This is a genomic window from Xenorhabdus thuongxuanensis (assembly GCF_001908095.1).
GTDB lineage: Bacteria > Pseudomonadota > Gammaproteobacteria > Enterobacterales > Enterobacteriaceae > Xenorhabdus > Xenorhabdus thuongxuanensis.
The window spans coordinates 1-57,671 of record NZ_MKGR01000014.1; the positions used below are offsets into that span (position 1 = coordinate 1).

A 57,671-nucleotide genomic window follows, 5' to 3' on the forward strand; every position below is an offset into this window, starting at 1 on the left:
TCTGGCAAGCATGAGTAACCCCGTTCCTCGCGTACGGATGTCCCGATGTATGTGGTTCAAAGCAAGTTGTTGTAATGTAATACGTTCTGGTTCAGACAGTGTGATATTCGATTTCATAAGAACAGGCAATAAGTCATCTGATTACCGATTATAACACCAATGCAGATAGTTTATCTGATCAACTTATATAAAATAATACTTCTTTTTATTTAATACATTATTCCTTAAATGATATTTTTATTTTATGTATTTATCTTGTTTATGTATTATTTCTTTAACATTCTGAATCTTTCAAGCCAGCTTCATATGTAATAGAGGAAATGGATTCCCTTGTCCGTCAATCTCTGAGCGAGAAAATACCTGAAATCCCATATATTGGTAGAAGCCGACGCCTTGTGTATTTTGCTCGTTTACATCCAATTCTTTGATCTGTAATTCATTAATAGCAAATTGCAATAACATCTTACCGATCCCTGTTCCCCGTGCTTGTGGCGCAATAAACAACATTTCGACTCGATGTTGATCGGTACTAATAAATCCTACGATATTATCTTGTTCATCTGTCGCTTTATAAACAGAGAGATTGGGCAAATAATCGTTAAGGATCTGTGGGCGTAAAACCTCAATCATGGACTTAGGCAAGAAATCATGCGTAGCAAGTACAGATGCTTCCCAAATCTGAATTAGTGTCAAAAAATCAGCTTTGGTGGCTTGTTGTATTTTCATTTCATATCCCTAAATTTTTCTGTTGTTTTTGGTTTCAAGTTGGATGTTTTCTCGGCTATCTTAAAGTAAAAATAAGAAAGTGCAATTGGGCTAACACAACTCATCGCTTCTATTTTGGTGAGAATATGTCCAGCATTGTCAATAACCAGTATGGAAGAATCTACACAGGGATTAAATATAAAAAAAGCGCCGCAAATTGCGACGCTTTCATATAAATCCAGCTTATTTTGTAACTAGCTTGCCAGTACACGGTCTTTGCGGCACAAACTCGCCAGAAGCATATAAATCGCGGTAGCCAATAAGACAATGAAAAAGAAACTCATTAATCCATTGTACTGGACCTTAAAGTAGTGTTGTAGCATAAAATGCCCTGCTACCAGTGGCCCAACGGCAGAACCGATACTGTAACTTAACAACATGACCTGGCTTGCCGCTACAATATAGGACGCATCCAGCTTGTCACAAGCAAGGGTGATAGCAATGGGATACAGCGCAAAAGATGACATTCCCAAAAGAGCCAGTGACACTATCATGACAATGTAATGTTCAAAGAGATAGGTCATTCCTACGGCGAATACCCCCAATAATGAGACCATTGCCAATAAAAAAGTTTTGCTCATGATAATGGACAGCTTACTGATAATGGGTTGTATGACCATTCCGCCTAGAATAATGGCTGCCATCAATACACCGACTTGCTCGGCATTGAAATGACTCTGGCTGAGAGATAGAGGCATCAAACCATAGATCGTACCCATAACAATACCCGATGTCATGCAGCCAACGATCGCGGGTTTACTGAATTCAGTGATTTTTCTCAGCGAGATACTTTGGTGGTAGAGAGCGGGAGGTTGCCCATGACGCACGAGTAATGGAGGCAAAATCGCGGCAAACAGCAGTGCCGAAATCACTATAAAGGGGATCATCCCCTGAGTACCAATAGACCCAATCAATAATTGCCCTACAGTTGTTCCACCGTAAAGGGAAGTCATATAAAAGCTTAGGCGTTTAGCGCGTTCTTTGGGGTTATCGCCGATTAATAGCCAGGATTCGACCACGACAAAGACACCGGCAACGGCCACGCCGGCAATGCACCGCACAAGTAACCAAATTTCTTTATTTGGAAAAAAAGGCAATACAATGACAGTCGATGACAAAAGCAACAAAAAAACAATAAATGAAAGACGGTGACCTATCCTGGCAATAACAGGTTCAATCATCATTGAGCCTATTAATAAACCGGCATAATAAGCACTGGCTAACCAACTGGCATAAAGCGTATCAATGTTGAAATTTTCCATCGACAGAGGAATTAAGCTCATTAGGTAACCAGAAGCAATTGCAAAAACAGTCAAACCGACGACAGGTACAAATGCACTGTCATTCTTGCGCAGCAGTTTCACTACTGTCGTCTCCACATAAAAAAATCAGCCAGATATGCGCTGCTTCTCATCAAGATTTTGCCGGATGGCGGTCACGATATATGCCAAGGACTGGAATATATCCTGGTGATTTAAGCAGTAGGTAAGTCACTCAATAACTTTGAGTGGTGCGGACTATAGCCTTTTCTCACAAAGAGATACAACGAGAAAAACTGATACTTATGAATGAAAAGATTTATGGAAAAAGGGAGATCGTGATTAGGGTCGAAAGAAGCCAGATGTATTAGTGAGATTACATCTTGTATAGAATGGTTATGTGAATTTGCAGGTAAAATACGCAATAAGTCAAAATCTCTAAAATAAATAAAAACCTCTTGGAAATAAGTAAAATACGATAATTAAAAACTATTTCCCCTGAATATGGTGCTAAACCTGTCATTAGCAAAAAAATTGGAAGAACCATAAGATTGCTGATTTTCTTGAAATTATGTTGGGTATGAAAGTATCTGGGTATATAAGGCTACTTTGTCCTTAACTAGTTACTTCCTTTATTATGTACTTACTCTTGAAGTTGATGGCGCGAAAACTTTTTACGGAAAAGCCGGAGGATTGGGTTCTCCGGGAACAGGAGATTTTTCCGGTGAGTTTTTTTTCGCTGTAAATGATATTAATATCATTTATCAGAAGGCAACAATTTTTGCTGCAATTATAACACCTCTAACTATTTCTGTAGGTTTTATAGATTCACATCTCGATAAGTTGGCACAGTTTAATGGAACCGGAGTAGGAACAATATCTGCCACAATCTCAGGTGGTGGTTATTGGGAATAATATACAGGATCTTAAGTGGTAACTCTTTATTTTAGATATATAAAAGGCTTCATTTGTGAATTGATAATCGTTGCCAAAACATAAATCAAAACCACGTCGTAATGAAGCCTATCTTCCTGTTTCAGCCTATTTAAGGCGATCCGTCTCCTCAATAGCGCAATATTTTCCGCCGCGTTTTCTCGGTAAATCTGGTAATCATACTCACGAAAATTAACATCCAGTCCCAATGAGAGACTTATCCCGTAAGTAAGGGGCAAATTAACTTACCCATATTCATCACAACACAGGCATACAGAAGAACGCCAGTGTGACAAGGAACACGACTATAAATCGAATGAATTGAAACAGATACACCCATAAATTTTTAGACAAAAGACCACCATAGAGTGGCCTTAAGTTCCCATTATTAATCCCAACGTCGGATCACCATCGAGGTATTGATGCCACCAAAGGCAAAGTTATTGCTTTGGATAAATTCGGTTTGGATTTTACGGGGCTGGTGCATAATGTAATCCAACTCGCCACAGGCGGGATCAATCTCGTTGAGATTGATTGTTGGAGCGAACCAGCCTTCATTCATCATTTCCAGACTTAACCATGCTTCAAGGGCACCACACGCGCCCAGCGTATGGCCGAAATAGCTTTTCAGTGAAGAGATAGGTGTTTGATTGCCAAAAATATTGGCAGTCGCTTGACTCTCTGCCACATCTCCCCGATCGGTTGCAGTACCGTGAGCGCTGATGTAACCGATATCGGCTGGCTGTAAGCCCGCTGATTTCAGTGCCATTTCAATGCATATCTGCATGGTTTCCGATTTTGGTTGGGTGATATGGGAAGCATCACAGTTAGTGGCAAATCCGATGATTTCACCATAAATCTTGGCACCACGTGCTTTGGCGTGCTCCAATTCTTCAAGGATTAATGTACCCGCACCTTCACCAATCACCAATCCATCGCGGTTAACATCAAATGGGGAAGGCGTGGTCTTCGGTGCCTCGTTTTTCTGGCTGGTGGCGAACAGCGTATCAAATACTGCTGCTTCGGATGGACACAACTCTTCAGCGCCACCTGCGACCATAACAGTTTGATAACCGTGGCGGATGGCTTCCCACGCATACCCAATCGCCTGACTGCCAGATGTACAGGCACTTGAGGTTGGGATCACTCTGCCACGTAAGCCAAAGAACAAACCTGTGTTGACGGCAGTCGTATGGGGCATCATTTGCACATAGGTTGTGCCTGTGATGTTATTGGTGTGCTTTTCAGTCAGCATGGTGGCAAATTCGCTGACAGGTTTGGTACTGCCCGTAGACGAACCATAAGCAATGCCCGTTTCTCCATTGGTCAGTATTGGAGCATTGAGCAAGCCGGCCATCTCTAAGGCCAGCTCAGTGGCACGTGTTGACATCAGGGAAACACGTCCCATAGAACGAATGCGTTTGCGGGTATAATGTTCGGGTAAAATAAAATCCGTAACCGGTGCTCCAAGATGGGTATTAAGCCCATCATATTCTGCCCATGCTGGCATCTGTTGAACGGCATTAATACCTGCTTTCAACCCTGCGGAAACAGATTGCCAATTGTGCCCCAATGCGGTAATGCCGCCCATTCCCGTAATCACTACCCTGCGAGGCTGGAATATCGCATTGTGGTTCATAGCATCCCTCCGTTGATTGAGATAACTTGGCGGGTTACATATCCCGCAATATCAGACATCAGGTAGCTGGCAAGGCCAGCCACTTCTTCCACTTGTCCTATGCGTTTCATTGGGATCATATTCATCGCTTCTTTCAAAGCCACTTCTTCCATTTGAATCATGTCTGTCCCAATCAAGCCTGGTGCAATACAGTTTACGGTGATTTTTCTTTTCGCCAATTCGATTGCCAGCGCTTTTGTTGCGCCGATAATCCCTGCTTTAGCTGCGCTGTAGTTGACTTGTCCGCGATTGCCCATCAAACCAGATACGGATGATAAGGTAATGATTCGTCCTCCCTGACGTAAGCCGATCATCGGCATGATGCAAGGATGGATAACATTGTAGAAGCCATCTAAATTGGTATGAATGACACTGTCCCAGTCATTGCCTTCGAGGGCAGGGAAAGCACCATCTTTGGCGATCCCTGCATTGCAGACGATGCCATAGTAAGCGCCGTGGGTTTCGATGTCTTTTTCCAGTTTTCCACGGCAGGTCGTTCGATCTGAAATATCAAAATTCAGAATGCGACCATTGCCCCCGTTTGCTTGAATGTGTTCCAGTGTCTCTTCCGCGCCTTTAGCGTTGCGGTGATAATGCACGATGACAGTAAAACCATCTGCCGCCAGTTGGCAGGCAATCGCTCTGCCTATCCCTTTGCTGGCACCGGTCACGAGAACTGAACGCATTATGCTACTCCATCCTGTTTATTTATGAGTTGTGTGAGTTCTGTTTTGTTAGGTTGGTAGGTGTTCAGGCGGCCTGTCACCAGTACAGTGCCATTACAACTGATTTCACCTTCAAAACTGCCAAATTTTTCATCTTGCAGTAATAAATTCATTTGAATATCCAATACACTATCTGGTGTGAAAGTGGGTACTTGGCACCGAACAGCACGTCCGCCCAGTAACATGCCCAGTGCGGAGTCTTCCTCTTTTCTTTCCTTGCGGTGCCAGCCAGACCAGACCCCAATGGTCTGGGCCATGATTTCAATGGCAAACCAACCCGACAAATGGCCTTCTTCATTGAGAAAAGGGGATAACACACCATCTTGGCTGACTGTGACCTGACAATGGACATGGTTGCTGGATACGTTGATCACTTTTTCCAATAACACCATGGGCGCTTCATGTGGGAGATAACGATCTACCTGTAAGTAGTCAGACATTATACAACTCCCAATATCAGGCTGGTATTGTTGCCACCAAAGGCAAAAGAATTTGACATGACAATCGGTTTTTTTAGTGGTTGTGATTGGGTTAGCAAGCCACAATCAGGCAGCGAGGTATCAATACTGGAGCGTGAAAAATCCTGCGCCGGCAGCGGTAAGTGACGTGTTAACAGTAGCCAGCAAAGTCCGGCTTCACAGGCACCTGCGGCGCCGAGAGTATGGCCGGTTAGATACTTGGTGGAGCTGCACGGCGTGTTTTCACCAAAAATCTGATTGATGACAAGCGATTCCATCTGATCATTTAATTTTGTGCCTGTTCCGTGCAGGTTAATGTAACCGACCTCGGCCGGAGAGAGTCCGGCATTTCCCAGAGCCATATTGATCGCTTCAATGGCGCCTCTCCCTTCAGGATGAGGGGCTGACATATGCCATGCGTCGCTTGATTCTCCTACGCCTAGTAAGGCTATCGGCTGGGGTTCTCGCGTTAGCAGTAGTAATGTTGAGGCTTCTCCAATAGTAATGCCCTGGCGATCCTCACAAAAGGGTTCACACAAGGTTGGAGAAATAGATTCCAGGCTATTGAAGCCATTGATTGGCATACGGCTTAATGTGTCCGCACCACCAACAATGGCGACATCCACCAGCCCCATTTCAATCAGGCGTTGACCACTGATAATCGCTCGTGAACTGGATGAACAGGCGGTAGAGAGGGTAAATGCAGGCCCATCGATGTTCAGGTAACTAGCAAGAAAGCGGGAAGGATCGCCCAATTCTTGTTGGTAATAATGGTAATGCTCATCGGATTGTTGATGCATTGATTGTTGATGAATTGTGCGGCTAACATGCTGATCACCTTCGTCGAGGCCGGATGTGCTGGTTCCCATAATTACGGCGATACGTTTCCGACCATAGCGAGCGATGGCTTCGTCCACTTGTGGTTTTATTTGCATCAAGGCAGCCAGTAACAAACGGTTATTACGGCTGTTATGCTGAAACAGATTGTCAGGAATGACGGGTAGTTCACCGTCAACGCCGCCCAGACAGCAGGTTTTATCAGGTTGTAACCAGTCTGAGCGCTCATACATACCAGGTGATTGATTAAGCACAATATTTTGCGCAATCTCATTCACATTATTGCCCAAGGCATTGAGCATACCCACGGCAGAAATATAAATCATGTTTTACTCTTCCAGATGCTGAATGGCGATGTCATAACCGAAAACGAATTGCTGGACGCGAATCGGGCGTCGTTTGCCATTTTGAGTATCATAATGAATCTCTGTGACTAATTTCCCTTTTTTGTCATGCAGTTGACGGAGGTTACCGCTATCCTTGAGCCTCCAGCCATCGGGCAGTCGGCTTTGCCAGGCGGAAGCAGGCCAGTAACTGAACATAATATCGGCCAGGACTTGGTTGGCAGGGGGAAGTTCCGGCAAGATAATGGATTGTTCGGTATGAACGCCATTTTTGTCATAATCTAATTTGAACAACCGGATACCCAGCGAAGACAACCCTGCCAGTGACAGGTGTTGCTCATTGGCGTTAAGCAGCACAATCAATGATTGTTGTTTGCCTTTTACTGTGGCTGTTAACAGTTGCTGTTCATTAATGGCAGGTGTTATGGTCGGCTCTGGCAATAAAACACGTACACCTGGTTTCAGCCACGCACTGGGTATGCCGTTTTGCGGGGAGTTCGTACAAGCTGCCAGCAGGCAGGTCAGAGACAGGATGAATAACCGTATCATGATTGCTTTTTCCTTTTTTGGCGTTTCGCTATTGCCAGCGGTGATAGCAGGAAAGCAGTCAAGATCCCGCTGCATAACACGATGCCAAAGCTACTGATTGCCTGAGTGCTACTGAACATCAACATGCCTAGTGTGAGCAAGGAAGTACACATTGCTACGCTGATCGCCAATAGAGAGGTCAACGGAGTACCACGAGGATTGCTGAAAAACAGGGTGTAGTTGATGCCAATGCCAAGCACCAGAACCAGAGCTAATATAGAGAATAAGTTAAGGTTATGACCACTAAAACCGAGAACGGCTAGTCCACAGCCAAGGGACAGCAGTGATGGTAATATGCTGATGACGCCACGACGCAGACCAAGCCGCGCTATGTAACTGATAGCGATCAGCATGACTGAACCTGCCAGCAACCAGCCAAGTAGAGTTCGATAAAACTGAAACATCTCATCGAAAGCCAGCTTGCGATCAACCCAACTAATTCCTTCCTGGTTTTCTGCCAATTGGCGCATCAATACACTGTCTTTAACGCCATTTACGGGAAGCAGAACGCCACTATGACCATTTGGCAGAGTGATCCACATCAGGCGCCAACCTTCACTGACGACACTATTGAGCCAGTCATTTGGCGTAACGGTCATAGCGTGAATATCAGGCTGTTTCACTATTAAACCTGCTTCTGTCAGGCGAGCAACAATATTGGGTGTGGCGGTCTTGAGCAGAGCAAGATCCTTATGTTGCTGAGCATGAGAGGAGAGAGGGAATCGTTGGTAATGGCTGATATTACCTTGCTGTTTTTCTGCATCCAATTTAGGAATGAAGGATTCCAGCCGTTGCAGTGTCTGTTCTGCATTATCACCATAAATAACGAACCATTTCTGATCACTTCGCTGTCCGGTTAGCGCTGCAATGCGTTTTTCCTGCTGATGGATCTCCTGTGGCAGAGCTTGTAATTGGGCAATGTCATCATTGATTTGCAAACGGGAAATTCCCAGTACGGCAAAAATCGCCAGTATTATGGGCAATCCCGTATAAAACAGCCGGTTGTGTCTCCATAACGCTAGCCAACGCATTAACATGATCATCGCCGGAATGGGGCGCACGGGCAGGTTTTTAGCAAGTCGCGGATACCAACAGACGACAGTCAAACAGGAAGCGGTTAAACCCGCAGCAGCAAATACAGCTAATTGGCGCAGGCCAGGAAAAGGCGCAAACATCATGATGAGATAGGCAATAACGGTTGTTGCCAATGCCATTAATAAGGCAGGCAAGACCTTCCGCATACTTTGCCACGACGTCACTTCCTGACCATGTACCATGCGCTCTGTGAGATAGTAAATAGCATAGTCAGCGGAAATACCGATGATACTGATGCTCATTACCAGCGTCATGAAATGAAGTTCGCCAAAGAGCCCCAAAGTCACGACAGTCCCTGCTAAGGCGCCGATACTGATAGATAGAACGCACAGCAATAAAGGTTTCAGGGAACGAAAAACAGTGTAGATGAGTAGCAATACACCGAGCACGGTGGCGCTGCCCAATGTTGAAATATCGTGTTTTGCCTGTTGGGTAGCGTAATCGCTGTAAAACAGGGTGCCCCGTGAAATCACTTTAGCATCAGGAAATTGAGTTTCCAGAGACTGCTGCAACTTACTTAATTCAGTGACAGCATGATGGCCTTGCTGCATATCAAAGGAAGAGCTTTTTAGCTCCCCGTGAAGTAAATACCAGCTTCTTCCAGAATTATCTTTGGCAACTAACCAGCCATTTTGGAGCCGCAACTGGCTGGATGTCTGCTGGAGTGCCAGTTGTGAGCCTCTGACCAGCATTAAGGGATCATTATTAAGTTCTTGCCCGCTGACACCGGAAAAGGCGGAATAAACTTGAGACAAGATCCAGTTTGCCTGCTGATTGCCACCATCTTTCAGTCTGTCACGGGTGGCAGGATCGAGCATCGCATTGCGGTGTTCATAGTAAAAACGCCCCCATGCTTGCTGCTGTTCTGCTGTCATTGGCCCTTTGACATGGGTCAGAAATGGTGTTTTTTGCAAATACTCCAACCAGTATTGAGCAGGGGCGGTATCCTCGTTTTTTGCGGGGCTGACCATCCACACCAATTGGCGATCAAGACGTTGCATGAACTCTTCTTGCAAGGCGGGTGGCATGTTTCCGGCACTTTGTGCAGGTAATAAGGATAATACGCTGGTAGACAGGCGGGATTGAGGTAACAAGACTACCAGCAATATCAGCAGGATAGCGCATGTTAACAACCAGAGTAGTGCCAGCAGACGTGGCTCAGAATTTGAAGTATTGCTCTTCTTCATGACTCAGCGTCTCTGGTGTTAATTGGTGGTGGGTAAAAGAGAGTTCGGTACGATCACCCTGGCGATCGGTCAGTAAAATAGCATCAAGGTTCGTTTGGCCGTTTAGCGTAATTGCTGTGAAAAGTTTATCCAAAGGAGACGTTTTCGGCGTCAGTATTAAGCGCCATTTTTCCTGCCCAAGATCGCTGAATTCGATTTTGAAATTTTCTTCCAGCACCGCACGATCGGCCTGAAACAGGGCCCGCATCAAGTGGTTGAACTGAAACATTTGTGGATTTGAATCAGCGGTGATCACCTGTGGTGCTTGTCCTGACATGACTTGCATCATATGGTTGTCATCCAGTAACAGTGTCAGTGGAAACGGTTTTTGCTGATGCCACCATAGCCCTTTATGTTGTGAAACCAGCATCTCACCACTGGAAGACAAAGGATGAGGCATATCCTGAATTTGCCGTACTTGTGTGAATTTTGCTCGCACAATCGGCTGATGAGCAAACCGCTGTTGTAATTCCTCAAGGGTAATGGCATATGCCATGTTATTGATTGTCATGAGACTTGTTGTCAGGAACAGCAGTATCCAGTGCCATTTTTTCACGGTTTAACCCCCATACGTTCGAATAGAATGTCTGGGCTGACAAAGCTCATTTCTTGTGTTTCTTTAGAAACGGCGACCTGAATGGTATAGCCTGTGGTTGTTTTTTTGCCATTTGCGGCATTAAAAATCTGATAAGTAATTTTCAGGCGGTTTTCAAACTCTTCGATGGTGGCTCTGATACGTATTTTTTGTTCAAAAAGCACTGGGGCACGGTACTTGATTTTGGCGTCAACGACAGGCCAAACATAGCCGGATTCACGCATTTCTCGATAACCATAATTGAGTTGATTCATCAGTGCTTCACGGGCAATTTCAAAATAGCGAAAGTAATTTCCATGCCAAACAACACCCATTGGATCAGCATCATGAAATGGCACAGTAAGTTCAACCTCGGCAGTAAAACGAGGATCAGTCAGCATTTTTTATTCCTTATTGGTTCGGGCAGACGGTAATTGCCAAAAATCGAAAAAGTTAAACCAATCGAGCGGGGATTGCAGGGCATAATGTTCCAGTCGGGAAGCGTAGAGATCCACAGCTTGCTGTAATGTTTGTTCTCTTTGTTTACGTGGCAGTTCCAGAGGATTGGCAAAGTGCTCACAATAAATTTTGAATTGGTTATTTTGCCGGAGAGCGAACATTAACAGTACTGGGCAACGCAACACGGAAGCGAGGATAAACGGCCCTTGCGGAAATGGTGCCAGATGACCGAGAAATTGACTCCAGACAACGCGCTGGGAGTTACCTCTGGAGGGATTAACAGCAATCCGATCACCGACGATGGCGACCCATTCGCCAGCATCAATTTTTTCTTTCAGCATGATAGCGGTATCGGCCCCTACATCTGTGACGGGCAATAAATTGATCCCCGCTTGTGGAGAGATTTCTTCAATGATCTGTTTGAAACGTTGAGCATGTTCAGTAAAAACCAGTGCATTGATAGTCTGTTTACCCGCTTGTTGTGCCAATGCCCGGCAGACTTCAATATCGCCCAAATGCGAAACCAACAGCAGTTTCCCGCTTGAATCGCCATCCAAAAGCGTTTGTTCTGCCCCCTTTGCAAACTCAATATCTTTTCCCCATTTCAGATCGCCACGCCAGCTTGCGATTTTATCCAGCATGGCCCTGCCAAAACGCAGGTAGTGGCGGTAACTATCAAGGCCTGGTGGAATAGCAATGCCTTTGTGCTGCAAGGTTTGTTTTAGTCTTTCAAGGTATTGGCTGGATGCCTGACGTTGTGGGCCGCCAGTTGCCCAAAAATAACCAACAACAGGGTAGAGCAACCACTCAAAAGGTTTGCGTCCGAACCATCGATAAACCGCTAGCATGAACTTCATGCCAGACAACCCTTTGCGTTCTTGGATATCTGACCAATGACGGTGATTACGCCATAATCGTTTACGCCATAATAGTGAAGGAATGCGCGGTAACATGCCGAAAAACAGGCGGGTATGCATCCATGAAATGCTGAGGTTATCTCTCAAAGCATCAAAATGGGACAGACCATTTTCAGGGTAAGTGACTTTTGTTGGCACAAATTTACTTTCTGTTCCCTGCCAATAAAGCCGCACCATGATTTCGATATCAAAATCCATGCGACGACCAACATCTTTGTGAGCCAACAGTTGTAGCGTGGGTGCCAATGGATAGACACGAAAGCCACACATACTGTCTTTAATAGACAAAGAAAGTGTTTCCACCCAAACCCAGAAATGGGTGATGTAGCGTCCATAAAGGCGGGATTTTGGTACGGAAACATCATATTTAGGATTGCCAGAAATTAAGTGATCGGGATACTGCTGCGCCTTTGCCAAAAATAGGGGAATATCCTCAAGGCAATGTTGACCATCGGCATCAACTTGTAAAGCATGGCTATACCCTGAATTCGCGGCTGCCCGCATTCCTGCCATCACAGCACCACCCTTGCCTTGATTATGTGCAAGACGGATAAGTGTTATATTAGGAACGGACTTGGCTAAATTCTCAAGGCGATGTTGAGTATCGGTTTCACTGCCATCATCCACGATAAAACAGTGGAGACGGTAAGGGGATAACCTTTCCAGTACCGCAGGCATGGTTATGCCGTGGTTATAACAAGGAATAATCACACAGGGCGTAATCGTATTCAGGTTTAACGACATAGCTTTATTTTTCCCTGACTTGCAGTCTGGCCTTCGCCTCCGTTTCGGGCTGCTACGTCATAATGGAAGGTTAGGAGGTTCTTTTTCTCGTCCCATTTGATTTTCAATCGTAGTTTATCGCCTGGTTGCAGGGGGAACTGGAATTTCACCATTTCAATCGAAGAGAAAGACCAGTCCGGTGCCAGCAGGGTTTGGGCATAATGCATGACCCAATCGATTTGAGCCACACCCGGCAGAAGTGGTTGAATGGGAAAATGCCCCCGGAACCAGTCCAAATTGGGATCTAAATACAGTTGTACACTGACCTCATTTGGGGCAGGTTGCTCGCGGTGAATTTCAATGGGTTTCATTAAATAGTTCCTGTAATGCAGACCATGAGCGCTTGCTTTGAGCATTCAAGGGAATGGCTTCGACAACTCGCCAATAACGTGGCAATGCGACAGGCTCCAGCCAAGGCTTTAATTGGTGACGCCAATCTTGTGACAGTTTGTGAATTCCTTGCTGTTGATAACGTTTGTAGGTTTCGTGATCTAAAACGACGACCGCACCAATGTTATTGCGTTTATTTCGATTAATAGGCAATACAGCAGCGTCAGTGATCCCAGGAATTTCACACAGCCTGCGTTCGATTTCTGACATGGAAATGCGTTTTTCTTCAATTTTCACCAGACGATCTCGGCGCCCTAATAAAGCAAAATTACCCTGATCATCGAAGACAAACTGATCGTCCAGAACCAAACCAGAAGGCTTAGAAAGAAGGGGAGAATAGACGCGTACATTCTTTTCTTCATCCTCCTGAAGTGAAACTCCTGCAAATGTCGTCCAGATTTCATTGCTCGTTTTACGGCTTCGCCAGGCCATAATGCCTGTTTCGGTACAGCCATAAATTTCATTAGGAGGCGTGTTGAACCACTGCATTGCATGTTCTGCATCGGCAAAATGTAAAGGTCCACCCGCAGAAACGACAAATATGCAATCAGGAGCGGGGAGTTTTTCATCTAGCCGTTGCAGAAAGGCAGGGCTACTGATCAGTGCACAACGTGAGCTATTGGTGAGCTGTTCAGGAAATTCCACTATTTTGCGATCGAATGGTAAACCCAATGACATGGGAAGCCAGATGCGGAAAGTCAAACCATACAAATGCTGGTGGCTGACTGAAGCTCTGACCACGCAGGATTGCAACTTATCTCCCCACAGCGAAGCCAGCCATTGGGATTCAAGATCCATGACGGCAATGGGTTTGGACACTTGTTGAGGAATACCCGTAGAGCCAGAAGTGAACATCACCAAAGTGGCATCAGGTGAGATGGCAGGCAATATGATGCTAGGTGAGGCTTTTTCAGTAACATCAATTTCTGGGTTAGGCGATATGATCTGCCAGCAAGGACAGGACAAGGTCAGGGGTAAGTCTGTCAATACACCATCAAACAGAGGCTGCTGCTCCTGCAATTGAGCTTCACGACAATGACCGGGAATAACGGGAATTTGGCCAGCATGCAGTGTTGCCAGCAGTGCGACACAGAAGTAATAACTATCGTCAAAACAGAGAGCCCAGCGGGAAGCGGTGTGTTTTTGGTTTTTTATAGGCAGGTTTTTCAGGCGCACATATAACGCGGTCACATCCTGCCGCAGTTTATTCAGGCTGATAGCGTGATTGCCCCAACTGACTAGCCTATTGGGACAATTATCCTCTGATAGCCATTGGGATATAGGTTGTGCTTTCATCATTTCTTTACCCGTTGGCGTACCAGCCATTCAATGGAAATGAGCAATCCAATTAATAGATAACTCACCATTCCGTTCCACAATGTCCATAGGGTCATATTGTTATACAGGCAAGTTCCAAGTGACACTGCACCATTGAACATAAAGAACAGGCACCAGATGTACGTAACTTTACGTGTATAGATAATGCCCTTTGGGGGTAAATTAGGTTCTTTGATACGAGCCATCCTTTCAATGATGGGGGGCCCGTAACGCAATGAGCTGCTGAACAGAATCAGTAGAACGGCATTAACGACCACGGGGTAGTACATTAGAAGTTGGTGGTTGCGCAGCAATAAGCTGGCTAGCCCCAACGTTATTCCTGCTATGGATAATATCCAGCCGGTTTTTTGTTGATTGTGCGTCTGCTGTTTGCTTGCTAATAATCGCAAAACAAAAAACAGAATAATGACAATCAACATGGCATGAAATTGCCCATAGTTAACCATCGCCCAGACCAAAAAAGGCCAGGCGATTAACATGACGGTATTGGCAATACGGAGCAATAAAAGCAACGGATTCAATTAACTACCCAAATGTTTGCTGATTATTGTTCTTTCAACAATTGTTCCACGGCATCCACGACATCCTGTACGGTGCGAACAGACTTGAATGCTTCCGGTTTGATCTTTCTTCCAGTTTTCTTTTGTAAATGTACAACCATATCAACCGCATCAATGCTATCGAGTTCCAAATCTTCATAGAGCCGTGATTCGGGCGTAATGTCTTCGGGAGACAGTTCAAACAACTGAACCAATAGTTGGGAGACTTCCTGAAAAATTGCTTGTTTTTCCATGATGACACCTGTTTTTATGCTTGCTGTGACTGGATGTAAGCTGCCAGCGTGGCAACGGAAGCGAAATGTTGACGCATCTCTTCGCTTTCAGAGGATAATACGATGCCATAACGATTTTTTACTGCCAGTCCCAGTTCCAGAGCATCGATTGAATCTAAGCCTAGGCCGTCGCCAAACAGGGGGGCATCGGTTTCAATATCCGCAGGTGTAAGATCTTCTAGATTCAGTGTGCCTATAATTAATTGTTTTATTTCAATATGTAACTCTTGCATCATCGTATCCGACGTCTATTAGTTTGATGGTGTTAGTAATTGAGTAAGCTGGCGATTGAGTTGGCGAGCAGCGATGGCATGCCCGTTTTCTATATCAACAGCAAAATTTTCATTGGTGAGTTGTTCACCAATAGTGATCGTATAAATAGGTTTTTTCGGTGGGATTTGATACCACTTGCTTTTTTTATCCAGCATCGTTTGGCTGCAAGTAATATGGATGATCCGTAAATCGCACTCACATCGCACGGCGATATTGGCGGCTCCACGTTGCAGTGAAATAGGCTGGCCGGGGGTCGTGCGGGTTCCTTCAGGGAAAATCAGGATATTGTGACCAGAAGACAGTCGCTCGCGACAGACAGGAAGCAAAGTTTCTGCATCACTGTTAATCAGGTAACGTGCAGAGCGGATTACACCGCTGACAAAGGGATTGCGTAGTAATGCCGATTTTACGATGCAATCCACATCTGGCAATTTTGATGCCAGAATAACGTAATCCAGCAAAGTGGGGTGATTAGCGACAATTAGGCAACCTTTATCCGTACGGATCTTATCTAACTCATTGAAATGGTAATCCAGTACCCCCAATTTTCTGGTCAAAAAAAGGAACAGACGAAAACTGAATGAAATGCTATGGCGTGCAAGGTGGCAGCGTTTATCTTCATTGCGTTGGAAAACCAGCAACAAGTTGAACCAAATAAGAGAGAGAAGTAACCCACCTACGCCAAACAGGATAAAACAGAATCCGGTCATGAGCAGACGCCAGAGCCAGTTAATGCGTTCAGTGATATTGACTGAAATCCTTTTCATCATCTTATCGGCTCCAATTCCACCGGCAATGATCCCCTGAAACAATAAAGTTCTGTTCTCCTCGTAACCAGCCATGAAGAAACTGGAGGCTTTGAGGTAATCTCGGCTCTGTTTCCGCTGAAGATTGCTTTGTACAACACAAACCCGTACCTTGCTCTAGCAACAGAGCAACCGCAAATGGATAGGTTGGAGTATGGGTATCGATGACATTGTGATAAAAGCTGGGGATCTCACCCTCAAAATCGACAAGCAGGACTTTACGATGACCTGCATGAAGCAGTGTCAACGCTTCAAATAACCCTTGCTGGAAACTATCAATACCGGCTGAAACGGAAGAGGAAACCAGAGGAGCCTTAGCGACAATGGTTAAATTGCCTACAGAGGAGTTATGAACTGACATGGCAAAATTGGTTGGAGAAATAGGCTCTTTTTGTGCCAGATTCTGCAATATTTGGTAGTTGCGTTCCAACTCACCATGACGGCTGGTATAGACAATGGCATCGACTTGATTGCGTCGCAGGATACCCAAGCCACAATCCACGGCAAGACGGCTGCCGGAGCTTAAGCGACGGGCTGTCATCATCGGTAATTGGGCACATTTTTCTAATGGCTGTGATTTATCAATAGTGGCTGGTAATGTCGCAGACCATTCCTGCCATTCGTCAGTGAGAGAAAGGCCTGGGGCGATGGCTTGCCAGTCTGTAATATCCAATGTCAATTTCATGAAATACCGTTCGTTACTGTTTCTTACAGATCAGTAATGTGTGACCCAGCCCTAACTGATCAATTTGGTTTTCTATAACCAACCCAGCTTTATTGAGGAATTGGGTAAAATCATCAATGCTGTAAAAACGACTATTACCATTTGCCATACAAGTAAAATAGAGCGAGGTAGCATTAAGGCTATAAGCTGCTGCTTCAAAAGGCTGGCAGTCCCAAAACAGCTCCATGATACAAATTCGAGCATCAGGCTTCATAGCTGCGGAGATCTTGCGTAAAATGCCTATAATATGTGTTTCGGAAAAACAATCCAGGAATTGGCTCATCCACCAAATATCGGCTTCTGTGGGTAAGTTGTTATCCGATAACATGTCAATAGGATAGCCGAAAATACGATCAGTCATTTCCTGGCTGCGTATATTTTCTTCAGCCAATTTTATTTGCTGGGGTAAATCCAGAATAGTGACGTTGACTTTACTGTCATATTGGCAACAGCGCAATGCCCATTTTCCTGTATTGCCACCAACATCATAAATCACTTTAGGCTTCATGGAGAAAACCGTTTTCAATGCTGCATTAAAGGCGGTATCAGAATAAAAATGGTCAAATGAGAACCAACTTGTTTTTGCAGGCTCGGGTAATTGGCTGAGGGCAGGATAAATAGTTGACCATTCTCCGAACACTTTTAATCCAGCAGGCTTATTTTTCAGAAGAGATTCTTTCAGGTGAAATAGCCCTTGATAACAGACGTCTTGAGTAAAATCCATATTGACGCGAGTCATCTTGTCGTGTAATAAATAATGCCCAATCTTACTGATGAAATAACGTTCATCTTGTTTGAGAATAATTTTGCCACTCAATCCCATATCCAGCAAAATACCCACACCGTAGCTGTCTAATTCGGAGTTTCTGCAAATCTCATCTTTAGTTGCACCATTTTTATGGTTTTTATCCAGGAAAGATAAAATCCCGCAATCACGCAATCCGATTGCAGTTTGAAATAGCATAGGAGCGAAAGCAATACGTTGAGCTTCTGTAATCGCTTCAAGTGCACTGAATTCATCTTTGTCATAATTATAGGGTGCAGTCATATATCCAGATATCCGATATGTCTATAGTCAGAAAGCAGATTAACAAACTAAAGCCTATCTCATCAGGATGTTTTCATTGATTGGGATAGGCTTTAAAGTTGGTGTTTATTGATTATCCAGCAGGGCTAAATTTAACTGAATGTCTTTATCCAGGTTATTGACCCAACGGTTATAGTTGCGGTGAATTTTCCCATCACTCTCTCTTAGTTGATGGCTTTTGACATAATTGATGGAGTAGTTTTTGGCGGTGTAGTTGATACGTATTTGTACGTCATGCTGACGGTTTTTCAGGAAGCCATCAATAACCCCAGGAGAGACTTCGGTCATTACCCATTTGCGTTTCTTACCTGCTTCCAAAATGGCTTTTTTTACGGAAGGCAGTGAATTCTGCGTCATGATGGTGGTTTGTGGCGTTAATATTGGTACGTTACGAGCGCAACCTGAAAGGGCGACGACGCAAGCCAGACTGATTAATAGCTTATGTGAAATTTTCATTATTTTTCTCGTGTTAAATAAGACAAGATAGATTGTGAAATAGTTACGTTGCGTAGAATAGTTTAAATAAATTCTTACAACACGGCTACATCTATCACTTCACTATAGATCTCATTGAGTGTGTTGCTGAATGCTGTTCGATTTTATCTCTGCTTTTTATGTACCTTTAGGGTTCATTCACTGCGGTGTGTATATAGATATTTATTTAGCCTGTTAATTTAAAATTAATTGGTTGGATATTGAATTGGATTTTTTATATTGGTTTTGCAGATGCTTATATCAAGGATAATGGATTTTGTGAATGCATTTTTTAGTAATGTAAGTGATAAAAAGGTTAATAATAATCAATGAAACAAATTTATTCATATCATGAAAGAAAATATGTACTCAATAAATTTTAAGCGACAGCACCAGATTAATGCCGCTTATCCCGAATTATTGGCAAGGATGCACTTACCTAATTATCGCGTCTTCTAGACTACTCCAAGTTGTTACGCTCCAAGTTCTCCGTCCCAATAATCAACTTCGTCGCTTACCCGCCCAACAAAATGAAACAACTTTCCGTCTTGTTGTTTTAACACAGACTGAAACTTGCCCGAATCTGGATATTCAATCACATCTGCTGAAACATTTGTTGAAATAGCAAGATAGCGCAATGGAACTGAACCGGTGTTGATTATTTGATGGGCAGTTTCTTGCCCTCCCGCCGGAGCGCTTACAACATCACCCTTCTCGATCGAAAATTCATCGGAGCCAAAACGGTAAATGCCGTTACCTTCAAGAATAAAGAAAAGTTCGTCTGCGTTATGATGGTTGTGAAACGGGCAGCTACTTTTACCTTTCGGCACTTCGTTATAGGTGATACCTAAATGCTTAAGGCCAAGCTGTTGTCCAAAGGAAATATCTGATCCCTCATAGAATTCGCCCTGCTTCCAAGATTTGAGGGTAAGGTTTTTTAGATTGATGATGGGGTTCATTAATTCTCCGGATATCGTTAGATTATCTTACTATAATTCCGCATTTTTCATGGTTTTTTTGCATTTTAAGTGGCTATCAGAGAAATAAGTTAGGCGTCGTAATGTTCAGAGAATGTGATAAATGTCACAGAGAGGAATACGACAATGGTTTATTACCGTAGCTGTATTAATTGGTTATACCTCGCGCTACTGCCAGAAGGTATCCTATGGGTATCCTAGAAAAAACTAAGGGGTCGCAATTTTGATGCAACCCCTTGATAAATTTGGTGGCCCCTGCTGGACTTGAACCAGCGACCAAGCGATTATGAGTCGCCTGCTCTAACCACTGAGCTAAGGGGCCGTTGAACTGGAAGGATTATACGGCACAGTTTGATGCTAGGTCTAGTCCCCAAAATTCATATGCGTGTTTTATATACAATAATCAGTATCTTTTAACGTATTTCAGCCGATTGGAAGTAATCTGAAATCCTTTTTAGTGATATTGGTTGCTTTTATAATAAATATTTCTGATTATTTTTTGCCCTCCGGCCATAATGTGGTCAAGAAGATCTTGTTAGCTCTGTTTTGTGTTTTTCATTGATTTTCCACCGTTCTTATACTTTTCAAAAAAATTTTTGGTAAATAAATATGAAAAAACATCAGCTATCGGCTGCTATTTGGTGTCATCACCAAATAGAAGATTACTTTTTTTCGTCTATTAGCCAAATGTCCCAACATATTAGTGAAAGTGTTCGAGCCTATGTGACAGGTGTTGAAACGCATTCATTGAATTTTTTGTTGGTGATTGATGTTAATGAACAGACTGCTGGAGATTTACAAAAGGGAATTCGATTACTGGAAGAGAAAACTTATGTTCCTTTTGCGATTGTTGCTGTAGAGCCAGATAGTCAACTTTTAGAGGTGATTCAGCAGGCTGGATTTGTGTTGGATGCTGATAGCATAACTATAGCCATGCAACTTGATTTGATGCATTGGCAGATGAGCAATGTCTCAGTTATGGAATATGACATTCGGTGTGTTGACCACTGTTTGGATGATTGGGCAATCCCGGTAGAAAGTGCATTTGAGTCAGATGATGCCATTTCTGGACAATACCAAAAATGCCATCAGGCGGCTTTGAATGCAGGAAAAAATTTGCAACATTATGCCTTGTATATTGATGAGTTGCCGGTTTGCTCTTTAACTCTATCAAGATTAAATAATCTTGTCCGTCTTGATGAAATTAGTACTGTAGTGGAAAAACAGAGAAGGGGATATGCTTTTGCCTTGATCAATCATGTGCTGAATAAAGCTAAGCAAGATGGTGCAACTACGTGCTATTTAGATGCCTCTCGCTATGGTGATGGATTGTACAGGCGTATTGGGTTTCAGCCATTATTTGAATATCAGGGATTTAGCCGAAAATAATAAAAAAGCGTCTGCTGCAACAGACGCTTTTCAGGTTTATCATCAAATTAGATGATTAGTCATCAAGGAAGCTACGTAGTACTTCGGAACGGCTTGGATGGCGTAGTTTACGTAGTGCTTTTGCTTCGATCTGACGAATACGTTCGCGGGTTACATCAAATTGTTTACCCACTTCTTCCAGAGTATGGTCAGTGTTCATATCGATACCAAAACGCATACGCAGAACTTTCGCTTCACGTGCAGTCAAACCTGCCAGCACATCGTGAGTTGCTGCGCGCAGGCTTTCTGAAGTTGCTGAATCCAGCGGCAGTTCGAGCGTAGTATCCTCGATGAAATCGCCCAGATGTGAATCTTCATCATCACCCACAGGGGTTTCCATGGAGATTGGCTCTTTGGCAATTTTCAGGACTTTGCGGATCTTGTCTTCAGGCATCATCATACGTTCTGCCAGCTCTTCCGGTGAAGGTTCACGACCCATTTCTTGCAACATTTGGCGAGAAATACGATTGAGTTTGTTGATAGTCTCAATCATATGCACTGGGATACGGATAGTACGTGCCTGATCTGCGATAGAACGTGTGATTGCCTGACGGATCCACCATGTTGCGTAAGTTGAGAATTTGTAACCACGACGGTATTCAAATTTATCAACCGCTTTCATCAAACCGATGTTACCTTCCTGGATCAAATCGAGGAATTGCAGGCCACGGTTGGTATATTTCTTCGCAATCGAAATAACCAGACGCAGGTTGGCCTCAACCATCTCTTTTTTCGCACGGCGAGCTTTCGCTTCACCGATTGACATGCGACGGTTGATGTCTTTGACCTGTTCAATAGTCAGGCCTGTCTCTTCTTCAATCTGGCGTAACTTTTGCAGGCTACGCATAATTTCTTCTTCAACTTCCAGCAACTTGTCAGACCATGGTTTGTTCATTGCTTTTGCAGCGGTGAACCATGTATCAGTGGTTTCATTGCCAGAGAACAGCGTGATGAAGATTTTCTTCGGCATTTTGCACTGTTCAACACACATCTTCATGATCTGACGTTCTTGAAGACGTACGCGATCCATCATGGAACGCATGTTGTTAACCAGATGATCAAACTGCTTTGGTATCAGGCGGAACTGTTTAAATACTTCAGATAAAGTTAAGATTTCTGCTGCGGAATTAGGATGACTACGACCGTATGTATTAATCGCCTGACGAGTCAGTTCATGTTGTTCACGCAGTTCCGAAAATTTCTGGCGAGCGAGTTCTGGATCGATGCTGTTATCCTCTTCGCTGTCAGTATCATCATCACGCTCTTCATCATCCTCGTCGTCATCGTCGTCAAGTTCTTCCTGAGGAAGTTCTGAACCAACGTGAGTGGCGGTTGGGGCAAGATCTTCTTCTGCATTGGGATCAACGAAACCCGTGATCAAATCGGACAGACGACTCTCGCCGGATTCAACACGGTCGTACTGTTCCAGCAGGTAAGTAATCGCTTCAGGGTACTCAGCAACGGAGCACTGCACTTGGTTGATGCCATCTTCAATGCGCTTTGCAATGTCAATCTCACCTTCACGAGTCAAGAGTTCAACCGTACCCATTTCGCGCATGTACATGCGAACCGGATCAGTGGTACGACCGATTTCTGACTCAACACTAGATAGTACTTGCGCAGCCGCTTCCACTGCGTCTTCATCTGTGTCGTTTGTGTTTTCTGCCAACATGAGATCATCAGCATCAGGTGCTTCTTCCATTACCTGGATGCCCATGTCATTGATCATTTGGATGATATCTTCTATCTGATCAGAATCGACGATATCTTCCGGCAGATGGTCATTGACCTCAGCATAGGTCAGATAGCCTTGCTCCTTACCTCTGGTGACAAGTAGCTTTAGCTGTGACTGCGGGTTTTGCTCCATAAGACGGTATCCACACTTCAGAGTATTGGTTGGTGTCGGTCGGCGAAACAAATATGCCAACAATAATATTTAGGGGCGTTTTCATGGTATTGCCGCTGCCCTCAATTGCGGCAATTGTAGGGGTACCTGCCCTACCTAATGCGGCATCTAAGCCGTGAATTCTGTGTCTGTGATTTTAGGTTTTGGTTTAAAACCTGTTTCACCAAGCTATATTTTTATCGAGCGATAGTTTTTATCGAGCAATAGTTTCAGCAAACCATATTAGGGAGATAAACCTATATAAGTAAGCTAAATAGTATAACCTCCAAGTTAATATAATCTTGAAGTAATATAGTCTTGCTGAGACAGATTCTTATTTCCTCGCACCCGATACCGTAATTAATCGAACTTCTTCACGCTCTTCTGGTGTTAGGCCTTCAGTTCTCTCTTTAGCCATTAAAAAATTAAAACGTTCATCAAGTGCTGACGCAAAAAGATGGCTCAGTGCATCGCTAAAGGTTTTTTCAGCAATCTCTTCTATCTGTATATCGTTCCATGCAGCGAGTTTTTCAAGCTGTTTAGCGTACTTATTATCACGATATTGCTCCAACAGTTGACCGGTGGTTAAGCCTGGTTGGGCAAGGCACGTGTCGACAAGCTCTACGAATAATGGCAGTCCTGCTATCTGAGTAGGAAACATTCCCTGTAGTGGGGGAACTAATGTCGCTAAATGCGGATTCTGTACCAGCAATGCGATCAGTATGCGCATTGTTGTTGGTTTCAGTTTTAGCGCCTGATAAGTATTGGTATTTTTTTTGACAAGTTTTGCCAAAAATCGTTCCAATTGTGTTGTATCAGGAGTACCTAACAGGTTTCCAAGCTCTTTAAGCAGGTAGAGTCGCAGCGTTTCCCCTGGGATTTGACTGATCAGTGGCATGGCTAGCGAACTGAGCTTAGTTGCTCCTTCTGGGTTACTTAAATCAACCTGCGGTAATAGTGATTCGAACAAAAATGCAGATAAGGTCAATGCCTTTTCCATTCTCTGCTCGAATGCTTCCCGTCCTTCTTTGCGAATCAATGAATCAGGATCTTCGCCATCAGGCAAGAACATAAAACGTAATTGCCGGCCATCATTCAGATAAGGTAGTGCTGTTTCCAATGTACGCCATGCGGCATCACGACCTGCGCGGTCACCATCGTAACAACAGATGACATTATCGGTTGTCCTGAAAAGTAACTGAACGTGTTCGGCTGTCGTAGATGTTCCCAGCGAAGCCACGGCATAATCAATACCAAATTGGGCTAGCGCAACAACATCCATATAACCTTCAACCACCAATAGCCTTGTCAGGGTACTGTGGCTTTGCTGTGCCTCATAAAGGCCATATAACTGGCGGCCCTTATGAAAAATTTCTGTTTCCGGCGAATTCAGGTACTTGGGAAGCTCATCTCCCAGCACTCGGCCACCGAATGCAATTACGCGTCCACGGCGATCACGAATGGGGAACATCACCCGTTCGCGGAAACGATCATAAGTGCGGCCATTGTCGTTAGTGACCAGCATTCCTGCATCGTTTAACTGTTTGCGCTCTTCCGCATTATGGGCAAACCGTTTTAAGGCGTTATCCCATCCCGCAGGCGCAAAACCAATGGCGAAACGCTGGATGATCTCTTCACTAAGCCCACGTTGCGCCAAATATTGTCGGGCTGATTGGGCGCTGGGAGCATTCAGTGAATGCTGATAGAAGCTATTGAGCTTCTCCATTAGCTGGTAAAGGTTTTGCCTTTGATGACGCTCGATTTGACTGCTACCGGAACCTGCTTCGTAGGGGATTTCAAGCCCATGCATTGCTGCCAGTTCTTCGATGGATTCGACAAAGTCCAATCTGTCATAATTCATCAAAAAATCAATGGCATTGCCATGCGCTCCGCAACCGAAGCAATGGTAAAACTGCTTATCACCATTAACAGTGAATGAAGGGGTTTTTTCGTTATGAAAAGGACAGCACGCTTGATGGTTTTTGCCTTTTTTTTTCAAAGGCACCCTAACATCGATCAAATCAATGATATCGGTTCTTGCTAATAAGTCATTGATAAATGCGCGTGGAATTCGTCCAGCCATAAGCCCTTTTTCGCCTGTTGATGAACGAGAATAAGCCGCGCTTCCTTTGGGAAAGCACGGCCTTTAACTGCAGTAGCTTGTTAATACAATCACTAAGCGGACTGACCGCGAAGATTAGTACAAACGAGTGCGGCGTGCGTTTTCGCGAGCTAGCTTCTTAGCATGACGCTTAACAGCAGAAGCTTTAGCGCGTTTGCGCTCAGTCGTTGGTTTTTCATAGAACTCACGACGACGAACTTCTGCTAATACGCCTGCTTTCTCGCAAGAACGCTTGAAGCGACGCAGTGCTACGTCAAATGGCTCGTTTTCACGTACTTTAATTACTGGCATGTGCCTCTCACCTCAATAGAAATCGGGTTTGTCGCTGGCGTGATAGTGCCAGCCGTCTTTAAAATGGTGCGGAATTTTACTTCAATGAACACGGCCTTGTAAAGTGCCGAGGAAAATTGAAACCGATAACGCCACGGGTTATAGGCTGCTTTTTTGTACGCAAAACAAGCGGCCTGATGTTGGCGTTATTAACATTAACCACACAGGATATTCAAGTAGGGCATTGATTATAGACTAAACAGAAAAAATAGCCAGCATGTATTGACATCCTCCCCCACTTTCGCACTTCGTGACTCAGGAGGGGGATTCCCGTTAGTGGGTGACAACTGATCGCTCAGCGTCCGGTTCCTGCTTCAACGGGTGGCCTGACTGCGCCAGCCCTCCACAGGCAAGCACGGCATGTCCTGCCGCTAAAATATTACGGGCGCCGTTGATATCCGCATTTTCGCTATATCCACAGGCCAGACATTCGAACTGACTTTGTGATGAACGATTGGATTTCGCTGTATGACCACAACAGGCGCATTTCTGGCTGGTATAGGCCGGAGGCACTGCAAGTACCTGACCGCCTCGCCATTGCTGTTTATAGTCCAGTTGCCTACGGAACTCATACCAACCCTGATCCAAGATAGAACGGTTTAATCCTGATTTTGCCCGAATGTTTCGCCCATGTTGCTCTATTGTCCCTTTCGCGGATTTTGACATGTTACTGACCTTCAAATCCTCAATGACGATCATCGCGTGGTTTTTGCTGATTTCGGTTGTGGTTTTATGAAGGTAGTCTTTTCTGATGTTGGCAATATGCGAGTACAGCCGCTGGATTTTTCGTTTCAGTTTCTGCCAGTTAGCACTGAATTTAACTTTCCGGCTTAACTGGCACTGGAGTTTGGAGAGCTTCTTCTGATTGGTTTTAAAACTGTTTACAGGCGCAAAAACCGTTCCGTCTGAGAGGGTGGCTAATTTCGCTATACCCACGTCAAGGCCAACCATTGACGTTGACGGGTGGAGAGGAGCGGCTACGTCATATTCCGTCTGGATACTGACATACCACTTGCCGCATGACTGGCTGACAGTGGCATTTTTGATTTTTCCGGTTACCTTCTGGGATTGCCGAAATTTTATCCAACCTAATCCTGACGGGAATTTTATTCTTCGGTTTTCAAGGCGACAATATTTCTCAAAATTAACAAAACGAATTGTGTCACGCCCCTCATTTTTCCTTTTGAAGACCGTTTTTTTTGCAGATAATTTTTTATCAAAACAGCGTTTCCATGCACGGTGTAAATCTTTGAGTTTCTGTTGAAGATTATCGGTATAGGCTTCCTGCAGAAAGGCAAGTTCCGGTATTTTCTTCCATTCAGTGAGCATTCGGTTTAACGCAAAAGCGGAAGGCAGTTTACTTCCTGAATTAAGAATTTGTTGCGTTTCTGCCAGTCCATAATTCCAGATAAAACGAGCACAACCACACAGTTGTCGTAGACGCTGTGATTGTTCAGGAGTGGGTTCCAGTCTGAATTTATAGGCTTTTAGAATTAGCATTCTTACTCAGTGTGTAGTAATTTTATTTTTCTATGTTACCGCTTATTTGGCAGACTTCAATGCAAAAATATGAAATTAATCGCTCAAGACATGCTGCCTTTCTTCTGCATGTCCATCTTGTGTTTGTGACCAAGTACCGTAGAAAAATCTTGGGTGAGTTACACTATGTAGCGTTTCATCAATATGCCAGTGAGGTCTGCCGTGATTTTGGCGCGACATTAAAAGAAAGTCACGGTGATTCAGATCATGTGCATCTGTTGATCGAATATCCCCCTACTGTTCAGCTATCAGTATTGGTGAACTCGTTGAAAGCAGTCACATCCAGACGCTTACGTAATGAATTTCTGGACTTACGAGGCGCCTATAAAAAACCCGTTCTCTGGTCTCGCTCCTACTTTGCGGGATCATGTGGAGGTGCCCCACTGGACGTCATTAAGCAATACATTCAACATCAGCGTGGTTGATGGATATTTGGGCTTTTCAAGTCCATCCACATTCCCCTCCCGCCTTATGTCGGCGGGAGTATCCTTTGGAGAAAAAGATGGATGCAGTGGCGAGAATGTTGATATGGAAAGTGTGTCGGCAGAGAATTTAACAATAGATGGTGTTACACTGTTGCGCGTTGAAAGGAGTGCGAATGTATATGACCAAACAACGAGACGTAAGATAACGAGACGAATAGTGCAATGCGAGTTTTAGGTATAGAAACGTCCTGCGATGAAACCGGAATCGCAATTTATGACGATAAAACCGGTCTGCTAGCCAATCAATTATACAGTCAGGTCAAGCTACATGCTGATTATGGTGGTGTTGTGCCTGAACTGGCGTCCCGTGATCACATTCGTAAAACGGTTCCTTTGATTCAGGCGGCTTTGAAGGAAGCGGATCTGACGAGTAAAGACATTGATGCAGTTGCTTACACAGCAGGACCGGGATTGGTTGGTGCATTGCTGGTTGGGGCAACTATTGGGCGTTCACTGGCATTTGCGTGGGATGTACCTGCTATTCCCGTACATCATATGGAAGGTCATTTGCTGGCACCGATGCTGGAAGAAAACAGCCCTGAGTTTCCTTTTGTTGCCTTACTAGTTTCAGGCGGTCATACCCAGCTTATTAGTGTGACGGGTATCGGTGAATACAAACTGTTGGGTGAATCCATTGACGATGCCGCTGGTGAGGCTTTTGATAAGACAGCAAAACTGCTTGGTTTAGATTATCCAGGTGGGCCAGTGCTTTCCCGTATGGCGCAGCAGGGGCAGGCGGGGCGTTTTATTTTCCCACGTCCGATGACAGATCGTCCAGGGTTGGATTTCAGCTTCTCTGGCCTGAAAACGTTCGCAGCTAATACGATCCGCAATAACATTCATGGTCATAATATGGCTGAAGACGAGCAAACCAAGGCGGATATTGCCCGAGCATTTGAAGATGCAGTAGTGGATACACTGGCAATCAAGTGTAAACGAGCGTTGGAACAAACTGGATTCAAACGTCTGGTGATGGCAGGTGGAGTGAGTGCAAACCGAACATTGCGTACCAAAATGCAGGCAATGATGGAAAAGCTGGGAGGCGAAGTCTTCTACGCTCGACCTGAGTTCTGTACTGATAATGGAGCAATGATCGCGCTGGCTGGCATGATCCGTTTGCGAGGAGGTACTGCTGGTGAATTAGGTGTAACGGTGAAAGCGCGTTGGCCGTTAGCGGATCTTCCTGCTTTGCAAAAGTAACTACCAGCATAGAGATGATGCCTCCACCTCAGTGTTGACATCCTCTGAAGGCCGAAGTTTTACGGCACACTGGATAAAAATTGCACCTTAATCAGTTAGTGCCTAACTTTTGGGGTGCAGTTCAAGACAACAAAGATATTGTTTTCAAAGCAAAATATCAGAGTAGGTTTGAAAGCATATATTATTTGAACCAGCCGCTGGATTGCTTCTCGCGAGCCCGCCCTTCACTTTCTAACAGAGATTTTCCACCTGATGATAAATTACGGTTAACATCAGCTTCTGATTGGATAACATCTGTTTCTGCTGCTTGAGCTTTTAACTCTTGATCAATGAACTCGTTTTCTCGTTTTACTCTAGCTGCACGTTTCTCCAGTTCGAGTTTTTTCATCTCTAATTCGAGTTTGCGTAGCTCATCTTCATAGTTCTGTTCTCGTTTTTTATCTGCAGTAGCTTCAGCAAGTATTCTCTGCTTTTCAGCTGCTTGAATAGCTTCTTTTTTTCTGATTTTTTCTGCTCTAACCGCAGCTTCTTTTTGTTTTCTTTCTCTTTCTGCTTTGGCAGCTCTTTCTAATTTAGCTTTTTGAGCCTCGCGTTGTTTTTGTTCTTCAGCTTTACCTTCACTTTCAGCTTGAGCAATAGCAGAAAGCTGGCTTTGAAGGGGGGAAGCAAAAACTGGCATAGATAGAGTGACCAATAAAGATGGAATGAGGATTCCTTTAACCATGATTCACCTATTTATTATTTTTTATCTGGGCAAGCAGCATTAGGCTGAATGCGAGTTTCATTTTGTTTCGTTGAAATAATGACAGCCAGCCCTGGCGTGAATTGGCATACACGACCAACTTGAGTGGAAGTATAAATTTTAGTTTTTTCTTTGTATGTCAGGGAAACACCTTCAACCAGTACCTTATCTTTTACCAATGAGCCTGCTGCTGCACCTACAGCCCCGCCTCCTACCGCACCAGCGGCAGTACCCAGACCGGAGCCAGAGCCTGTGTTATAACCAGCAATACCACCTGCTACAGCGCCAAGAATGGCGCCAAATGTTTGAGCTGCCTCTTTATTGGATTTATTTTCTACAGAGATTTTGGCAGGAAGCACAGAAATGATATTTACTGTCTTTGTTTCCTGTTTTGCATTTAATTGGGTTGTGTCATAAACGTCGGCTGCAAATGAATCAGCATTGGATTGACATCCACTAATGATAATAGAAGAAGCAGCGATTACTGAGATGCATAATGATTTAATTTTCATTCTTATTTCCTATTACACTAAAAAAAAGAATATAATAGTGCATTCTTTTGTGATAAAAAACAAGACTATATCCATCTCCTATAATTGATTTTGGTGTGGTTGTAATTAAATTACGAAGAAGTATTGAAAATATTTGATTGTAATTATTTTATTGAAAAATAAGGATGTTTTATCTAATAAAGATAAGGGAATATTTCAGATGGAAAAGTATTCATATTTATTTCTGTGAAATAATGATATTAAGAAATAATATTTCTTTTATAAGGATGGAATGAAGTCAATAATTCTAGTGGGAAAGGGGAATTAAATCCCCTTTTTTGTTTATTAATTGGAAAATTATTCTACTATAAATGCAATTCTTATAATTTTTTTGACATGAGCAAAAATCTTATTGAGGGCTATCTGATTCAATCCTTTTGCTGTTCTTGCTCTTTAGTCGCTTGAATTTTCTCTTTATCAGTCATTTCCTGTTTCTTTTTCAATTTTTGCCAGATACGACTTTCTTGTCCTCGCCATAGGCGTTGAATATTATCGTGATGACGTACAAGTACCAGACATGACAACATGGCAACGGGAAAAGTGAATTCAGGTTTGAACCACCAGACGTAGAAAGGTGCAATTAATGCACTGACGATGGCACCCAATGAGGAATAGCCGCTTAACAGCACTGTTAGTAGCCATGTCCCTGTGATCAATCCCATTAGATCCCAACCGATGGCCGCAATGGCACCAAAAGCGGTTGCAACGCCTTTCCCTCCCTTGAAATGAAAAAAAATAGGATAAATATGCCCCAGACAGGCAGCGATGGCGGTAATACCTAAATAAAATGGGGAAACGTTGAGTTTGTATGCCAGCCAAACGGGTATTAGCCCTTTTAGGACATCACAAACCAGTACTGCCAATGCAGCCCATTTACCACCAATGCGCAGTACATTTGTTGCCCCAGGATTGCCGGAACCATGCTGACGTGGATCGGGAAGCCCTGTCAGGCGGCAGATCAATATCGCGCTGGATATAGAGCCACATAAGTACGCGAAGATGATCATGCCAAGCGCGATTGCACTCATAAGATATCTCCAATGAATAAGGGTCGTTTTCTTAAGTCTAACAATGGATAATACGCACATTTCGTCGGAAGTGGTATCTGGCGAACCGAAAAATGGGGAAAAGGTCGTGATGGATATCGTATTTATTGAAGAATTAACCGTAATTACCACTATTGGTGTTTATGACTGGGAACAAACAATTAAACAGAAATTAGTGTTCGATATCGAAATGGGATGGGACAACAAACTAGCCTCTTCCAGTGATGATGTTGAATACTGTCTGGATTATGCCAAGGTTAGTGAGGCGATTATTGATCATGTATCAGGCCAACGTTTTGCGCTGGTCGAACGAGTCGCAGAAGAAGTGGCAGGCATCTTGCTGAATCAATTTCATTCTCCTTGGGTCAAAGTTAAGGTCAGTAAACCAGGTGCGGTTGCACACGCAAAAAGCGTAGGTGTAGTGATTGAGCGAAGTGCGAGCTAATTGAAAAAGCGTCCCAATTTAATTAATAGGTTGGGACGCTAAATTGATAGATAAACTTAATCAATCGATTGCTGTTTCCAGTCTGCGATGGCAATGTGGCGTTGACGTTCCAATTCTGTGCGAATCTCGGCACCCTGAAATCCACGTGCAATCACTTCCTGGACGCTGACTTGGTTGGCAATAGCAAATACTTTACGTAAATAATCAGCTTGTGGATAGGGTGAAGTTTCTGCGCCTGGGTATCCACGGTTGTCTGCTTCACTACAGGTCATCAGTTGTTCAATACGTTGAGGTTTGCGCCAAGCATCCACAGCATTAAACAAGGCTAGTAGGGTTTCAGGAGGCAATTGTTTTACGGTATGTATCCAATTGTGATATTGCGTCACAATCGTGGCTAAGTCGCGTGCCGAGTTGGGAATGCGCAGTCGTTCGCACATTTGTTTTAGTGGCATCATTTCGACATGGCTACATAGTGAAGCGAAGCGAATGTCTATCTCTTCGCTCAATTGGGTGGATATTTGCAAAACTCGCAATGAATGAAGCCCCTTATCATATGCAAGCAGGGGGATGCCAAACAGGTTATCGATCTCAGGAAAGAGTACAGCCAATGCTCCACAATCACGCAGAACCTGAAAGTAGACTTGTGGTGATTGTGAAGTGAGTGCCTTTTCAGTTTCTCGCCAAATGCGTTCAGGAGTTAATGAGGACAATTCACCACCTGCGATCATTTTTGTAATGAGCACTTGCGTCTCTGTTGCAATTGAAAAACCCAGATGGGCAAAGCGGGCAGCAAAACGAGCCAAACGCAGCACACGTAATGGATCTTCTGCAAACGCAGGGGAAACATGGCGCAAGATACGATTTTTGAGATCATTTGCACCATGATAAGGATCGATTAATTCACCTTCACGAGTTTGTGCAATAGCGTTAATCGTTAAATCACGGCGCAGCAGATCTTCTTCCAGCGTCACATCGGGGGCGGCATAACAGGTAAAACCGGTATATCCCTGACCTGATTTCCTTTCAGTACGTGCCAACGCATACTCTTCATGGGTTTTGGGGTGCAAGAAGACAGGGAAATCTTTACCAACTTGTTGATATCCCTGAGATAGCAGTTCATTTGGGTTGCTTCCAACGACAACCCAATCCCGTTCAGTGACGGGCAGACCCAATAGTTGATCACGAACTGCGCCGCCAACCAAATAGACTTTCACTCTTGTTTCCTTCAATCAACTCATCCAACGATCTTTCTTTTTCCGGCGAGGGATAATATGTGGCAATATAAGCCCCAAAATCAGGCCAATCCCCGCAACTCCACCGCCATAAGTAAACCACTGCAAGATGATCTCTCTTTGTCTATCATCCAACTGCAAGTTGGCGACTTCGACCTTTTTTTCAGCCACGGTTAATTTACTCTGGAGCTGAACATTCTCTTTTTTCAGATCACTAATGATCTTATCGCTGTTTGCTACTTTGTTCTGTAATTCAGCGGTACGCTTATTCCACTTATCGTCGATGGTGGCCAGATTCTCAGTCAGTGTTTTGATCTTTTGTTCCATTGCGGGAAGACGTTCATGCAGGCTTGGAATAGCGCTGAGTTCACTTGCGAGTATCCAGCTTGTACGCCCTTTACGGTCTTGAATTTGCAAGAAACCATTATCTGATTTAGGGCTGACTAATGTGACTTCCTCACCGGCATTCAATGAGCCAATGATTCGGTTTTTAATGCTTGGGCCGCTACGAATGTAAGTTGATAGCTCATCAGAAACATAACGTTTTTCTTCAGCGTGTACGGATAATGGAAGAGTAAAACTCAATAACAAAATAAATAATCGATGTAGTTTTTGCATTCTGTGCTCAACTGTTCTCTGTGTATGGATCAATCAAGTATGGACTAATCGTAATTTAAACTACCCAAGGGATAGTAAAGAGTTAAGTTTGTTGGTGCAATCAGTAAACCAGAATGAATGTGATATCAACTGACCGTTTGAGATTTTTTTTGGTGAAGTGAAAGTGATGTTTGTTGAGGTAACACCCTATTGTGGTTTATTTTTCTCTTCTGTGAAAAGAAAGAGTGAACAGAATTAAGAAAAAATTCTGTAATATCAATTGAGGAATAAAAAATATGGGTTCTGTAGAAATAGAATTGAAACTGTCCGTGAAGCCTGATGCGATACCGGCTGTTCGCCAGCAGTTATTTCAGTTTCCTCATGATTACACTTCACCACAACACCTGACTAATATTTATTTTGAGACGCCAGATAATCAATTGCGACGTTGGGATATGGGGCTGCGTATCCGTGGGTTTGACGGGCATTATGAGATGACCATCAAAACCGCGGGTAAGGTGATAGGAGGATTACACCAACGCCCTGAATTCAACATTCCTTTGCACCAACCTAAATTAGATCTGGCACTGTTTCCCGCCCATATCTGGCCTGAAAATACCGATCTCGCCTATCTACAGGCACAATTGACCGAATTATTCAGTACCGACTTTAATCGTGAAAAATGGCTTGTGACTTATGGAGAAAGCGAAATTGAAGTGGTACTGGATCAGGGAACTATTTTTTCTGGAAATAAAGATTCAGGAGATCAGACATTACCTATTTGTGAATTTGAGCTAGAACTAATCAATGGAAATATCATCGATATTCTGTCATTGGCAAACAAACTGGCATCACAGAATGGTTTGCGTTTAGCAAATAAAAGCAAAGCAGCACGAGGATATGCGCTTGTTCATGGTTTGTCCCATAAAACATTAACAAAATTACCGAAAGAGTTGAAATGGCAGCAGCCATTGTCTGTGCTTCTGCCTGAAATTTTGGCGCAATGGCAGGAGCAAGAAGAAGGATGGCTGGCGGGGTTGCCAGAAGGTAAAACGGGATTGGCGCAGGTTTTGCAATGGATGATAGAACTGACAAAAAGACAAACTGAACGTTTGCCGATCCTGGATTTATTGCTGGAGTTAAAGGCGGCTTTATCCACGAACAAGGTGGAGGCTGAAACATTGTGTGCTGAAACATTGTGTGCTGAAACATTGTGTTATAGCGCTTCTTGGTTGCAATGTAAGCTGGCATTAATGCAGTGGTTGATGGCTCAGCCCCGATAATCCCTTTAAAAAAACAGTCATAAGGAAAAACCAGTTATGCGGCCACTTTCATCACCTTTAGCCCAACAATTACAGCATATCATTGCGAATCTTCCACCATTAGAGGGAACAATAACGCCCTTTTCATCTGATGAACAGGCGGTGCTGTCATTGAGTGAATTTGTGGCAGAAAACGTGTTATCACATCCTGCATGGCTAGAGGATATTCGCCAAAATCCCCCTCAACAGGAAGAATGGCAACATTATTCCCATTGGCTGGGACAAACGCTGCTGGTGGTAAATGATGAAAATGGTTTGATGCGGTGTTTACGTTTTTTCCGCCATCGGATTTTGGTCAGGATTGCATGGTCGCAGGCATTGCAAAGCAGTACAACAGAAAAGACATTACAGCAATTAAGTATGTTGGCCGAAACTTTGATTATCGCTGCCCGTGATTGGCTTTATCTGCGTTGTTGTCAGGATTGGGGAACACCTACTAATAGCGATGGAGTAGCACAGCCGCTGTTGATTTTGGGAATGGGAAAGTTGGGGGGCGGAGAGCTTAATTTTTCCTCTGACATTGACCTCATTTTTGCTTATCCAGAAAATGGTGTAACGAAAGGTGGGCGTCGAGAAATGGATAATTCTCAGTTCTTTACTCGATTAGGGCAGAAATTAATTAAGGTGCTGGATCAACAAACTGTAGACGGATTTGTTTATCGTGTTGATATGAGATTACGTCCATTTGGTGACAGTGGACCTTTGGTATTCAGCTTTCCGGCATTGGAAGATTATTATCAGGAACAAGGGCGTGACTGGGAACGTTATGCTTTGGTGAAAGCGCGCATTTTGGGCAATGATGATCAGGTTTATTGTCAGGAACTACGCCAGATGTTGCGACCGTTTGTTTTCCGCCGCTATATTGATTTCAGTGCAATTCAATCCTTGCGCAATATGAAGGGCATGATTGAGCGGGAAGTCCGTCGTCGGGGATTAAAAGAGAATATTAAATTAGGCGCAGGCGGGATCCGTGAAATTGAGTTTATCACTCAGGTCTTTCAGCTTATTCGTGGGGGAAGGGAGCCGAGCCTGCAATCCCGCTCATTATTGCCAACATTGAAGGCCATCAATGAATTGGCTTTATTGCCAACGGAAAAATTAAAGCAGCTTGAAGAAAGTTACCTGTTTTTACGGCGGCTTGAAAACCTGTTGCAGTCTATTCATGACCAACAAACGCAAACTTTACCGGATAATGAATTAGATCGTGCCCGTCTCTCTTGGGGAATGAATTTTGCCAATTGGGATGAATTAATGGCAGAAACCGAACGTAAAATGAGTGCGGTGCGAAGTATTTTCCAACAGTTGATCGGCGATGAAGTAGAAGAACAGCATGAGGATGCTAGCCATATCCCGTTTAAGAGCTTATGGCAGGAAGCCTTGCATGTAGATGAACTTAGTGCGTTGATTCCTCATCTTGATAAAGAAAAAGCCCGGAAGATGCTTGATATAATGGCGCTTTTCCGTCGGGACGTCAGTAAGCGCACCATTGGTCCACGGGGAAGGGATGTGCTTGACCAGTTGATGCCACGTCTGTTAGCAAAAATTGCAGCCAGGGCAGATGCCGATATCGTTTTAGAGCGGATTACTTCTCTGTTACTCAGTATCGTCAGTCGCACGACTTATCTGGAATTGATGTTGGAGTCAGAACTGGTCATGATTCATGTTATCCGGCTCTGTGCGGCCTCTCCAATGATCGCCAGCCAGCTTGCCCGTCATCCGTTGTTGCTGGATGAACTACTCGATCCCAAATCGTTATACCAACCGTTGCCGATGGAAGCTTATCGTGATGAGCTTTATCAATATTTGCTGCGTATCACTGAGGATGATGAAGAACAGTTGCTGGAGGCTTTACGTCAATTTAAGCAGGCACAACTATTGCGGATCGCAGCAGAAGATATTGCGGGCGTCTTGCCTGTGATGAAGGTGAGTGATCACCTGACTTATTTGGCGGAAGCCATTATTGAGTCTGTTGTGCGACTGGCGTGGAACCAAATGGTAAAACGTTATGGCGCACCTGCTCACTTATCCCAGCAGCAGGGGTTGGGATTTGCCATTATTGGTTATGGCAAATTGGGTGGCTGGGAACTCGGTTATGGCTCTGATTTGGATCTGGTGTTCTTGCTGGATTGCCCTATGGGGATAATGACAGAGGGTGCTCGTTCCATTGAGGCTCGCCAATTTTATTTGCGTCTTGCTCAACGCATCCTTCATTTGTTCAGTACCCGAACGGCATCGGGAATATTGTATGACGTTGATGCCCGTTTGCGGCCATCCGGTGAGTCAGGCATGTTGGTTAGTACCCTTGAATCCTTTGATGATTACCAAAAAAATGAAGCATGGACCTGGGAACATCAGGCGCTGGTTCGTGCACGCATGGTTTTCGGTGATGAGAAAATGCGCCGTGATTTTGAACGCATTCGCCGTGAAACATTATGCCTTCCCCGCGATCCCGATCTTTTGCGCCAACAGGTGCGTGAAATGAGAGAAAAAATGCATCGGCATTTGGGTAGCCACCAGCAAGATCAATTTGATGTCAAAGCTGATCCAGGAGGGATCACGGATATTGAATTTATTGCTCAGTATCAGGTGCTGCGTTATGCACCAGAAAATGCCAGGCTGACTCGCTGGTCTGATAATGTGCGAATTTTCGAATTAATGGCGCAGCATAATATTATGGATGAGCAGGAGTCAATGGCGCTGACGCAGGCTTACATTACCATGCGTGATGAATTGCATCATTTAGCGTTGCAAGCGTTATCCAGTCGAGTTTCAGTTGGACATTTCAGACAGCAGCAAGCATTGGTACGTGATAGCTGGCAAAAATGGTTAGAGAGTGATTTGCGCGTATAAATGATGTTAGGCAGTCACTTTTCCTGATCGAGTTTGCTGGCACTGAATTTGGTTATGGTAATATCCGCAACAGTTTATTTTGATACTTGGAGTATGGGATGAAAGTAACACTCCCTGATTTTCACCGCGCAGGTGTTTTGGTTGTTGGCGATGTCATGTTAGATCGCTACTGGTATGGCCCAACTAGCCGCATTTCACCGGAAGCACCGGTTCCTGTGGTTAAGGTAGAAACCATAGAAGAGCGCCCTGGAGGAGCAGCTAACGTAGCCATGAATATTGCGTCATTGGGAGCGAATTCACGTTTGGTAGGCTTGACAGGCATTGATGATGCAGCGCGGGCATTGAGTGAGAAACTCAGCAGTGTGAAAGTCCGATGTGATTTTGTTTCTGTCCCAACTCATCCAACTATCACGAAACTGCGTGTTTTATCGCGTAATCAGCAATTGTTGCGTCTGGATTTTGAAGAAGGCTTCCAGAATGTAGATGCTCAACCGCTGTTGGAAAAAATTCAGCAATCCTTGCCCCATATTGGCGCGTTAGTGCTGTCGGATTATGCTAAAGGAGCGCTAAGCCAGGTTCAGGCCATGATTAAGCTCGCCAACGAAGCCAATGTTCCTGTGCTTATCGATCCAAAAGGCAGCGATTTTAGCCGCTATCGTGGCGCAACATTGCTGACGCCAAATATGTCAGAGTTTGAAGCCGTTGTAGGGCACTGCCAGAATGATGATGACTTAGTGCAGAAAGCTACGAAGTTGGTGCAGGATTTGGAGCTGCAAGCACTGTTGATCACTCGCTCTGAACGAGGCATGAGTTTATTGCGGGTTGGGCAGCCGCCCCTGCATTTGCCAACTCAGGCACAGGAAGTTTTTGATGTCACGGGTGCAGGAGATACGGTGATAGGTATATTGGCAACGGCATTAGCCGCTGGCAAGCCGCTGAACGAAGCCTGTTACCTTGCCAATGCGGCGGCAGGTGTAGTGGTCGGCAAACTGGGAACGTCCACAGTGTCACCGGTTGAACTGGAAAATGCGGTGCGTGGACGTGCAGAAACCGGATTTGGCGTAATGAGTGAAGCCAAACTGAAAGAAGCCGTTGCACAGGCACGTCAGCGTGGTGAACGTATTGTCATGACTAATGGTTGTTTTGATATCCTCCATGCGGGGCATGTTTCATATCTGTCTAACGCGCGCAAATTGGGTGATCGTTTGATCGTTGCCGTTAATAGTGATGCGTCCACCAAGCGTTTGAAAGGGGAAACCCGTCCGGTGAATCCGTTGGAACAGCGCATGACAGTGCTATCGGCACTGGAATCTGTGGACTGGGTTGTGGCATTTGAAGAAGATACACCGCAGCGCTTAATCGCGGATATCCTGCCGGATATTTTAGTCAAAGGTGGCGATTACAAGCCTGAAGAGATTGCCGGTAGCGAAGAGGTTTGGGCTGCGGGTGGCGAAGTTAAAGTATTGAACTTCGAAGATGGTATTTCTACGACCAATATCATCAAAACCATTAAGAGCCAGTAAGCTTGGCATCATGTGCCGTTATGCTTTTTGACGCATAGCGGCATATCTCCTTACACAATTCTCCTTACGGCATTCCTCTCACACCACATTATTCAGCTTGCTGTGCTTTCTTGTCTGCTTCTTCGAGACGAGCTTCCAATTCATTTAAGCGTTGTTCCATTGCAGCCAATTTTTCACGGGTGCGCAACAAGACTTGTGTCTGAATATCAAATTCTTCACGGTTAACAAGATCTAACTTGCTCAACTGGGATTGCAGAACAGCACGCAATTTTTTTTCCACATCATCGCCAAATTCTTTGACACCTTTCGGCATGGCGTTGTGGAGTTGGCGAGCAATTTGTTCAATTTTCTTTGGATCGAGCATGATGATCATCCTTTATATAATGTAATTGTGTTTTATAGCGTAAGCCTATTGGTAGTATTTTAATACCCCATGACGAAAGCATAAATGATTGAGAGCTAGGTTTCATATTTGATTTTGCTGATTGCTCCTGCCGATTATTAGCGCTATAGTGAAATTGTTTATCTCAGGGCAGGGTGAAAGTCCCTACCGGCGGTAACATGAAATATCGAATGATTATTTTATGAAGCCCGCGAGCGCTCTGTTTGTCGTCATTATCTTTTTGTTGTTTTGGAGATAAAACAGAGGTCAGCAGATCCAGTGTGATTCTGGAGCCGACGGTGATAGTCCGGATGGGAGAGAATAACAGCTCAATCGAGTGCTCGCGCTCGTCTGTTGTTTCTGTTGCCGTATTTTTGTGCAGCACGAACTCCTCAAAATTGCCCTGATTCTGGTAATCCATACATTAAGAGAGGTTTCTTTACCATGAATCAGACGCTACTTTCCTCATATGGGACGCCATTTGAACGTGTTGAACGTGCGCTTGCTGCTTTGCGTGCGGGTCAAGGCGTGATGGTACTGGATGACGAAAATCGTGAGAATGAAGGTGACATGATTTTTGCCGCCGAAACAATGACGGTAGAGCAAATGGCGTTAACTATTCGTCACGGCAGTGGAATTGTTTGTCTGTGCTTGACTGAAGAGCGCCGCCAGCAGTTAAAATTGCCCATGATGGTGGAAAACAATTCAAGCCAATATCAAACTGCTTTCACCGTCTCAATTGAAGCTGCACAAGGCGTGACAACGGGTGTGTCCGCGGCAGATCGTATTACCACGATCAAAGCCGCTATTGCAGATGATGCACAACCCAGTGATCTGAGCCGACCTGGACACGTTTTTCCTCTGCGCGCGCAACCAGGAGGGGTTTTAACCCGTCGTGGTCATACCGAAGCGACCATTGATTTGGTCAAAATGGCAGGGTTCAAACCAGCGGGAGTGCTATGTGAATTGACCAATGACGATGGTTCAATGGCTCGCGCTCCTGAAGTGATTGAGTTTGCAAGACAGCATAATATGCCGGTAGTGACTATTGAAGATTTAGTCGATTACCGCTTAAAAATGGCAAAAGCAGCCAGCTAATGGGTTTTCCTATATAAACGCGTAACATTTTAGCGGGAGACACGCCGCACTCGCCTGTAATACTGTTTTTTAATTTGGATAGAGAACAGATTAGGGCAGGAAATATCGGTTATACTCAACCGATTTTGGGTTGCCATGCAGTTGTATGGTAGCTTGAAAGACGGGGGAGACATACGCATGTACTTTGAAAGGCTACAGTCCACACCTTGTAGCCTTTCAGTATTTCTAAGACACTCCATCATTTTTGATTGACGATATTCAAGGAAGGAATGTCTTAATCCTGTCATAATTTTTTTATCATAATCCGAATTTATTATTCGAATGTTTAATTTGTTGTATAAGGGGCGAAAATGAGTCTCCTGAGAATGCCTGCTCTGTTAATTGGTCATGGCAGTCCAATGAATGCCATTGAAGATAACTGTTACTCACGCGCTTGGTTTGAATTAGGGAAGAAATTACCTAGGCCAAGGGCGATTCTGGTGATTTCTGCGCACTGGTACACGAATGGTACAGCCGTGACGGCAATGGCACAGCCCAGAACTATCCACGATTTTGGTAACTTTCCCAGAGAATTGCATGAAAAACAGTATCCGGCTAAAGGTTTTCCTGAACTGGCTGTATTGGTACAGGATATTCTTGAACCGATTGAGGTTGAAACTGATTTTGAAAAATGGGGATTGGATCATGGATCTTGGGGGATATTGGCAAAAATGTATCCTGATGCCGATATTCCGGTTGTCCAACTGAGCATAGATCGCAATCAACCTGCGTCTTTTCATTATGAAATAGGTAAAAAACTAACATTACTGCGAGACGAAGGCGTCTTAATCATGGGGAGCGGGAATATTGTGCATAACCTGCCAGCCGCAAAACTGGGGGCAGAATCTTTTCCTTGGGCACTCTCTTTTGAGCAGTTTGTGCGTGAAAGTTTAACTAGTCTGGAAGAGCCTCATCCCCTATTTAATGCTTTGGATAGGGAAGATGGTCGATTGTCTAACCCAACACCGGAACATTTCTTGCCATTACTGTATGTGATGGGGACATGGAATAAAAAAGAGCCGATTTCAACACCCGTTGATGGGATTGAAGACGGCTCTTTAAGTATGTTATCGATTCAGATTGGCTGATTGAATCAATCCAAAATAATATGCGGGTAGAAGCGTGACAAATCTTGAGTAATCAACTCACGGTCTTCACGGATACAGATACCCGCAGATTGATCATCTACTAACCAGCTACCAACCAGCGTATAGTTACCATCAAATTTCGGCAATTCGTGGAACTGCTGGATGATCATGCCCTCTTCCCCATAAGGGCCATCCGCGCTGGCGATTTCACGGCCATTTTCAATGATGCGAATATTGGCACCTTCGCGGGAGAACAAAGGCTTAATGACATAGCTGTTCATATCTGAAGGGCGTTCATCCGCAAAATAGGCAGGCAGCAAGTTAGGATGATTTGGGAACATTTTCCACAGCATTGGCAGCAGCGCCTTGTTGGAGATAATGCTTTTCCATGCTGGCTCCAGCCAACGGACACCTGCATCAGCCAGCTTGGTAGAGAATATCTCACGCAGCATAAATTCCCACGGATACAGCTTAAACAGGTTACTGATCACTTGATCCTGCAAGTCAGTAAACTGCCCTTTCTCACCTAGCCCGATATCCTCAATAAACAGGAACTCTGTGGGAACATCGGCTTCCGCGGCACAATCCTGCAAATATTGGATTGTGCCTCGATCTTCTTCAGTATCTTGACAGCAGGCCATGTGCAGCAGGCCAAATCCATGTTTTTCACGTAACTGTGCAAAACGCTCAATCAGCTTTTCTTGCAAGCTGTTGAACTGATCGGCATTTGACGGCAGATTGCCTGCATTCATCTGGTCTTCCAGCCAGATCCACTGAAAGAAAGCCGATTCATACAGAGATGTTGGGGTATCGGCGTTGTTTTCCAGCAACTTGGGGGGATTTTTGCCATCATAGGCTAAATCCAAACGGGAATAGAGCGAAGGTTGGCTGGTTACCCATGAAGAGCGGACAAACTCCCAACAGTGTTTTGGGATCTGGAATTTGGTCAGTAACTCTTCACTATCGACCACTTTTTCCACGACTTGCAAACACATTTGGTGCAGTTCTGCTGTTGCATCTTCAATTTCTTCAATTTGGTTCAGGGTGAACTGGTAATAAGCTTCTTCACTCCAGTAAGGCTGACCATACATGGTATGAAAATTAAAACCAAACTCTGCTGCTTTTTCGCGCCAATCCGGGCGCTCGGTAATACCAATGCGTTTCATTTTTAATTAACCACCCATAGAGCGGGAAGAACTGGAACTTGAGCTGGCGGACGAACGTTGCATGGCAGATTGTTTCGCCACGGATTCACCAAATCCACCACGGGTAATCGTAGTTGTGGTTGCCGGTTTTGGTGCCATTGCCGTTTTTGGCACAGTCATACTGCGACCACCTGCGGTAGCAGGGCCATAGCTTTTACCTGTCGCATCAACAAACTTGCCATTCGCTGGGCTGGAAGCCGATTTTGATGTGAACAGCGGTTGTGATGGTGCAGAGCTGCCGCCCATTAAGCGTCCCATCATATAACCAGCCATCAAAGGCATCCAGAAACTGCTGCTACTGCTTTGTGCCTGAGCCTGACCGACTCCCGCTTGAGCAGGGGCTTGCGCACATTGTTGTTCACCGAATTCAGCCACACACTCTTCGCGAGTTGCATATTTCGGTGCGGTTTTTTCCGCTTCTTTCAGAGCATTATTGTAGGCGGTCTTGCATTGTTCACTTTGAGAAGGATTCGCCTGCGAGCACTCATCGGCATTGGTATAGAGTGACACCGTTTCATCGTTTTGTTCACAGGCAGAAAGCATGAAGACAGCACTGACAGCAAGCGCTACAGGTGTCAGGCGATAGCTTCGCCACGTTTTGCGAAAAGAATCGCGATTTATCTGTTTTGTCCGTTTCATTGTCATAGGGGCATCCATCTTGAAGGTCTTTGATTAAGATTAAGAGCATACCCCATTTATCGTGCCCAATGGGAGCGGCTCTCAGGGATGTGTTAAAAAACAGCCCACAAAATCGTGGGCTGCTTTCTTTAATTAGTATAGCGTTTTTAATATAACGTTTTTCAATCGAGAACGATAGGGTATTAAATCAGCGAACTGACGGCGTTTTCATTTCTTTAATAATGCTGCTGGCAGAGGTTGAAATTTGTGCACCTAACATCTTGTTCAACTCTATCAAATCATTTTCATTCAATGTGCCACGTGCCTGTTTGTTCTGTAACAGGGAAAGCAGGTAATCGTAACGTGCTTTAGACAAATTTTGTTTGGCTTGATAAAGCTTAGTTGTCGATTCCAGCACATCAACAATGGTACGGGTTCCTACCTGATAGCCTGCTTCCATTGAATCCAATGAACTTTGTGCAGAAAGTACCGCCTGTTTGTTGGCGTCAACACTACTGATCGCAGCAGCAATGTTATTGGTGGAGGAATGTACTTCTTGTGTGACCTTACGATACGTATTTTCCAAATCCTGACTGGCGCTGACAAAACTGTATTTTGCCTGTTCTACTTGAGAATAAGTGGCTCCGCCACTGAATAGAGGTAAACTTAAAGATAACCCTACGGAATTCTTTCCGCTGTATTCATCTGTTCGTTGATTTCCGCGTGTATGGTTGTTAGAAACACCTGTACTTGCGGTTAAATTAACCGTTGGCATATAGCCTGTCTGCATTTCTTTGATCTGCTCGCGTCTTAAATCTTGCACTAAGCGGGCTGACAGCAGATTCAGGTTACGGGTTTCTGCTTCTTTTAGCACTTTATCAGCCAGTTCTGGTTGTTTAGTTTTGAATTGATCAATATTCAATGCAGCCAACTGCGGATAGTAAGTACCCGTAATCATGCGCAGTTTTTCCAGCGCGTTTTCCAGATTGTTGCGATCAGAAACTTCGGTTGCCAGAATTGAGTCATATTGGGCGCGGGCATTCTGCACGTCGGTAATGGCAACTAAACCGACATTAAAACGCTGAGTGGTTTGATCCAGTTGACGGTACAGTGAGGCTTTTTGAGCTTCGGTAAAGGTCAATGTATCAATTTTATTCAGAACGTCAAAATAGGCTTGCGCAGTATTGAGAATTAATTGCTGTTGAGTTGCTTGAAATTTGATGTCTTCAATACCAGCATTTTTTTCTGATTGACTGAGTCGATTCCATTTCGCCATATCAAAAATAGTTTGAGTCAGTCGCAGACCAGCACCTGTATCATGAGATTCTGAATTTCTGGCGTCGCGAAAGCCCTTACCATAATTAACTTCTGCACTCAGACCCAACTGAGGCAATAAAGTACTACGAGCTTCATTAATCTTTTCAACCACTGAATTGCGATCAGCTTGTGCTTTAAGTAATTCGGGATTGGTTTCTTTCGCCTGCTGATAAATCTGGAGAAGATCGGCGGCGTAGCTCGAAGTACTAAAACCTACCAGATTCATAGCGATAAAAAGAGAGAGCAATTTTTTCATTTGCGTTCCTTGTTGTGCAGCTATTTTGCTTAGGTTGCCTCTGCATAAAAACTAATACCATAGATTCTAGCAGAGAATGCCAGCAGGGTAGGGTGGCTGTTTGTGCCATATTGCCTCATTTTTCTGCTTGTTTGTATCATCAAGATGAATTTATTTAGATCAATATGAAAAAATACCTTTTAATAATAGGAAATTTTAAAAACTAATCAGGGGATTTTATGAGTAAAAATCTTGCCTTACCATATACTTTTACTAAACAAGATGTCGAAGTTATTTCTCAAAAAACGCTTTATCGCGGTTTTTTTAAAATGACAGAATATCAATTCAAGCATCGCCTATTTTGCGGTGGTTGGAGTGAAACTATTAAACGAGAAGTCTTTGAACGGGGTCATGCCGGCGTTTTGTTGCCTTATGATCCTGTGCGCGATCAAGTTGTTTTGATTGAACAAATCCGTATTCCGGCAATTGAAACCAGTCATACGCCATGGCTGCTGGAAGTGATTGCCGGCATGATCGAAGAGGGAGAAGACGCTGAACAGGTCGTCCGTCGCGAAGCAGTGGAAGAGGCAGGGATTGAGGTTAAGCGCTGCCAGCCTGCATTAAGTTATCTTTCCAGCCCTGGCGGTACGACAGAACGCATGCATATCTTTGTCGGTGAAGTTGATGCCGCCACTGCTTCAGGGATTCATGGTCTGGAAGGTGAGCATGAAGATATCCGCGTTCTGGTTGTGAGTCGAGATCAAGCTTATCAGTGGGTAGAAGAGGGCATTATTGATAATGCAGCTTCAGTTATTGCAATACAGTGGTTGGCATTGCACCATGAAAAACTTAGGAAAAAGTGGTTGGGGAATAATTCCTAATTTACGTTGGAAAATAGGAAGTGTGCCTCAGTCAGCAGATCTTTTGCATAAAGACACGTTAAAATAATCCTTATGATCGACAGGAAAAGGAAACCTTTTGGAAAGCCTGCTTGAAGTACCTGTGGCAGAAGGCGCCACAGCCAGAATACTGCAAATTACCGACACACACCTTTTTGCTAATAAGAGAGACTCATTGCTGGGAGTCAATACCTATCGCAGTTATCATGCGGTATTGGATATGATTTTGCAGCAAGATCTCGATATTGATTTGATCGTTGCGACAGGTGATTTGGTACAGGATCAGACCATCAATGCTTACCAGCATTTTGCTAAGGGCATTGCTCGTTTACCTGCACCTTGTGTTTGGTTACCCGGTAATCATGATTATCAACCCGCGATGGTTGACACGTTGGCAGCAGCAGGCATTTCACCTTCCAAGCAGATATTTATCGGACAGCATTGGCAGTTGATTATGCTGGACAGTCAGGTGCAAGGTGTTCCTCATGGTGAATTGACGGATTATCAGCTTGAGTGGATGAAAAAATGCCTGGATGAACACAGTGATCGCGAGGCAATTATTATGCTTCACCATCACCCGATTCCGTCTGGATGCACATGGCTGGATCAGCACAGTCTGCGTAATGCGCCTGAATTATCAGAATATTTGAAAGGCAAAACCCAGGTGAAAGCTATACTGTGTGGGCATATCCATCAAGAAGTTGATGAAATATGGAACGGCATTCGTGTTATGGCAACACCGTCAACCTGTGTGCAATTTAAGCCTCATTGTACTAATTTTATGCTTGATACAGTGGCTCCGGGATGGCGTTATCTCGAACTGTCTGTGGCCGGCAATAATCAAGAAGCGAAATTGCAGACACAGGTTCACAGGCTTAAGAATAACGAGTTTTGCCCGGATTTAGATTCGGACGGGTATTAATGTCAATATTACTTTACTTACATGGCTTCAATAGTTCCCCTCAATCAGCGAAAGCGAATGCGCTGAAAACGTGGTTGCACCAGCAGCACCCTGAAATTGACATGCTGGTGCCGCAGTTACCCCCTTATCCTGAAGATGCGGCCATCTTACTGGAAGAACTGGTGATAGAGCACGCTGGTGAAAATATCGGGCTGGTGGGTTCTTCCCTGGGCGGTTATCTGGCTATCTGGCTTTCCCAGTGCTTTGGTTTGCCCGCCGTGGTTGTCAATCCAGCGGTACGTCCTTTCGACTTGCTTCAGAATTATCTTGGGGAAAACGTGAATCCCTATACCGAAGAGCGCTATACTCTCGAACTAAGCCACATCCATGACCTCAAAGTGATGCACATTGACCCGCTGGAATCGCCTGATCTTATTTGGTTATTGCAGCAAACAGGGGATGAAGTGCTCGATTACCGTCAGGCCGTTGCTTACCTGATGCAGTGCCGACAAACAGTTGAATCTGGTGGGAATCATGCTTTTATTGGCTTCGAATATTATTTCCCTCAAATCATTGACTTCTTGGGGCTAACCAGTGGCAATAGTAAAAAAATTGCCAAAAATAGGTAAGCGACTGGTATTATCAACAGTATATCAATACTGATTGGCCCTCTAATAACGAAGCAACCGACAGAATTACAACATGACTCAATCTAGTTACAACGCAGAGGCCATTGAAGTCCTCAGTGGCCTGGAGCCAGTTCGTCGTCGTCCCGGAATGTATACTGATACAGCCCGCCCGAACCATCTGGCACAGGAAGTGATCGATAACAGTGTGGACGAAGCTCTGGCTGGTCACGCGAAGCATATTGAAGTAATCCTTCACAGCGATCAGTCTCTGGAAGTGATAGATGATGGCCGTGGTATGCCGGTTGATATCCATCCTGAAGAAAAAGTTTCTGCTGTTGAATTGATTTTGACCCGCCTGCATGCAGGGGGAAAATTTTCCAACAAAAATTACCAATTTTCTGGCGGCTTGCATGGGGTTGGGATCTCGGTGGTTAACGCCCTGTCCAAGCGCGTGGAAGTAACGGTTCGTCGTAACAGTCAGGTACACCAAATCGCCTTTGAAAATGGTGAGAAAGTACAAGAGTTAGAAGTCATCGGCAGTTGTGGTAAACGCAACACCGGAACGAGTGTCCATTTTTGGCCAGATGAGAGCTATTTCGACACGCCCCGTTTTTCTGCCACTCGCTTGACTCATTTACTGAAAGCCAAGGCGGTACTGTGTCCGGGAGTTGAGATTGTTTTTAAGGACAAACTGAACGATACCGAGCAAAAATGGTGTTATGCCGATGGGTTGACAGATTATTTGTTAGAAGCCGTCAATGGGCTGGTAACATTGCCACAAGCGCCTTTTGTCGGCACATTAAGTGGAGATACTGAAGCGGTCGATTGGGCAGTGCTTTGGCTACCGGAAGGCGGAGAATTATTGACGGAAAGTTACGTTAACCTGATCCCAACGGTACAAGGCGGTACGCATGTTAACGGCTTGCGTCAAGGTTTGTTGGATGCCATGCGTGAATTCTGTGAATTCCGCAATATGTTACCGCGTGGGGTTAAACTCTCTGCCGATGATATCTGGGATCGCTGTGCTTATGTGCTATCCCTTAAAATGCAAGATCCGCAATTTGCTGGCCAAACCAAAGAGCGTCTCTCTTCTCGCCAGTCTGCGGCTTTCGTTTCCGGTGTGGTGAAAGATGCATTCAGCTTGTGGTTGAACCAGCATATTCAAGATGCGGAGCAACTTGCTGAAATGGCGATTGCCAGTGCGCAACGTAGAATGCGTGCGGCGAAGAAAGTGGTACGCAAAAAGCTGACCAATGGCCCTGCTTTGCCGGGTAAATTGGCAGATTGTACTGTACAAGATCTCAATGTTACTGAACTGTTTTTAGTGGAAGGGGATTCCGCGGGTGGCTCTGCGAAACAAGCTCGTGATCGTGAATTTCAGGCGATCATGCCACTACGTGGAAAGATCCTGAACACATGGGAAGTTTCTTCGGATGAAGTGCTGGCTTCGCAGGAAGTTCATGATATCTCTGTTGCGATTGGTATTGATCCGGATAGTGACGATCTAAGTCAACTGCGTTACGGTAAAATCTGCATACTGGCGGACGCAGACTCCGATGGATTGCACATTGCAACATTGCTGTGTGCCCTGTTTGTCCGTCACTTCCCGACGTTGGTGAAACGCGGGCATGTTTATATGGCCATGCCGCCGCTGTATCGCATCGACCTCGGCAAAGAAGTGTATTATGCACTGGATGAAGGGGAAAAAAGCGCCATCCTGGATCGTTTGAGCCGCAAACGGGGTAAGCCGAACGTTCAACGCTTTAAAGGGTTGGGTGAAATGAACCCAATGCAGTTGCGTGAAACCACGTTAGATCCTAACACTCGCCGTCTGGTGCAATTGACTATCGACGATGAAAATTATCAAGAAACTCTCTCAGTCATGGATATGCTTCTGGCGAAGAAACGTTCAGAAGATCGCCGTAATTGGCTGCAAGAGAAGGGCGATTCCATCAATATCGAAATTTAGCGCATAAGATTAAATGCATAAATACAGCGCAAAGGTAGTCAATGCAGATTCTGAGGAAATTAATACATGAGTGAGATAACTCACGACGGTGTGGAGCGTCAGCCGCTTCACACATTCACTGAAAACGCCTATTTGAATTACTCCATGTACGTCATCATGGACAGGGCGTTGCCTTTTATCGGTGATGGCTTAAAGCCTGTTCAGCGTCGTATTGTCTACGCGATGTCAGAACTTGGGCTGAGCAGCAGCGCCAAATTTAAAAAATCTGCCCGTACCGTCGGTGATGTTCTCGGTAAATATCACCCGCATGGCGATGGGGCCTGTTATGAAGCCATGGTTTTGATGGCACAGCCTTTCTCATACCGTTATCCATTAGTAGATGGACAAGGAAACTGGGGGGCGCCAGATGATCCAAAATCCTTTGCCGCGATGCGCTATACCGAATCCCGTTTGTCCAAGTATGCCGAATTATTACTGGCTGAGTTGGGACAAGGAACAGTAGATTGGGTGCCAAACTTTGATGGTACATTGCAGGAGCCTAAGTGTTTGCCTGCACGTCTGCCTAATATCTTGCTTAATGGCACCACGGGCATTGCCGTTGGTATGGCGACCGACATCCCGCCACACAATGCTCGTGAAGTAGCGAATGCACTGATAGCCATGTTGGATAAGCCTGATCTATCGCTTGATGAGGCGATGGAATATGTCAAAGGGCCGGATTACCCAACAGAAGCGGAGATTATCACGTCAAAAGAAGATATCCGCAAGATCTACAAAAATGGTCGCGGTTCGGTGCGGATGCGGGCAATTTGGTCGAAAGAAGAAGGTAACGTAGTCATCACGGCTTTGCCTCACCAGGTATCTGGTGCGAAAGTACTGGAGCAAATTGCCAGCCAAATGCGAGCGAAGAAGTTACCGATGGTGGATGATCTGCGTGACGAGTCTGATCATGAAAATCCAACCCGCTTGGTGATTGTTCCGCGTACTAACCGCGTGGATGTCGAGCAGGTAATGAACCATCTGTTTGCAACCACCGATTTGGAAAAAAGCTATCGCGTCAATCTCAACATGATCGGTCTGGATAACCGTCCTGCGGTTAAGGGCTTGGTTGAGATCCTCAGTGAATGGCTGGTTTTCCGCCGTGGAACAGTGCGTAATCGCCTGAACCATCGCCTGGAAAAAGTGCTTAAGCGTTTGCATATCCTGGAAGGTTTGCTGGCAGCATACCTTAATATTGATGAAGTCATTCATATTATTCGTAATGAAGATGATCCGAAGTCAATATTGATGCAGCGTTTTGAATTAACCGAAACGCAAGCAGAAGCTATTCTTGAACTGAAATTACGTCACTTAGCAAAACTGGAAGAAGTTAAAATCCGTGGCGAACAGGATGAACTGGCGAAAGAACGTGACAAACTTCAGGCAATCTTGGGTTCTGAGCGTAAGTTAAATACGTTACTGAAAAAAGAAATTATTGCCGATGCCGAAAGCTACGGTGATGACCGTCGCTCCCCACTGAAAGAGCGCACGGAAGCGAGGGCGATGAGTGATCACGACATCCTGCCATCTGAGCCGATTACTGTCATCATGTCAGAGATGGGTTGGGTACGTAGTGCGAAAGGGCACGAGATTGATCCGGCTGGCTTGAATTACAAATCTGGTGACAGCTTCCGCAGTGCGGTGCGTGGTAAAAGTAACCAGCCTGTGGTCTTTATTGATACCACAGGGCGCAGTTATTCCGTTGATCCATTGGATTTGCCATCAGCCAGAGGGCAGGGAGAACCGTTAACGGGTAAATTGGCGTTGCCGGTAGGGGCATCGGTTGAGCATCTTTTGATGGCGAAAGAAGAACAAAAATTCTTGATGGCATCTGATGCAGGGTATGGTTTTATATGTACTTTCAATGATTTGATTGCCAAGAACCGAGCAGGCAAGGCCATGATTACTTTGCCTGAAAATGCTAAGGTGATGCAGCCATTGGAGATCAACAACGAACAGGATGATATGTTACTGGTGATTACCAAAGCGGGTCGTATGTTGATGTTCCCAGTGGCTGATCTGCCGCAGCTTTCAAAGGGCAAAGGTAATAAGATTGTTTCCATCCCAGCGGCACAGGCTGTATCAGGCGAAGATATGTTGGCTTGGTTACTGGTATTGCCGCCACAATCTTCAATCACACTTTACTTTGGCAAACGCAAGTTACTACTTCACCCTGAAGATTTACAGAAATTCAGAGCCGAGAGAGGGCGTAAGGGAACGTCTCTGCCTCGTGGATTACAGCGTATTGAGCGCGTTGAAATAGTTCGCAATACAAGCAATTAAGCTGCAAATTGGCAGGAAAAAAGGTATCAATCATTATTTCAGGCCAGTTTTATAACTGGCCTTTCAGCAAGGGGCAGCTATGCTAGCAATCATTCGGGGCATTATTGTTATTCTGTTTACGATACTGATCTTTATTTTTGGCGGTATTTACTGTTTATTCAGTCCACGTAACCCACGTCATGTTATGACTTTTGGGCGTGCGTTTGGCAAATTACATAAAGTGCTTGGCATCAAGCTGCTGGAACGTATTCCAGAGGAAGCACGGGAATATGGGCCTAGCATTTATATCGGCAATCACCAAAATAATTACGACATGGTTACGATGTCGAATGCGGTGCAGCCGCGTGCAGTCACCGTGGGCAAAAAAAGTCTGGTCTTTATTCCCTTCTTTGGCCAGCTTTATTGGCTGACAGGTAATATTTTGATCGACAGGGAAAATCGAACAAGAGCACATGGCACGATTTCACAGGTTGTCAAACAGATCAAAAAAAATCGGGTTTCGATTTGGATGTTTCCAGAAGGAACGCGCAGTCGTGGCCGTGGATTACTGCCCTTTAAAACAGGCGCCTTTCATGCTGCCATTGCAGCAGGTGTACCTATCGTGCCGGTCTGTGCTTCTACAACACACGATAAAATAAAACTAAATCGTTGGAATAATGGCACCGTTATTGTTGAAATGTTGCCTCCGATCGACACCACGAAATATACCAAAGAACAGGTTCGTGAATTGTCAGAACATTGCCGAGAAATGATGAAAACGAAAATTGAAGAACTGGATAAAGAAGTCGAGGTACTTAATAAACGTGGATAGCTAAATGATGGTCAATTGGCTGGCATTATCAAATATGTTCTCCCATATGTTGGACGGATTATCGCTATAAATTTTAGAAATTCTCTCCTATTCGCGATATGATTGCGTTTAATAAATTAACGTTTTTATTAAACGCAATCGATAGAATAATCAATCCTGATAGCCACATTATCAGAGTATCCATCCCAGTCATTATTTGAATTAAACAATTATAGGGGATGGCTATTTTTGTTGTGAGAATTATTTCTATCGTAAAGACTATTCCTTCTGTGGAGACCTTCTGTGGAGAAAGTATGTCACTGAGTCGGCGCCAATTTATTCAGGCTTCTGGTTTGGCAATGTGTTTAGGGGCGCTTCCTTTTGTAGTTCGGGCCAACAAAAATCAACAAACAAAATTACCGCTCCCTCCCTTACTGGAATCCCGCAGAGGGCAACCACTGTTTTTAGCCATACAAAAAGCTACCTGGTCGTTTAATGGTCATAATAAAGCTCAAGTTTGGGGTATCAACGGACATTATTTAGGACCAACCATTCGGGTTCACCGAGGGGATGATGTCAAACTGATCTATAGCAATCGGCTGTCTGAACCGGTTTCAATGACAGTTGGGGGATTATTAGTGCCAGGAACTTTGATGGGAGGCTCGGCTCGTTTGATGGCACCGGGGGAAAGCTGGTCGCCGGTTGTCCCGATAGATCAAGTTGCAACGACCTGTTGGTATCATGCCAATACCCCAAATCGTATGGCACGGCATGTCTATGCTGGCCTTGCAGGTATGTGGCTGGTGGAAGATGAAAGTAGCCGTAGCCTGCCTTTGCCCAGACATTATGGAGTCGATGATTTTCCTGTTATCTTGCAAGATAAGCGATTGGATAATTTTGGCGTACCGCAATATAACCCGCCAGCCAATCAAGACTTTCTTGGCGATACCCTGGTGGTTAATGGTGTCGAGAATCCTTTTGTGGAAGTTCCTAGAGGTTGGATCAGGTTACGTTTCCTAAATGCATCTAATGCCCGTCGATATCAATTGCAGCTCAGTGATGGTCGTCCTTTCTACATGATTGCTACTGATCAAGGTTTGCTGCCTGCTCCTGTGGCGGTACAGTTATTGTCACTTGCACCAGGAGAGCGTCGCGAAGTTTTGATTGATATGTCGAAAGTGGAGAGTATTACCGTTACTGCGGGGGAATCCGCTGGTGTAATCGATCGTTTGAAAGGCTTGTTTGAGCCTTCAACTAAACTGCTGTCAACCACAGTATTAACCCTGAAAGCCGGTGGATTGCTCCCTCTGGTGACAGATCAACTACCGACTCAGCTTATCGTTGATAATCCACAAATCAACTCTTCCATTCAAAGTCGTCAGATTGATTTGGGAGATTATTCTCAAGGGATTAATGGCTCATTGCTGAATAAGCGGCGAATCGATATCACAAGCCAACAAGATGCATGGGAACGTTGGATCGTCACAACGTCAGTGCCCCAGCCCTTCCATATTGAAGGGGTAAGGTTTAAAGTCATCAGCCTGAATGGCAACCGTCCAGAGCCACAGGATTATGGCTGGAAAGATACTGTTTGGATTGATAGCCGTGCTGAATTACTGGTTAATATGATGCAACCGTCTTATGAACATTTTCCTTTCATGTATTACAGCCAGATATTGGAGATGGCAGATAGTGGTGTTGCCGGACAGTTAGTTGTTGATCCTGCTGGTTTTTAAATGAAATATTTGCTCTGGCTTTACTCGTTTCTGGCTCTGCTTTAGATAGATGTTCTGCAAAATTGAATAAAGTTGTTATTTTGGTGCCTGCTTGTTAAGTAATGAGCTGTTAACAACGGTTTGTTTAACAATTAGTGGGCAAACTAACTATTTGTTTGTAATAAATCGTTAATCATATCGACTGAGAGTAACCCTTTCCGTATAGTGTCCCAAATTTTCATACTACTTGGCTGTAAGGTGATTTAATGATTATCAGCTTGATTGCTGCGATGGCTATGGATCGAGTTATCGGTATGGAAAATGCCATGCCGTGGACTTTACCAGGTGATTTAGCCTGGTTTAAACGCAATACACTCGCAAAGCCAGTTGTAATGGGGCGAGTGACTTATGAGTCGATTGGCCGCCCTTTGCCAGGACGCTTGAATATCGTGATTAGCAACCAACCTGCAAGTGATGACCGGGTGACTTGGGTTAACTCTATCGAAGCTGCTTTATCAGCTGCTGGCGATGCTAAAGAAGTTATGGTGATGGGAGGAGGAAAAATTTATGAGCAGTTTATTCCTCTGGCTAATCGTATGTATCTAACTCACATTGACGCAGAAGTGATTGGTGACACGGATTTCCCTGATTATGAACCTGATGAATGGGATTCAACGTTTACCGAATATCACGATGCAGATGAAAGCAATTCTCATAGCTATTGTTTTGAAATTCTGGAACGCCGAGAGTGAGCTAATCTTATCTGACGTGCGGAGTGCCTTGGGGCACTCCGGTGTCACAGTCAGGTTTATCATTTATCAGACTTCTGATTTAGTGAATAATGAATCCTGGCTGAAATACTGCTTATCTTCCCAACGAAGCAAAGTCAATTTACCTCCCCAACAACACCCCGTATCCAGGGCGTAGATGCCGGTGGGTGTGCCCTGACCTTCCAATGCAGCCCAATGACCAAAGGCGATAGAATAATTTTCAGGAATGCTGCGTGGTAATTCGAACCAAGGTTTTAGAGGAGCAGGAGCATTTTCTGGTTTGGATTTGCAGCTCATATCCAATTGACCATGTGGGAAACAATAACGCATTCGGGTTAAAGCATTGGTACTGTAACGTAATCGGGCAAGTCCGCTTAACTCTGGCGTCCAATTGTTCGGCATATCCCCATACATCTCATTGAGAAACAAGGGGTAGCTGTCACTGCGAAGAATGGCTTCTACTTCACGGGCACATATTTTGGCTGTTTCCAGATCCCATTGTGGAGTGAGCCCGGCATGTGCCATGACGAGTTTCAGTTCATCATCGATTTGCAGCATTGGCTGTTTTCTCAACCAATTTATTAATTCATCGACATCAGATGCCGAGAGTAATTCATCCAGCAAATCTTTCGGTTTATTGCGGCTGATCTTAGCGTAAACTGCCAACAGATGCAGATCGTGATTGCCCAATACCAGTTTAACTGCGGAGCCGAGTTGCTTAATGTAGCGAAGTACTGCCAATGAATCAGGGCCACGAGCGACCAGATCGCCTGTTAACCATAAAGTGTCTTCACTGGGATTAAAATTGACTTGTTCTAATAAGGAGCGAAATTCACGATAACAACCGTGAATATCGCCAATAAGGTATGTAGCCATAATTAATTTATCAGTGTTGGAATAGCCAGCCGGAACACGGGAATGGTGACACGGAATGGACGACCATCGTGATCGATCATGTTATAGTGACCTTCCATTGTTCCCAGAGGTGTTTCCAAAATAGCGCCACTGCTGTAGCGATATTCTGTTCCCGGTGGGATCAAAGGTTGTTTTCCCACAACCCCTTCACCCTGAACTTCGGTTAGGTGACCATCACTGTTGGTAATGCGCCAGTAACGGCTAATAAGTTGCACCGGGGAATGCCCAAGATTGCGAATTGATACGGTATAAGCAAACACAAAACGTTGTTGTTCCGGCTGTGATTGACTTTCTACGTAAGTACTTTGTACTTGAATATGAATTCTTGGTTCATTGAGCATAGGTACCTCCTGTTGCTGCAACGTCTGTTTATTTGTTTAGGCAATTTCAGGTTGAGATGATAACCAATTCGCCATCTTACAGTATTGCTCGACAGAGATGTTTTCAGCCCGCGTGCTTGGCTCAACGCCCAATTCAGTTAACTGTTCAACAGAAAAAATATTCCCAAGGCTATTGCGGATCGTTTTTCTCCGTTGGTTAAATGCCTGAGTTGTGATCCGGGCTAACATGCGAATATCCTGAACAGGATAAGGCATACTCTTGTGTGGGATCAAACGCACAATAGCAGAATCCACTTTCGGTGCTGGTGTAAATGCCGTTGGCGGTACTTCAAGAACAGGGATTACCTGACAGTAGTATTGTGCCATCACACTTAAGCGTCCATAGGCTTTACTGCCAGGCCCCGCGACAAGACGATTCACGACTTCTTTCTGTAACATAAAGTTCATATCAGCGATAGCATCAGTATAGCTGAAAAGGTGGAACATTAACGGCGTAGAGATGTTATAAGGCAAGTTACCAAATACACGCAGGGATTGCCCATGTTCTTTGGCAATCTGACCAAAATCAACTGTCATTGCATCTTGTTGAATGATTGTCAGCTTATCTTTCAGTTGAGGGTGGATATGCAGACGAGCCGCTAAATCACGGTCAAGCTCGACGACAGTCATTTTATCCATGCGTTCACCAACTGGCTCAGTCAGTGCCCCCAGGCCTGGGCCGATTTCCACGATGGTTTGGCCGACCTGTGGATTCATCGCATTGACAATATTATCAATGATAAGCTGATCGGTTAAAAAGTTTTGCCCGAAACGTTTACGGGCATGGTGCCCTTGATGGACTTTATTATTCATTACTGTTTTGTATCATTTTAATTGCTAGATTCAATGCGGTGATAAAACTACCCACATCAGCTTGACCTGTCCCCGCCAGCTCCAGGGCTGTGCCATGATCGACAGAAGTTCGGATAAATGGCAGTCCTAACGTAATATTCACGGCTCTGCCAAAACCTTGGTATTTTAACACGGGTAGCCCTTGATCGTGATACATCGAAAGTACGGCATCAGCATGATCTAAATATTTGGCTTGGAAAAGTGTATCTGCAGGCAATGGACCTTCCAGCCATATCCCTTCTGCTCTCAGGCTATCTAAGGCGGGAATGATGATATCTATTTCTTCATGTCCCATATGTCCCCCTTCACCGGCATGAGGATTCAGGCCGCACACATAGATATGGGGACGGGAAATACCGAATTTGGTTTTTAGATCATGATTGAGAATGGTGATCACTTCCCGTAGAGAATCAAACGTAATTGCTTTGGGGACATCCAGAATCGGCAGATGCGTGGTTGCCAGCGCTACCCGTAGCTCTTCTGTTGCCAACATCATGACCACCCTTGAGCATTGGCTGTGATCAGCAAAAAACTCAGTATGTCCGGTAAAAGGCACGCCTGCATCATTAATGACACCCTTATGTACCGGCCCAGTCACCAATGCTGAAAATTCCCCATTCAGGCAACCATCACAGGCTCTTGCTAAGGTTTCCGTCACATAAGTACCATTTTTCCGGTTTAACTCCCCTGCAATCGTCGGGGAATAAA

At 44.6% G+C, this 57,671-nt stretch carries 56 protein-coding genes, 1 tRNA gene and 1 riboswitch (1 of these 58 running past the window's edge); of the genes, 18 read left to right on the forward strand and 39 right to left on the reverse strand.

The window, feature by feature from the left end:
• Positions 1–291 precede the first annotated feature (291 nt).
• Both Xentx_RS10575 and Xentx_RS10580 read right to left on the reverse strand, forming a co-directional pair.
• Positions 292–726, reverse strand: coding sequence for an acetyltransferase (locus Xentx_RS10575; RefSeq protein WP_074020208.1), 435 nt, complete (start codon positions 724–726; stop codon positions 292–294).
• A gap of 233 nt (positions 727–959) precedes the next feature.
• The gene (locus Xentx_RS10580) at positions 960–2,129 is read right to left on the reverse strand and encodes an MFS transporter (protein WP_074020209.1); all 1,170 of its coding nucleotides are present in this window, start codon (positions 2,127–2,129) and stop codon (positions 960–962) included.
• A gap of 504 nt (positions 2,130–2,633) precedes the next feature.
• Here Xentx_RS10580 and Xentx_RS10585 point away from each other — a divergent pair.
• On the forward strand, positions 2,634–2,939 hold the full coding sequence (locus tag Xentx_RS10585; RefSeq protein WP_074020210.1) for a VapA/VapB family virulence-associated protein: 306 nt from the start codon (positions 2,634–2,636) through the stop codon (positions 2,937–2,939).
• Positions 2,940–3,345: 406 nt separating this feature from the next.
• Here the strand turns inward: Xentx_RS10585 and Xentx_RS10595 are convergent, their stop codons facing one another.
• The 20 genes from Xentx_RS10595 to Xentx_RS10690 all read right to left on the reverse strand — a co-directional run bounded on the left by Xentx_RS10595 (position 3,346) and on the right by Xentx_RS10690 (position 19,864).
• Positions 3,346–4,596 carry a beta-ketoacyl-ACP synthase gene (locus Xentx_RS10595; protein ID WP_074020212.1) on the reverse strand — a complete coding sequence of 417 codons (1,251 nt, stop codon included), beginning with the start codon at positions 4,594–4,596 and terminating at the stop codon, positions 3,346–3,348.
• Positions 4,593–5,324, reverse strand: a complete 732-nt coding sequence (locus Xentx_RS10600) for a 3-ketoacyl-ACP reductase FabG2 (protein WP_074020213.1) — start codon at positions 5,322–5,324, stop codon at positions 4,593–4,595. The genes Xentx_RS10595 and Xentx_RS10600 overlap by 4 nt, the downstream gene beginning before the upstream one ends.
• Positions 5,321–5,800 carry a hotdog family protein gene (locus tag Xentx_RS10605; protein WP_074020214.1) on the reverse strand — a complete coding sequence of 160 codons (480 nt, stop codon included), beginning with the start codon at positions 5,798–5,800 and terminating at the stop codon, positions 5,321–5,323. The genes Xentx_RS10600 and Xentx_RS10605 overlap by 4 nt, the downstream gene beginning before the upstream one ends.
• Entirely contained in the window at positions 5,800–6,981 is a 1,182-nt protein-coding gene (locus Xentx_RS10610) for a beta-ketoacyl-[acyl-carrier-protein] synthase family protein (protein ID WP_074020215.1), read from the reverse strand. Before Xentx_RS10610 ends, Xentx_RS10605 begins: the two co-directional genes overlap by 1 nt.
• Before the next feature lie 3 nt (positions 6,982–6,984).
• Entirely contained in the window at positions 6,985–7,548 is a 564-nt protein-coding gene (locus Xentx_RS10615) for a DUF3261 domain-containing protein (RefSeq protein ID WP_074020216.1), read from the reverse strand.
• Entirely contained in the window at positions 7,545–9,869 is a 2,325-nt protein-coding gene (locus Xentx_RS10620; RefSeq protein ID WP_074020217.1) for an MMPL family transporter, read from the reverse strand. Before Xentx_RS10620 ends, Xentx_RS10615 begins: the two co-directional genes overlap by 4 nt.
• The gene (locus Xentx_RS10625; RefSeq protein ID WP_074020284.1) at positions 9,841–10,419 is read right to left on the reverse strand and encodes an outer membrane lipoprotein carrier protein LolA; all 579 of its coding nucleotides are present in this window, start codon (positions 10,417–10,419) and stop codon (positions 9,841–9,843) included. The genes Xentx_RS10620 and Xentx_RS10625 overlap by 29 nt, the downstream gene beginning before the upstream one ends.
• 41 nt (positions 10,420–10,460) lie before the next feature.
• Positions 10,461–10,883: an acyl-CoA thioesterase gene (locus tag Xentx_RS10630; RefSeq protein ID WP_074020218.1), complete on the reverse strand. Its 423-nt coding sequence runs from the start codon at positions 10,881–10,883 to the stop codon at positions 10,461–10,463.
• A gap of 3 nt (positions 10,884–10,886) precedes the next feature.
• Entirely contained in the window at positions 10,887–12,602 is a 1,716-nt protein-coding gene (locus tag Xentx_RS10635; RefSeq protein ID WP_074020219.1) for a glycosyltransferase family 2 protein, read from the reverse strand.
• Positions 12,593–12,952: an ApeI family dehydratase gene (locus tag Xentx_RS10640; protein ID WP_074020220.1), complete on the reverse strand. Its 360-nt coding sequence runs from the start codon at positions 12,950–12,952 to the stop codon at positions 12,593–12,595. The genes Xentx_RS10635 and Xentx_RS10640 overlap by 10 nt, the downstream gene beginning before the upstream one ends.
• Entirely contained in the window at positions 12,939–14,330 is a 1,392-nt protein-coding gene (locus tag Xentx_RS10645; RefSeq protein ID WP_167366753.1) for a class I adenylate-forming enzyme family protein, read from the reverse strand. Before Xentx_RS10645 ends, Xentx_RS10640 begins: the two co-directional genes overlap by 14 nt.
• On the reverse strand, positions 14,327–14,890 hold the full coding sequence (locus Xentx_RS10650) for a COG4648 family protein (RefSeq protein WP_244149853.1): 564 nt from the start codon (positions 14,888–14,890) through the stop codon (positions 14,327–14,329). Before Xentx_RS10650 ends, Xentx_RS10645 begins: the two co-directional genes overlap by 4 nt.
• 23 nt (positions 14,891–14,913) lie before the next feature.
• Entirely contained in the window at positions 14,914–15,162 is a 249-nt protein-coding gene (locus Xentx_RS10655; protein ID WP_228005830.1) for an acyl carrier protein, read from the reverse strand.
• A gap of 14 nt (positions 15,163–15,176) precedes the next feature.
• On the reverse strand, positions 15,177–15,434 hold the full coding sequence (locus tag Xentx_RS10660; RefSeq protein ID WP_074020223.1) for a phosphopantetheine-binding protein: 258 nt from the start codon (positions 15,432–15,434) through the stop codon (positions 15,177–15,179).
• 18 nt (positions 15,435–15,452) lie between these two features.
• On the reverse strand, positions 15,453–16,244 hold the full coding sequence (locus Xentx_RS10665) for a lysophospholipid acyltransferase family protein (RefSeq protein ID WP_415843339.1): 792 nt from the start codon (positions 16,242–16,244) through the stop codon (positions 15,453–15,455).
• Between the two features lies 1 nt (position 16,245).
• The gene (locus tag Xentx_RS10670; protein ID WP_074020224.1) at positions 16,246–16,965 is read right to left on the reverse strand and encodes a beta-ketoacyl synthase chain length factor; all 720 of its coding nucleotides are present in this window, start codon (positions 16,963–16,965) and stop codon (positions 16,246–16,248) included.
• A 13-nt stretch (positions 16,966–16,978) separates the two neighbouring features.
• Positions 16,979–18,052 carry a methyltransferase gene (locus Xentx_RS10675; RefSeq protein WP_074020225.1) on the reverse strand — a complete coding sequence of 358 codons (1,074 nt, stop codon included), beginning with the start codon at positions 18,050–18,052 and terminating at the stop codon, positions 16,979–16,981.
• A gap of 105 nt (positions 18,053–18,157) precedes the next feature.
• Complete coding sequence (locus tag Xentx_RS10680) at positions 18,158–18,547, reverse strand: hypothetical protein (RefSeq protein WP_074020226.1); 390 nt, start codon at positions 18,545–18,547, stop codon at positions 18,158–18,160.
• A 491-nt stretch (positions 18,548–19,038) separates the two neighbouring features.
• Positions 19,039–19,524: a cupin domain-containing protein gene (locus Xentx_RS10685; protein ID WP_074020227.1), complete on the reverse strand. Its 486-nt coding sequence runs from the start codon at positions 19,522–19,524 to the stop codon at positions 19,039–19,041.
• Between the two features lie 264 nt (positions 19,525–19,788).
• Positions 19,789–19,864 (reverse strand) — tRNA-Ile (locus tag Xentx_RS10690).
• Between the two features lie 287 nt (positions 19,865–20,151).
• On the opposite strand from Xentx_RS10690, the gene Xentx_RS10695 reads away from it, so the two are divergent.
• Complete coding sequence (locus Xentx_RS10695; RefSeq protein ID WP_074020228.1) at positions 20,152–20,931, forward strand: GNAT family N-acetyltransferase; 780 nt, start codon at positions 20,152–20,154, stop codon at positions 20,929–20,931.
• A 55-nt stretch (positions 20,932–20,986) separates the two neighbouring features.
• On the opposite strand, the gene rpoD is transcribed toward Xentx_RS10695, so the two are convergent.
• The 4 genes from rpoD to Xentx_RS10715 form a co-directional block, all read right to left on the reverse strand.
• Positions 20,987–22,837, reverse strand: coding sequence for an RNA polymerase sigma factor RpoD (gene rpoD / locus Xentx_RS10700; RefSeq protein WP_074020229.1), 1,851 nt, complete (start codon positions 22,835–22,837; stop codon positions 20,987–20,989).
• 352 nt (positions 22,838–23,189) lie between these two features.
• The gene (gene dnaG, locus Xentx_RS10705; protein WP_074020230.1) at positions 23,190–24,938 is read right to left on the reverse strand and encodes a DNA primase; all 1,749 of its coding nucleotides are present in this window, start codon (positions 24,936–24,938) and stop codon (positions 23,190–23,192) included.
• 114 nt (positions 24,939–25,052) lie between these two features.
• Positions 25,053–25,268, reverse strand: a complete 216-nt coding sequence (gene rpsU, locus Xentx_RS10710; protein WP_001144069.1) for a 30S ribosomal protein S21 — start codon at positions 25,266–25,268, stop codon at positions 25,053–25,055.
• A gap of 312 nt (positions 25,269–25,580) precedes the next feature.
• On the reverse strand, positions 25,581–26,807 hold the full coding sequence (locus Xentx_RS10715) for an RNA-guided endonuclease InsQ/TnpB family protein (RefSeq protein WP_074020231.1): 1,227 nt from the start codon (positions 26,805–26,807) through the stop codon (positions 25,581–25,583).
• Positions 26,808–26,866: 59 nt separating this feature from the next.
• On the opposite strand from Xentx_RS10715, the gene tnpA reads away from it, so the two are divergent.
• Both tnpA and tsaD read left to right on the forward strand, forming a co-directional pair.
• Positions 26,867–27,271 carry an IS200/IS605 family transposase gene (gene tnpA / locus Xentx_RS10720; RefSeq protein WP_074020232.1) on the forward strand — a complete coding sequence of 135 codons (405 nt, stop codon included), beginning with the start codon at positions 26,867–26,869 and terminating at the stop codon, positions 27,269–27,271.
• Between the two features lie 222 nt (positions 27,272–27,493).
• On the forward strand, positions 27,494–28,531 hold the full coding sequence (gene tsaD, locus Xentx_RS10725; protein WP_074020233.1) for a tRNA (adenosine(37)-N6)-threonylcarbamoyltransferase complex transferase subunit TsaD: 1,038 nt from the start codon (positions 27,494–27,496) through the stop codon (positions 28,529–28,531).
• 181 nt (positions 28,532–28,712) lie between these two features.
• Here tsaD and Xentx_RS10730 read toward each other — a convergent pair whose 3' ends face one another.
• From Xentx_RS10730 to plsY, 3 genes are all read right to left on the reverse strand, one after another.
• The gene (locus Xentx_RS10730; RefSeq protein ID WP_074020234.1) at positions 28,713–29,255 is read right to left on the reverse strand and encodes a DUF5384 family protein; all 543 of its coding nucleotides are present in this window, start codon (positions 29,253–29,255) and stop codon (positions 28,713–28,715) included.
• A gap of 14 nt (positions 29,256–29,269) precedes the next feature.
• Positions 29,270–29,785, reverse strand: coding sequence for a hypothetical protein (locus Xentx_RS10735; RefSeq protein WP_074020235.1), 516 nt, complete (start codon positions 29,783–29,785; stop codon positions 29,270–29,272).
• A gap of 407 nt (positions 29,786–30,192) precedes the next feature.
• A complete protein-coding gene (gene plsY, locus Xentx_RS10740) occupies positions 30,193–30,852 on the reverse strand; it encodes a glycerol-3-phosphate 1-O-acyltransferase PlsY (protein WP_074020236.1) in 660 nt (219 codons plus the stop codon).
• A 109-nt stretch (positions 30,853–30,961) separates the two neighbouring features.
• On the opposite strand from plsY, the gene folB reads away from it, so the two are divergent.
• The gene (gene folB, locus Xentx_RS10745) at positions 30,962–31,315 is read left to right on the forward strand and encodes a bifunctional dihydroneopterin aldolase/7,8-dihydroneopterin epimerase (protein ID WP_139292484.1); all 354 of its coding nucleotides are present in this window, start codon (positions 30,962–30,964) and stop codon (positions 31,313–31,315) included.
• A gap of 56 nt (positions 31,316–31,371) precedes the next feature.
• Here the strand turns inward: folB and Xentx_RS10750 are convergent, their stop codons facing one another.
• Together Xentx_RS10750 and Xentx_RS10755 are read right to left on the reverse strand one after the other, a co-directional pair.
• The gene (locus tag Xentx_RS10750; protein ID WP_074020237.1) at positions 31,372–32,529 is read right to left on the reverse strand and encodes a multifunctional CCA addition/repair protein; all 1,158 of its coding nucleotides are present in this window, start codon (positions 32,527–32,529) and stop codon (positions 31,372–31,374) included.
• 15 nt (positions 32,530–32,544) lie between these two features.
• A complete protein-coding gene (locus Xentx_RS10755) occupies positions 32,545–33,165 on the reverse strand; it encodes a TIGR04211 family SH3 domain-containing protein (RefSeq protein WP_074020238.1) in 621 nt (206 codons plus the stop codon).
• 275 nt (positions 33,166–33,440) lie between these two features.
• Here Xentx_RS10755 and Xentx_RS10760 point away from each other — a divergent pair, with 275 nt between their 5' ends.
• The 3 genes from Xentx_RS10760 to hldE all read left to right on the forward strand — a co-directional run bounded on the left by Xentx_RS10760 (position 33,441) and on the right by hldE (position 38,839).
• Positions 33,441–34,427: a CYTH domain-containing protein gene (locus Xentx_RS10760; protein ID WP_074020239.1), complete on the forward strand. Its 987-nt coding sequence runs from the start codon at positions 33,441–33,443 to the stop codon at positions 34,425–34,427.
• 36 nt (positions 34,428–34,463) lie between these two features.
• Positions 34,464–37,316, forward strand: a complete 2,853-nt coding sequence (glnE, locus tag Xentx_RS10765; protein WP_074020240.1) for a bifunctional [glutamate--ammonia ligase]-adenylyl-L-tyrosine phosphorylase/[glutamate--ammonia-ligase] adenylyltransferase — start codon at positions 34,464–34,466, stop codon at positions 37,314–37,316.
• Positions 37,317–37,414: 98 nt separating this feature from the next.
• The gene (hldE, locus tag Xentx_RS10770; RefSeq protein ID WP_074020241.1) at positions 37,415–38,839 is read left to right on the forward strand and encodes a bifunctional D-glycero-beta-D-manno-heptose-7-phosphate kinase/D-glycero-beta-D-manno-heptose 1-phosphate adenylyltransferase HldE; all 1,425 of its coding nucleotides are present in this window, start codon (positions 37,415–37,417) and stop codon (positions 38,837–38,839) included.
• Between the two features lie 88 nt (positions 38,840–38,927).
• Here hldE and ubiK read toward each other — a convergent pair whose 3' ends face one another.
• The gene (gene ubiK / locus Xentx_RS10775) at positions 38,928–39,203 is read right to left on the reverse strand and encodes a ubiquinone biosynthesis accessory factor UbiK (RefSeq protein WP_074020242.1); all 276 of its coding nucleotides are present in this window, start codon (positions 39,201–39,203) and stop codon (positions 38,928–38,930) included.
• Positions 39,204–39,358: 155 nt separating this feature from the next.
• A riboswitch (FMN riboswitch) is annotated at positions 39,359–39,548 on the forward strand.
• Between the two features lie 117 nt (positions 39,549–39,665).
• On the opposite strand from ubiK, the gene ribB reads away from it, so the two are divergent.
• Both ribB and ygiD read left to right on the forward strand, forming a co-directional pair.
• Entirely contained in the window at positions 39,666–40,319 is a 654-nt protein-coding gene (ribB, locus tag Xentx_RS10780; protein ID WP_074020243.1) for a 3,4-dihydroxy-2-butanone-4-phosphate synthase, read from the forward strand.
• A 350-nt stretch (positions 40,320–40,669) separates the two neighbouring features.
• Positions 40,670–41,446 carry a 4,5-DOPA-extradiol-dioxygenase gene (gene ygiD / locus Xentx_RS10785; protein ID WP_074020244.1) on the forward strand — a complete coding sequence of 259 codons (777 nt, stop codon included), beginning with the start codon at positions 40,670–40,672 and terminating at the stop codon, positions 41,444–41,446.
• A gap of 5 nt (positions 41,447–41,451) precedes the next feature.
• On the opposite strand, the gene Xentx_RS10790 is transcribed toward ygiD, so the two are convergent.
• From Xentx_RS10790 to tolC, 3 genes are all read right to left on the reverse strand, one after another.
• The gene (locus Xentx_RS10790; protein WP_074020245.1) at positions 41,452–42,612 is read right to left on the reverse strand and encodes a glutathionylspermidine synthase family protein; all 1,161 of its coding nucleotides are present in this window, start codon (positions 42,610–42,612) and stop codon (positions 41,452–41,454) included.
• Positions 42,613–42,618: 6 nt separating this feature from the next.
• On the reverse strand, positions 42,619–43,290 hold the full coding sequence (locus Xentx_RS10795; protein ID WP_208607574.1) for a DUF1190 family protein: 672 nt from the start codon (positions 43,288–43,290) through the stop codon (positions 42,619–42,621).
• Positions 43,291–43,477: 187 nt separating this feature from the next.
• On the reverse strand, positions 43,478–44,842 hold the full coding sequence (gene tolC / locus Xentx_RS10800) for an outer membrane channel protein TolC (protein WP_074020246.1): 1,365 nt from the start codon (positions 44,840–44,842) through the stop codon (positions 43,478–43,480).
• Positions 44,843–45,060: 218 nt separating this feature from the next.
• Here tolC and nudF point away from each other — a divergent pair, with 218 nt between their 5' ends.
• The 8 genes from nudF (at position 45,061) to folA (ending at position 54,798) form a co-directional block, all read left to right on the forward strand.
• Positions 45,061–45,702 (forward strand): ADP-ribose diphosphatase, encoded by a 642-nt coding sequence (nudF, locus tag Xentx_RS10805; protein ID WP_074020247.1) that lies wholly within the window; start codon positions 45,061–45,063, stop codon positions 45,700–45,702.
• 97 nt (positions 45,703–45,799) lie between these two features.
• On the forward strand, positions 45,800–46,642 hold the full coding sequence (cpdA, locus tag Xentx_RS10810) for a 3',5'-cyclic-AMP phosphodiesterase (RefSeq protein WP_074020248.1): 843 nt from the start codon (positions 45,800–45,802) through the stop codon (positions 46,640–46,642).
• Complete coding sequence (gene yqiA / locus Xentx_RS10815) at positions 46,642–47,250, forward strand: esterase YqiA (protein WP_074020249.1); 609 nt, start codon at positions 46,642–46,644, stop codon at positions 47,248–47,250. The genes cpdA and yqiA overlap by 1 nt, the downstream gene beginning before the upstream one ends.
• 73 nt (positions 47,251–47,323) lie before the next feature.
• On the forward strand, positions 47,324–49,219 hold the full coding sequence (gene parE / locus Xentx_RS10820) for a DNA topoisomerase IV subunit B (RefSeq protein ID WP_074020250.1): 1,896 nt from the start codon (positions 47,324–47,326) through the stop codon (positions 49,217–49,219).
• A gap of 66 nt (positions 49,220–49,285) precedes the next feature.
• Positions 49,286–51,541: a DNA topoisomerase IV subunit A gene (gene parC / locus Xentx_RS10825; protein WP_074020251.1), complete on the forward strand. Its 2,256-nt coding sequence runs from the start codon at positions 49,286–49,288 to the stop codon at positions 51,539–51,541.
• A gap of 79 nt (positions 51,542–51,620) precedes the next feature.
• On the forward strand, positions 51,621–52,352 hold the full coding sequence (locus Xentx_RS10830; protein ID WP_074020252.1) for a 1-acylglycerol-3-phosphate O-acyltransferase: 732 nt from the start codon (positions 51,621–51,623) through the stop codon (positions 52,350–52,352).
• Between the two features lie 293 nt (positions 52,353–52,645).
• A complete protein-coding gene (gene ftsP, locus Xentx_RS10835; protein WP_074020253.1) occupies positions 52,646–54,067 on the forward strand; it encodes a cell division protein FtsP in 1,422 nt (473 codons plus the stop codon).
• Positions 54,068–54,312: 245 nt separating this feature from the next.
• Entirely contained in the window at positions 54,313–54,798 is a 486-nt protein-coding gene (gene folA / locus Xentx_RS10840) for a type 3 dihydrofolate reductase (RefSeq protein ID WP_074020254.1), read from the forward strand.
• Between the two features lie 66 nt (positions 54,799–54,864).
• Here the strand turns inward: folA and apaH are convergent, their stop codons facing one another.
• The 4 genes in view from apaH to pdxA are tightly spaced (at most 36 nt apart) and all read right to left on the reverse strand, a layout consistent with a single transcriptional unit that may run on beyond the window.
• Positions 54,865–55,692: a bis(5'-nucleosyl)-tetraphosphatase (symmetrical) ApaH gene (gene apaH, locus Xentx_RS10845; protein WP_074020255.1), complete on the reverse strand. Its 828-nt coding sequence runs from the start codon at positions 55,690–55,692 to the stop codon at positions 54,865–54,867.
• Positions 55,693–55,694: 2 nt separating this feature from the next.
• Positions 55,695–56,072 (reverse strand): Co2+/Mg2+ efflux protein ApaG, encoded by a 378-nt coding sequence (gene apaG / locus Xentx_RS10850; RefSeq protein WP_074020256.1) that lies wholly within the window; start codon positions 56,070–56,072, stop codon positions 55,695–55,697.
• A 36-nt stretch (positions 56,073–56,108) separates the two neighbouring features.
• Entirely contained in the window at positions 56,109–56,924 is an 816-nt protein-coding gene (gene rsmA / locus Xentx_RS10855) for a 16S rRNA (adenine(1518)-N(6)/adenine(1519)-N(6))-dimethyltransferase RsmA (RefSeq protein ID WP_074020257.1), read from the reverse strand.
• Positions 56,917–57,671: the 3' portion of a 4-hydroxythreonine-4-phosphate dehydrogenase PdxA gene (gene pdxA, locus Xentx_RS10860; protein ID WP_208607572.1), read on the reverse strand. Its footprint extends 238 nt past the window's final position; 755 of the gene's 993 nt are visible here — the last part of the coding sequence; its start codon lies off the right edge, out of view; it ends in the stop codon at positions 56,917–56,919. Before pdxA ends, rsmA begins: the two co-directional genes overlap by 8 nt.

What these genes read in the sequence shown, in the direction of transcription:
- Xentx_RS10575 (WP_074020208.1), bottom strand. Translation starts at nt 726, where the DNA reads ATGAAAATACAACAAGCCACCAAAGCTGATTTTTTGACACTAATTCAG.
- Xentx_RS10595 (WP_074020212.1), bottom strand. Translation starts at nt 4,596, where the DNA reads ATGAACCACAATGCGATATTCCAGCCTCGCAGGGTAGTGATTACGGGA.
- Xentx_RS10605 (WP_074020214.1), bottom strand. Translation starts at nt 5,800, where the DNA reads ATGTCTGACTACTTACAGGTAGATCGTTATCTCCCACATGAAGCGCCC.
- Xentx_RS10610 (WP_074020215.1), bottom strand. Translation starts at nt 6,981, where the DNA reads ATGATTTATATTTCTGCCGTGGGTATGCTCAATGCCTTGGGCAATAAT.
- Xentx_RS10615 (WP_074020216.1), bottom strand. Translation starts at nt 7,548, where the DNA reads ATGATACGGTTATTCATCCTGTCTCTGACCTGCCTGCTGGCAGCTTGT.
- Xentx_RS10620 (WP_074020217.1), bottom strand. Translation starts at nt 9,869, where the DNA reads ATGAAGAAGAGCAATACTTCAAATTCTGAGCCACGTCTGCTGGCACTA.
- Xentx_RS10625 (WP_074020284.1), bottom strand. Translation starts at nt 10,419, where the DNA reads ATGACAATCAATAACATGGCATATGCCATTACCCTTGAGGAATTACAA.
- Xentx_RS10630 (WP_074020218.1), bottom strand. Translation starts at nt 10,883, where the DNA reads ATGCTGACTGATCCTCGTTTTACTGCCGAGGTTGAACTTACTGTGCCA.
- Xentx_RS10635 (WP_074020219.1), bottom strand. Translation starts at nt 12,602, where the DNA reads ATGTCGTTAAACCTGAATACGATTACGCCCTGTGTGATTATTCCTTGT.
- Xentx_RS10640 (WP_074020220.1), bottom strand. Translation starts at nt 12,952, where the DNA reads ATGAAACCCATTGAAATTCACCGCGAGCAACCTGCCCCAAATGAGGTC.
- Xentx_RS10645 (WP_167366753.1), bottom strand. Translation starts at nt 14,330, where the DNA reads ATGATGAAAGCACAACCTATATCCCAATGGCTATCAGAGGATAATTGT.
- Xentx_RS10655 (WP_228005830.1), bottom strand. Translation starts at nt 15,162, where the DNA reads ATGGAAAAACAAGCAATTTTTCAGGAAGTCTCCCAACTATTGGTTCAG.
- Xentx_RS10660 (WP_074020223.1), bottom strand. Translation starts at nt 15,434, where the DNA reads ATGCAAGAGTTACATATTGAAATAAAACAATTAATTATAGGCACACTG.
- Xentx_RS10665 (WP_415843339.1), bottom strand. Translation starts at nt 16,244, where the DNA reads ATGATGAAAAGGATTTCAGTCAATATCACTGAACGCATTAACTGGCTC.
- Xentx_RS10670 (WP_074020224.1), bottom strand. Translation starts at nt 16,965, where the DNA reads ATGAAATTGACATTGGATATTACAGACTGGCAAGCCATCGCCCCAGGC.
- Xentx_RS10675 (WP_074020225.1), bottom strand. Translation starts at nt 18,052, where the DNA reads ATGACTGCACCCTATAATTATGACAAAGATGAATTCAGTGCACTTGAA.
- Xentx_RS10680 (WP_074020226.1), bottom strand. Translation starts at nt 18,547, where the DNA reads ATGAAAATTTCACATAAGCTATTAATCAGTCTGGCTTGCGTCGTCGCC.
- Xentx_RS10685 (WP_074020227.1), bottom strand. Translation starts at nt 19,524, where the DNA reads ATGAACCCCATCATCAATCTAAAAAACCTTACCCTCAAATCTTGGAAG.
- Xentx_RS10695 (WP_074020228.1), top strand. Translation starts at nt 20,152, where the DNA reads ATGAAAAAACATCAGCTATCGGCTGCTATTTGGTGTCATCACCAAATA.
- rpoD (WP_074020229.1), bottom strand. Translation starts at nt 22,837, where the DNA reads ATGGAGCAAAACCCGCAGTCACAGCTAAAGCTACTTGTCACCAGAGGT.
- dnaG (WP_074020230.1), bottom strand. Translation starts at nt 24,938, where the DNA reads ATGGCTGGACGAATTCCACGCGCATTTATCAATGACTTATTAGCAAGA.
- rpsU (WP_001144069.1), bottom strand. Translation starts at nt 25,268, where the DNA reads ATGCCAGTAATTAAAGTACGTGAAAACGAGCCATTTGACGTAGCACTG.
- Xentx_RS10715 (WP_074020231.1), bottom strand. Translation starts at nt 26,807, where the DNA reads ATGCTAATTCTAAAAGCCTATAAATTCAGACTGGAACCCACTCCTGAA.
- tnpA (WP_074020232.1), top strand. Translation starts at nt 26,867, where the DNA reads ATGCAAAAATATGAAATTAATCGCTCAAGACATGCTGCCTTTCTTCTG.
- tsaD (WP_074020233.1), top strand. Translation starts at nt 27,494, where the DNA reads ATGCGAGTTTTAGGTATAGAAACGTCCTGCGATGAAACCGGAATCGCA.
- Xentx_RS10730 (WP_074020234.1), bottom strand. Translation starts at nt 29,255, where the DNA reads ATGGTTAAAGGAATCCTCATTCCATCTTTATTGGTCACTCTATCTATG.
- Xentx_RS10735 (WP_074020235.1), bottom strand. Translation starts at nt 29,785, where the DNA reads ATGAAAATTAAATCATTATGCATCTCAGTAATCGCTGCTTCTTCTATT.
- plsY (WP_074020236.1), bottom strand. Translation starts at nt 30,852, where the DNA reads ATGAGTGCAATCGCGCTTGGCATGATCATCTTCGCGTACTTATGTGGC.
- folB (WP_139292484.1), top strand. Translation starts at nt 30,962, where the DNA reads ATGGATATCGTATTTATTGAAGAATTAACCGTAATTACCACTATTGGT.
- Xentx_RS10755 (WP_074020238.1), bottom strand. Translation starts at nt 33,165, where the DNA reads ATGCAAAAACTACATCGATTATTTATTTTGTTATTGAGTTTTACTCTT.
- Xentx_RS10760 (WP_074020239.1), top strand. Translation starts at nt 33,441, where the DNA reads ATGGGTTCTGTAGAAATAGAATTGAAACTGTCCGTGAAGCCTGATGCG.
- glnE (WP_074020240.1), top strand. Translation starts at nt 34,464, where the DNA reads ATGCGGCCACTTTCATCACCTTTAGCCCAACAATTACAGCATATCATT.
- hldE (WP_074020241.1), top strand. Translation starts at nt 37,415, where the DNA reads ATGAAAGTAACACTCCCTGATTTTCACCGCGCAGGTGTTTTGGTTGTT.
- ubiK (WP_074020242.1), bottom strand. Translation starts at nt 39,203, where the DNA reads ATGCTCGATCCAAAGAAAATTGAACAAATTGCTCGCCAACTCCACAAC.
- ribB (WP_074020243.1), top strand. Translation starts at nt 39,666, where the DNA reads ATGAATCAGACGCTACTTTCCTCATATGGGACGCCATTTGAACGTGTT.
- ygiD (WP_074020244.1), top strand. Translation starts at nt 40,670, where the DNA reads ATGAGTCTCCTGAGAATGCCTGCTCTGTTAATTGGTCATGGCAGTCCA.
- Xentx_RS10790 (WP_074020245.1), bottom strand. Translation starts at nt 42,612, where the DNA reads ATGAAACGCATTGGTATTACCGAGCGCCCGGATTGGCGCGAAAAAGCA.
- Xentx_RS10795 (WP_208607574.1), bottom strand. Translation starts at nt 43,290, where the DNA reads ATGAAACGGACAAAACAGATAAATCGCGATTCTTTTCGCAAAACGTGG.
- tolC (WP_074020246.1), bottom strand. Translation starts at nt 44,842, where the DNA reads ATGAAAAAATTGCTCTCTCTTTTTATCGCTATGAATCTGGTAGGTTTT.
- nudF (WP_074020247.1), top strand. Translation starts at nt 45,061, where the DNA reads ATGAGTAAAAATCTTGCCTTACCATATACTTTTACTAAACAAGATGTC.
- yqiA (WP_074020249.1), top strand. Translation starts at nt 46,642, where the DNA reads ATGTCAATATTACTTTACTTACATGGCTTCAATAGTTCCCCTCAATCA.
- parE (WP_074020250.1), top strand. Translation starts at nt 47,324, where the DNA reads ATGACTCAATCTAGTTACAACGCAGAGGCCATTGAAGTCCTCAGTGGC.
- parC (WP_074020251.1), top strand. Translation starts at nt 49,286, where the DNA reads ATGAGTGAGATAACTCACGACGGTGTGGAGCGTCAGCCGCTTCACACA.
- Xentx_RS10830 (WP_074020252.1), top strand. Translation starts at nt 51,621, where the DNA reads ATGCTAGCAATCATTCGGGGCATTATTGTTATTCTGTTTACGATACTG.
- ftsP (WP_074020253.1), top strand. Translation starts at nt 52,646, where the DNA reads ATGTCACTGAGTCGGCGCCAATTTATTCAGGCTTCTGGTTTGGCAATG.
- folA (WP_074020254.1), top strand. Translation starts at nt 54,313, where the DNA reads ATGATTATCAGCTTGATTGCTGCGATGGCTATGGATCGAGTTATCGGT.
- apaH (WP_074020255.1), bottom strand. Translation starts at nt 55,692, where the DNA reads ATGGCTACATACCTTATTGGCGATATTCACGGTTGTTATCGTGAATTT.
- apaG (WP_074020256.1), bottom strand. Translation starts at nt 56,072, where the DNA reads ATGCTCAATGAACCAAGAATTCATATTCAAGTACAAAGTACTTACGTA.
- rsmA (WP_074020257.1), bottom strand. Translation starts at nt 56,924, where the DNA reads ATGAATAATAAAGTCCATCAAGGGCACCATGCCCGTAAACGTTTCGGG.